48 protein-coding genes, 1 tRNA gene, 1 rRNA gene and 1 pseudogene (1 of these 51 cut by a window edge) are annotated in these 57,217 nt (G+C 65.1%); 35 read left to right on the top strand and 16 right to left on the bottom strand.

Annotation, left to right across the window (positions count from 1 at the left end; translation table 11 throughout):
* Positions 1–4 precede the first annotated feature (4 nt).
* Positions 5–118: ribosomal RNA gene (rrf, locus tag AB4Y42_RS08925) — 5S ribosomal RNA — on the top strand.
* A 126-nt stretch (positions 119–244) separates the two neighbouring features.
* On the opposite strand, the gene AB4Y42_RS08930 is transcribed toward rrf, so the two are convergent.
* The gene (locus AB4Y42_RS08930) at positions 245–1,438 is read right to left on the bottom strand and encodes a M20 aminoacylase family protein (RefSeq protein WP_368693998.1); all 1,194 of its coding nucleotides are present in this window, start codon (positions 1,436–1,438) and stop codon (positions 245–247) included.
* A 179-nt stretch (positions 1,439–1,617) separates the two neighbouring features.
* On the opposite strand from AB4Y42_RS08930, the gene AB4Y42_RS08935 reads away from it, so the two are divergent.
* Entirely contained in the window at positions 1,618–3,696 is a 2,079-nt protein-coding gene (locus AB4Y42_RS08935; protein ID WP_368693999.1) for a molybdopterin-dependent oxidoreductase, read from the top strand.
* 148 nt (positions 3,697–3,844) lie between these two features.
* Positions 3,845–5,518, top strand: a complete 1,674-nt coding sequence (locus tag AB4Y42_RS08940) for a long-chain fatty acid--CoA ligase (RefSeq protein ID WP_368694000.1) — start codon at positions 3,845–3,847, stop codon at positions 5,516–5,518.
* Positions 5,519–5,683: 165 nt separating this feature from the next.
* Here AB4Y42_RS08940 and AB4Y42_RS08945 read toward each other — a convergent pair whose 3' ends face one another.
* Positions 5,684–6,880 carry a porin gene (locus AB4Y42_RS08945; RefSeq protein WP_368687491.1) on the bottom strand — a complete coding sequence of 399 codons (1,197 nt, stop codon included), beginning with the start codon at positions 6,878–6,880 and terminating at the stop codon, positions 5,684–5,686.
* 308 nt (positions 6,881–7,188) lie between these two features.
* On the opposite strand from AB4Y42_RS08945, the gene coq7 reads away from it, so the two are divergent.
* From coq7 to lpxC, 18 genes are all read left to right on the top strand, one after another.
* Complete coding sequence (gene coq7, locus AB4Y42_RS08950) at positions 7,189–7,851, top strand: 2-polyprenyl-3-methyl-6-methoxy-1,4-benzoquinone monooxygenase (RefSeq protein WP_368694001.1); 663 nt, start codon at positions 7,189–7,191, stop codon at positions 7,849–7,851.
* Positions 7,852–8,249: 398 nt separating this feature from the next.
* Entirely contained in the window at positions 8,250–8,678 is a 429-nt protein-coding gene (mraZ, locus tag AB4Y42_RS08955) for a division/cell wall cluster transcriptional repressor MraZ (RefSeq protein WP_368694002.1), read from the top strand.
* A 17-nt stretch (positions 8,679–8,695) separates the two neighbouring features.
* Entirely contained in the window at positions 8,696–9,649 is a 954-nt protein-coding gene (gene rsmH / locus AB4Y42_RS08960) for a 16S rRNA (cytosine(1402)-N(4))-methyltransferase RsmH (RefSeq protein WP_069268481.1), read from the top strand.
* Positions 9,646–10,002, top strand: coding sequence for a cell division protein FtsL (ftsL, locus tag AB4Y42_RS08965; RefSeq protein ID WP_028207784.1), 357 nt, complete (start codon positions 9,646–9,648; stop codon positions 10,000–10,002). Before rsmH ends, ftsL begins: the two co-directional genes overlap by 4 nt.
* The gene (locus AB4Y42_RS08970) at positions 9,999–11,891 is read left to right on the top strand and encodes a peptidoglycan D,D-transpeptidase FtsI family protein (protein ID WP_368687494.1); all 1,893 of its coding nucleotides are present in this window, start codon (positions 9,999–10,001) and stop codon (positions 11,889–11,891) included. Before ftsL ends, AB4Y42_RS08970 begins: the two co-directional genes overlap by 4 nt.
* Positions 11,888–13,438, top strand: coding sequence for a UDP-N-acetylmuramoyl-L-alanyl-D-glutamate--2,6-diaminopimelate ligase (locus AB4Y42_RS08975; protein ID WP_368687495.1), 1,551 nt, complete (start codon positions 11,888–11,890; stop codon positions 13,436–13,438). The genes AB4Y42_RS08970 and AB4Y42_RS08975 overlap by 4 nt, the downstream gene beginning before the upstream one ends.
* Positions 13,435–14,859, top strand: a complete 1,425-nt coding sequence (murF, locus tag AB4Y42_RS08980) for a UDP-N-acetylmuramoyl-tripeptide--D-alanyl-D-alanine ligase (protein ID WP_368694003.1) — start codon at positions 13,435–13,437, stop codon at positions 14,857–14,859. The genes AB4Y42_RS08975 and murF overlap by 4 nt, the downstream gene beginning before the upstream one ends.
* A gap of 20 nt (positions 14,860–14,879) precedes the next feature.
* A complete protein-coding gene (gene mraY / locus AB4Y42_RS08985) occupies positions 14,880–16,049 on the top strand; it encodes a phospho-N-acetylmuramoyl-pentapeptide-transferase (RefSeq protein WP_028207787.1) in 1,170 nt (389 codons plus the stop codon).
* 28 nt (positions 16,050–16,077) lie between these two features.
* Positions 16,078–17,595, top strand: a complete 1,518-nt coding sequence (gene murD, locus AB4Y42_RS08990) for a UDP-N-acetylmuramoyl-L-alanine--D-glutamate ligase (RefSeq protein ID WP_368694004.1) — start codon at positions 16,078–16,080, stop codon at positions 17,593–17,595.
* Positions 17,592–18,857, top strand: coding sequence for a putative lipid II flippase FtsW (gene ftsW / locus AB4Y42_RS08995; protein WP_368687498.1), 1,266 nt, complete (start codon positions 17,592–17,594; stop codon positions 18,855–18,857). The genes murD and ftsW overlap by 4 nt, the downstream gene beginning before the upstream one ends.
* Positions 18,854–19,957, top strand: coding sequence for an undecaprenyldiphospho-muramoylpentapeptide beta-N-acetylglucosaminyltransferase (murG, locus tag AB4Y42_RS09000; protein WP_368687499.1), 1,104 nt, complete (start codon positions 18,854–18,856; stop codon positions 19,955–19,957). The genes ftsW and murG overlap by 4 nt, the downstream gene beginning before the upstream one ends.
* Positions 19,954–21,348 carry a UDP-N-acetylmuramate--L-alanine ligase gene (murC, locus tag AB4Y42_RS09005; protein WP_368687500.1) on the top strand — a complete coding sequence of 465 codons (1,395 nt, stop codon included), beginning with the start codon at positions 19,954–19,956 and terminating at the stop codon, positions 21,346–21,348. Before murG ends, murC begins: the two co-directional genes overlap by 4 nt.
* Positions 21,349–21,353: 5 nt before the next feature.
* Complete coding sequence (locus AB4Y42_RS09010; protein ID WP_368687501.1) at positions 21,354–22,295, top strand: D-alanine--D-alanine ligase; 942 nt, start codon at positions 21,354–21,356, stop codon at positions 22,293–22,295.
* 60 nt (positions 22,296–22,355) lie between these two features.
* Positions 22,356–23,111 (top strand): cell division protein FtsQ/DivIB, encoded by a 756-nt coding sequence (locus tag AB4Y42_RS09015; protein ID WP_322033927.1) that lies wholly within the window; start codon positions 22,356–22,358, stop codon positions 23,109–23,111.
* Positions 23,112–23,138: 27 nt separating this feature from the next.
* On the top strand, positions 23,139–24,371 hold the full coding sequence (ftsA, locus tag AB4Y42_RS09020) for a cell division protein FtsA (protein ID WP_042270315.1): 1,233 nt from the start codon (positions 23,139–23,141) through the stop codon (positions 24,369–24,371).
* A 141-nt stretch (positions 24,372–24,512) separates the two neighbouring features.
* Positions 24,513–25,715: a cell division protein FtsZ gene (gene ftsZ / locus AB4Y42_RS09025; protein WP_028207795.1), complete on the top strand. Its 1,203-nt coding sequence runs from the start codon at positions 24,513–24,515 to the stop codon at positions 25,713–25,715.
* A gap of 263 nt (positions 25,716–25,978) precedes the next feature.
* Positions 25,979–26,488 carry a peroxiredoxin gene (locus tag AB4Y42_RS09030; RefSeq protein ID WP_368687502.1) on the top strand — a complete coding sequence of 170 codons (510 nt, stop codon included), beginning with the start codon at positions 25,979–25,981 and terminating at the stop codon, positions 26,486–26,488.
* Between the two features lie 259 nt (positions 26,489–26,747).
* On the top strand, positions 26,748–27,665 hold the full coding sequence (lpxC, locus tag AB4Y42_RS09035; RefSeq protein WP_133183019.1) for a UDP-3-O-acyl-N-acetylglucosamine deacetylase: 918 nt from the start codon (positions 26,748–26,750) through the stop codon (positions 27,663–27,665).
* Between the two features lie 89 nt (positions 27,666–27,754).
* On the opposite strand, the gene AB4Y42_RS09040 is transcribed toward lpxC, so the two are convergent.
* Complete coding sequence (locus AB4Y42_RS09040; RefSeq protein ID WP_368687503.1) at positions 27,755–28,228, bottom strand: DciA family protein; 474 nt, start codon at positions 28,226–28,228, stop codon at positions 27,755–27,757.
* 342 nt (positions 28,229–28,570) lie between these two features.
* Here AB4Y42_RS09040 and secA point away from each other — a divergent pair, with 342 nt between their 5' ends.
* The 4 genes from secA to mutT all read left to right on the top strand — a co-directional run bounded on the left by secA (position 28,571) and on the right by mutT (position 34,057).
* The gene (gene secA, locus AB4Y42_RS09045) at positions 28,571–31,375 is read left to right on the top strand and encodes a preprotein translocase subunit SecA (protein ID WP_368687504.1); all 2,805 of its coding nucleotides are present in this window, start codon (positions 28,571–28,573) and stop codon (positions 31,373–31,375) included.
* A gap of 120 nt (positions 31,376–31,495) precedes the next feature.
* On the top strand, positions 31,496–32,737 hold the full coding sequence (argJ, locus tag AB4Y42_RS09050) for a bifunctional glutamate N-acetyltransferase/amino-acid acetyltransferase ArgJ (RefSeq protein WP_368687505.1): 1,242 nt from the start codon (positions 31,496–31,498) through the stop codon (positions 32,735–32,737).
* A gap of 19 nt (positions 32,738–32,756) precedes the next feature.
* Positions 32,757–33,629, top strand: coding sequence for an ATP-binding protein (locus AB4Y42_RS09055; RefSeq protein ID WP_368694005.1), 873 nt, complete (start codon positions 32,757–32,759; stop codon positions 33,627–33,629).
* Entirely contained in the window at positions 33,626–34,057 is a 432-nt protein-coding gene (gene mutT / locus AB4Y42_RS09060; RefSeq protein ID WP_368694006.1) for an 8-oxo-dGTP diphosphatase MutT, read from the top strand. The genes AB4Y42_RS09055 and mutT overlap by 4 nt, the downstream gene beginning before the upstream one ends.
* A gap of 90 nt (positions 34,058–34,147) precedes the next feature.
* Here mutT and AB4Y42_RS09065 read toward each other — a convergent pair whose 3' ends face one another.
* From AB4Y42_RS09065 to AB4Y42_RS09105, 9 genes are all read right to left on the bottom strand, one after another.
* Positions 34,148–34,342 carry a DNA gyrase inhibitor YacG gene (locus AB4Y42_RS09065; protein WP_028207803.1) on the bottom strand — a complete coding sequence of 65 codons (195 nt, stop codon included), beginning with the start codon at positions 34,340–34,342 and terminating at the stop codon, positions 34,148–34,150.
* 49 nt (positions 34,343–34,391) lie between these two features.
* Positions 34,392–35,147, bottom strand: coding sequence for a cell division protein ZapD (gene zapD / locus AB4Y42_RS09070; protein ID WP_254356868.1), 756 nt, complete (start codon positions 35,145–35,147; stop codon positions 34,392–34,394).
* Positions 35,148–35,275: 128 nt separating this feature from the next.
* Complete coding sequence (gene coaE / locus AB4Y42_RS09075; protein WP_368687508.1) at positions 35,276–35,896, bottom strand: dephospho-CoA kinase; 621 nt, start codon at positions 35,894–35,896, stop codon at positions 35,276–35,278.
* Between the two features lie 4 nt (positions 35,897–35,900).
* Positions 35,901–36,818 carry an A24 family peptidase gene (locus tag AB4Y42_RS09080; RefSeq protein ID WP_368694007.1) on the bottom strand — a complete coding sequence of 306 codons (918 nt, stop codon included), beginning with the start codon at positions 36,816–36,818 and terminating at the stop codon, positions 35,901–35,903.
* Positions 36,819–36,846: 28 nt separating this feature from the next.
* Positions 36,847–38,067 (bottom strand): type II secretion system F family protein, encoded by a 1,221-nt coding sequence (locus AB4Y42_RS09085; RefSeq protein ID WP_368687510.1) that lies wholly within the window; start codon positions 38,065–38,067, stop codon positions 36,847–36,849.
* Complete coding sequence (locus AB4Y42_RS09090; RefSeq protein ID WP_368694008.1) at positions 38,064–39,350, bottom strand: GspE/PulE family protein; 1,287 nt, start codon at positions 39,348–39,350, stop codon at positions 38,064–38,066. Before AB4Y42_RS09090 ends, AB4Y42_RS09085 begins: the two co-directional genes overlap by 4 nt.
* Positions 39,351–39,434: 84 nt before the next feature.
* Entirely contained in the window at positions 39,435–40,754 is a 1,320-nt protein-coding gene (locus AB4Y42_RS09095; RefSeq protein WP_083245610.1) for an HlyC/CorC family transporter, read from the bottom strand.
* Positions 40,755–40,942: 188 nt separating this feature from the next.
* A tRNA-Pro gene (locus AB4Y42_RS09100) sits at positions 40,943–41,019 on the bottom strand.
* A 37-nt stretch (positions 41,020–41,056) separates the two neighbouring features.
* Positions 41,057–42,049 carry a polyprenyl synthetase family protein gene (locus tag AB4Y42_RS09105; protein WP_368687512.1) on the bottom strand — a complete coding sequence of 331 codons (993 nt, stop codon included), beginning with the start codon at positions 42,047–42,049 and terminating at the stop codon, positions 41,057–41,059.
* Between the two features lie 293 nt (positions 42,050–42,342).
* Here AB4Y42_RS09105 and rplU point away from each other — a divergent pair, with 293 nt between their 5' ends.
* The 4 genes from rplU to proB all read left to right on the top strand — a co-directional run bounded on the left by rplU (position 42,343) and on the right by proB (position 45,435).
* On the top strand, positions 42,343–42,654 hold the full coding sequence (gene rplU, locus AB4Y42_RS09110; protein WP_007180329.1) for a 50S ribosomal protein L21: 312 nt from the start codon (positions 42,343–42,345) through the stop codon (positions 42,652–42,654).
* A 26-nt stretch (positions 42,655–42,680) separates the two neighbouring features.
* Complete coding sequence (rpmA, locus tag AB4Y42_RS09115; RefSeq protein ID WP_028207811.1) at positions 42,681–42,944, top strand: 50S ribosomal protein L27; 264 nt, start codon at positions 42,681–42,683, stop codon at positions 42,942–42,944.
* A gap of 183 nt (positions 42,945–43,127) precedes the next feature.
* Positions 43,128–44,231, top strand: coding sequence for an Obg family GTPase CgtA (gene cgtA / locus AB4Y42_RS09120; protein WP_368687513.1), 1,104 nt, complete (start codon positions 43,128–43,130; stop codon positions 44,229–44,231).
* Between the two features lie 85 nt (positions 44,232–44,316).
* Positions 44,317–45,435 carry a glutamate 5-kinase gene (proB, locus tag AB4Y42_RS09125; protein WP_368687514.1) on the top strand — a complete coding sequence of 373 codons (1,119 nt, stop codon included), beginning with the start codon at positions 44,317–44,319 and terminating at the stop codon, positions 45,433–45,435.
* Positions 45,436–45,531: 96 nt separating this feature from the next.
* On the opposite strand, the gene AB4Y42_RS09130 is transcribed toward proB, so the two are convergent.
* Together AB4Y42_RS09130 and AB4Y42_RS09135 are read right to left on the bottom strand one after the other, a co-directional pair.
* Entirely contained in the window at positions 45,532–46,101 is a 570-nt protein-coding gene (locus AB4Y42_RS09130) for a CNP1-like family protein (RefSeq protein WP_342924462.1), read from the bottom strand.
* A gap of 260 nt (positions 46,102–46,361) precedes the next feature.
* Positions 46,362–46,910, bottom strand: a pseudogene (locus tag AB4Y42_RS09135) (RNA pyrophosphohydrolase); the annotation flags it as partial.
* Positions 46,911–47,187: 277 nt separating this feature from the next.
* Here AB4Y42_RS09135 and AB4Y42_RS09140 point away from each other — a divergent pair.
* Together AB4Y42_RS09140 and AB4Y42_RS09145 are read left to right on the top strand one after the other, a co-directional pair.
* Positions 47,188–48,942 carry a proline--tRNA ligase gene (locus tag AB4Y42_RS09140; RefSeq protein WP_368694009.1) on the top strand — a complete coding sequence of 585 codons (1,755 nt, stop codon included), beginning with the start codon at positions 47,188–47,190 and terminating at the stop codon, positions 48,940–48,942.
* A 15-nt stretch (positions 48,943–48,957) separates the two neighbouring features.
* Positions 48,958–49,557 (top strand): MarC family protein, encoded by a 600-nt coding sequence (locus AB4Y42_RS09145; RefSeq protein ID WP_342924464.1) that lies wholly within the window; start codon positions 48,958–48,960, stop codon positions 49,555–49,557.
* An 86-nt stretch (positions 49,558–49,643) separates the two neighbouring features.
* Here AB4Y42_RS09145 and AB4Y42_RS09150 read toward each other — a convergent pair whose 3' ends face one another.
* Together AB4Y42_RS09150 and ffh are read right to left on the bottom strand one after the other, a co-directional pair.
* Positions 49,644–50,195 (bottom strand): hypoxanthine-guanine phosphoribosyltransferase, encoded by a 552-nt coding sequence (locus tag AB4Y42_RS09150; RefSeq protein WP_028207817.1) that lies wholly within the window; start codon positions 50,193–50,195, stop codon positions 49,644–49,646.
* Positions 50,196–50,342: 147 nt separating this feature from the next.
* Positions 50,343–51,710 carry a signal recognition particle protein gene (gene ffh, locus AB4Y42_RS09155; RefSeq protein ID WP_069268510.1) on the bottom strand — a complete coding sequence of 456 codons (1,368 nt, stop codon included), beginning with the start codon at positions 51,708–51,710 and terminating at the stop codon, positions 50,343–50,345.
* A gap of 116 nt (positions 51,711–51,826) precedes the next feature.
* On the opposite strand from ffh, the gene AB4Y42_RS09160 reads away from it, so the two are divergent.
* The 4 genes from AB4Y42_RS09160 to AB4Y42_RS09175 all read left to right on the top strand — a co-directional run.
* Complete coding sequence (locus AB4Y42_RS09160; RefSeq protein WP_368694010.1) at positions 51,827–52,756, top strand: inner membrane protein YpjD; 930 nt, start codon at positions 51,827–51,829, stop codon at positions 52,754–52,756.
* Positions 52,757–52,778: 22 nt separating this feature from the next.
* Complete coding sequence (locus AB4Y42_RS09165; RefSeq protein ID WP_368694011.1) at positions 52,779–53,105, top strand: PP0621 family protein; 327 nt, start codon at positions 52,779–52,781, stop codon at positions 53,103–53,105.
* The gene (ampD, locus tag AB4Y42_RS09170; RefSeq protein ID WP_368687518.1) at positions 53,102–53,731 is read left to right on the top strand and encodes a 1,6-anhydro-N-acetylmuramyl-L-alanine amidase AmpD; all 630 of its coding nucleotides are present in this window, start codon (positions 53,102–53,104) and stop codon (positions 53,729–53,731) included. The genes AB4Y42_RS09165 and ampD overlap by 4 nt, the downstream gene beginning before the upstream one ends.
* 559 nt (positions 53,732–54,290) lie before the next feature.
* Positions 54,291–57,217, top strand: partial view of a ribonucleoside-diphosphate reductase subunit alpha gene (locus AB4Y42_RS09175; protein ID WP_368694012.1) — the 5' portion only. The gene runs 64 nt beyond the window's last position; 2,927 of the gene's 2,991 nt are visible here — the first part of the coding sequence; its start codon is at positions 54,291–54,293; its stop codon lies off the right edge, out of view.

Raw genomic sequence — 57,217 nt, forward strand, 5'->3', positions numbered from 1 at the left:
CATGCCTGATGACCATAGCGAGCTGGTCCCACCCCTTCCCATCCCGAACAGGACCGTGAAACAGCTCCACGCCGATGATAGTGCGGATTGCCCGTGTGAAAGTAGGTAATCGTCAGGCTCCTTATGCTGTAACGTCCAGAACCCCGGTGGCTCCGAAAGAGCACCGGGGTTCTGGCGTTTACGCTTTAGAAGCAGCAAACAAAAAAGCCGTCCAGTGGGCGGCTTTTTGCATTGGTGCCCAGAATTACTGCTGCGCCAGAAATTTCGTCGCCAGATGCACCCAAAACGACGATCCGACTGGCAGCAGTTGATCGTTGAAGTCATAGCTCGCGTTGTGCAGCATGCAAGGACCCGCGCCGTGTCCTGCATCCCGGTGACCACCTTCGCCGTTGCCGAGAAACGCGTAGCAACCGGGTTTCTCCAGCAGCATGAACGAGAAGTCCTCGGCGCCCATGGTCGGCTCGACGTTCGCATCGACGTGATCGGCACCGACCACCTCACGCATGACCTCCGCGGCGAACTGCGCCTCCGCGCTGCTGTTCACCGTCGGCGGATAGTTGCGATGGAAGGTGATGTCGACCGAGCAGTCGTACGCTTGCGCCGTGCTCTCGGTGATCTTGCGCAGTCGCGATTCGATCAGATCCAGCGTTTCCGTCGTGAAGGTACGCACCGTTCCCGCGATCCAGGCCGTATTCGGCACCACGTTGACCGCATCGCCCGCATGAATCTGTGTGATCGAGAGCACCGCCGTATCGAGCGGCTTCTTGTTGCGCGTGATGATGCTCTGCAGCCCGTTCGCGATCTGCACTGCTGTGAAGACCGGATCGCGGCCATTGTGCGGCAACGCCGCGTGCGAACCTACGCCCTTGATTTCAATGCGGAATTCGTTGCTCGAGGCCATAATCGGCCCTTCGGTCACGCCGAAGTAGCCAGCCGGCATGCCCGGCCAGTTGTGAATGCCGAAAACGGCGTCCACCGGAAACTGTTTGAAGAGGCCATCTTCGATCATGGCTTTCGCGCCGGCGCCGCCTTCTTCGGCGGGCTGGAAAATGAAGACGATCGTGCCGTCGAACTGCCCGTGTCGCGCGAGATATTGCGCGGCGCCAAGCAGCATCGCCGTATGGCCGTCGTGGCCGCACGCGTGCATCTTGCCTTCGTTGCGCGAGCGATGGTCGAATGTGTTGAGTTCCTGGATCGGCAACGCATCCATATCGGCGCGCAATCCGACCATCCGTTTGCCGGTGCCGCGTTTGAGCACGCCGACGACGCCGGTCTGGCCCATGCCGCGATGCACTTCGATGCCCCATTCTGTGAGTTTTGCCGCGACAAGGTCGGAGGTCTGGGTTTCTTCGTAGCGCAGTTCGGGGTGCGCGTGGATCGTTCGTCGGAGGCCCTGAATTTCGCCTTGGGCGGCCTGGATTTCCGGAATCAGTTTCATGGCGGACGGTGCTCAAAAAGTGGGCGCCCGGCTTTCGTCTCCAAAATAAGCCGGGTCTAGACGGACCATTCTACGCCGAACCTTTTTTTTCGCGCCAACCCACAGGGTGCGTACAGGGCGCGCACCCCGAACATAATAAAATCGCTCTTACGACAAAACGCCTGACCCACGGATTTCCGATGAACGCCCCAGCCGAATTTGCCCGTGCAGTGTGCCCGCACGATTGTCCCGATACTTGCGCGATGCGCGTGACCGTCGAAAACGGCCGGGCAATCAAGGTGAGCGGCGATCCCGATCACCCGCCGACGCAAGGCGTGCTGTGCACGAAGGTGACCCGCTATGCCGAGCGTGTCCATCATCCGAAGCGTTTGACGCAGCCGATGAAGCGTGTGGGGCGCAAGGGCGAAGGGCGTTTCGAGCCGATCAGTTGGGACGAAGCCTGTCGCCTTGCCGCCGACCGCCTCGGCGAAATCGCGCAGCGCGCGCCCGAAGCGATCCTGCCGTACAGCTATGCCGGCACGATGGGACTCGTTCAGGGCGATAGCATCGCGCAGCGCTTCTTTCACAAGCTCGGCGCGTCGCGTCTCGATCGCGCAATCTGCGCGGCGGCGGGCGCCGCCGGCCTGCGTTATACGTTCGGCTCGAGCCTCGGCATGCTCACCGAGTATTTCGCGGAAAGCGAAGTGATCCTGATCTGGGGCGCCAACCCGATCGCGTCGAACCTGCACTTCTGGACCCGCGCGCAGGAAGCGAAACGCAACGGTGCGAAGCTGATCGCGATCGACCCCTATCGCTCGCTGACGGCCGAGAAGTGCCATCAGCACATTGCGCTCAAGCCCGGCACGGACGGCGCGCTCGCGCTCGGCATGATGCACGTGCTGATCACCGAGGACCGTCTCGATCACGATTACATTGCGGCCCATACGCACGGCTTCGACGAGCTGAAGGCGCGTGCGCTCACCTACACGCCCGCACGCGTCGCCGCGATCTGTGGCATCGAGGAACAGGTCGTCGTCGATCTCGCGCGCCTCTACGCCTCGACGCGCAAGGCGGCGATTCGCATGAACTATGGCCTGCAGCGCGTGCGCGGCGGCGGCAACGCCGTGCGCGCCATCGCCTGCCTGCCCGCGTTGACCGGTGCGTGGCGCGAGCGCGCGGGCGGCGTGCTGCTTTCGTCGTCGGGCTGGGCCCCTGTCGATGCGAACGCGCTCCAGCGTCCGGATCTGATCCCGGGCTGGCCGCAGCATCAGCCGCGTATCGTCAACATGAACCAGATTGGCGACGCGCTCACGCACGCAGGCGACGCCGCATTCGGCCCGAAAGTCGAAGCGATCGTCGTCTACAACTCGAATCCGGTCGCGGTTGCGCCCGAGTCGGCGAAGGTCGCGGCCGGCTTTGCGCGCGAAGACCTCTTTACGATCGTGCTTGAGCAGTTCCAGACCGACACCGCCGATTACGCCGACCTGCTGCTGCCGGCCACGACCCAGCTCGAGCATCTCGACGTCCACAAGTCCTACGGCCACACGCACGTCATGGCGAACTTGCCTGCCATCGCGCCCGTTGGCGAGGCGCGGCCGAATACCGAAATCTTCCGCTCCATCGCGCGCGCGATGGGCCTGACCGAGCCGGCGCTGTTCGAAAGCGACGAAGACGTGGCGGCCCACGCTTTCGACTGGACCGATCCCGCGCTGGGCGGCGCCGACTGGGCGGCGCTCAAGCGCGAAGGCTGGCTGAAGCTGAGCGTCGCCGAAGCACCGTTTGCGAACGGCGGTTTTCGCACGCCCACGGGCAAGTGCGAGTTCCATAGCGAGGCGCTTGCGAAGGCCGGGCTCGATCCGCTGCCCGACTATCTGCCGCCGCACGAATCGGCGGACGGTGCGCCCGAGCTCGCTGCGCGCTTTCCGCTCGCGATGATCTCGCCGCCCGCCCGCAACTTCCTGAACAGCACCTTCGTGAACGTCGAAAGCCTGCGCGCGACCGAGGGGCAGCCGCACGTGGACCTCCATCCGGCTGACGCCGCACGCCGCGAGATTGCCGATGGCGACGAGGTTCGCGTGTTCAACGACCGCGGCTCGATGCGCGCGCGGGCGCGCGTGACCGATCGGGCACGCAGCGGTCTCGTGGTGGGCCTGTCGATCTGGTGGAAGAAGCTTGCGCCGGATGGCCGCAACGCCAACGAGGTGACGAGCCAGGCGCTCACCGACCTTGGCGGCTCGGCGACGTTCTACGATTGCCTCGTCGAGGTCGAGCGGGCCTGAAAGTGCCTCACGCTACCGCTAGCGGCCCCGCGACGCGCGTTCGAGGGGCCTTTCTAACTCGCTGATTTGCTGACATAAAAGCTGGGTCGCCATGCTACGATCCAACTTTTTAGCACGACCATTCGAAAAATCAAGGAGGAGACGCTGCATGGAAAAAGTCTGGCTGAAATCGTACCCGCCCGGCGTTCCCGCTGAAATCGACGCAAGCCGTTACGCGTCCATCACTGCGCTGCTCGAGGAGAGCTTCAGCGAATTCCGTGCAAAGCCCGCTTTCGCCTGCATGGGCAAGACGATCACCTACGGCGAGCTGGACCAGCTCTCCCAGCGCCTGGCCGCGTGGTTCCAGTCGCGCGGCATCGCACGTGGCGCGCGCATCGCGCTCATGATGCCCAACGTGCTCCAGTATCCGGTCGCGCTCGCCGCGGTGCTGCGCGCGGGATACGTCGTCGTGAACGTGAACCCGCTCTACACGCCGCGCGAACTCGAACACCAGTTGAAGGACAGCGGCGCCGAGGCGATCGTCGTCCTCGAGAATTTCGCCGGGACCGTGAGCGCGGTCGTCGCCAATACGCGCGTGAAGCACGTGCTGGTCGCGGCGATGGGCGACCTGCTTGGCGCGAAGGGCTTCATCGTCAACTTCGTCGTGCGAAGCGTGAAGAAGATGGTGCCCGCCTGGAACCTGCCCGGCCACGTGCGCTTCAACGACGCGCTCGCCGAAGGGGCGCGCACAGGCTTCAAGCGCGTCGAGCAGACGCCCGAGGACGTCGCCTTCCTGCAGTACACGGGCGGCACGACCGGCGTGGCCAAGGGGGCGACGCTGCTGCATCGCAACCTGATCGCCAACGTGTTGCAGTCGGCGGCATGGACCGAGCCCGCGCTTGCGAAATTGCCTTCCGGTACGCAACCGGTGACGGTCGCGGCGCTGCCGCTGTACCACGTGTTCGCGTTGACCGTTTGCGGGCTGCTGACGCTGCGCACCGGCGGTCTCGCGATCCTGATTCCGAATCCGCGCGACATCGCCGGCATGATCAAGGAGCTGCGCGGGTACTCGATCACGTGTTTCCCCGCGGTGAATACGCTCTACAACGCGATGCTCAACCATTCGGAATTCGGCAATCTGGACTTTTCGCATCTGCTCGTTGCGAACGGCGGCGGCATGGCGGTGCAGGAAGCCGTGGCCAAGCGCTGGTACGAGCGGACGCATACGCCGATCGTCGAAGGCTATGGCCTCTCGGAAACCTCACCCAGCGTGACCTGCAATCCGGTTACGGCGACGGAATACACCGGCACGATCGGCTTGCCGCTGCCTTCCACTGAAATCTCGATTCGCGACGACGCCGGCAACGAACTGCCGATCGGCGAAGCGGGGGAGATCTGCATCCGCGGTCCGCAGGTGATGGCGGGCTACTGGCAGCGGCCGGAAGAAACGGCGAAGGTCATGACGCCGGACGGCTACTTCAAGTCGGGCGACATCGGTCTCATCAACGCGCGCGGCTACATCAAGCTCGTCGACCGCAAGAAGGACATGATTCTGGTCTCGGGTTTCAATGTGTATCCGAACGAAGTCGAGGACGTCGTGGCCAAGCTGCCGGGCGTGTTCGAAGTGGCGGCGGTGGGCGTGCCGGACCAGAATTCGGGCGAGGCGGTGAAGCTGTATATCGTCAAGAAGGACCCGGCGCTCACCGACAAGGACGTATTCGAGTACTGCAAGACGCAGCTCACCGGCTACAAGCGGCCGAAGATCATCGAGTTCCGCAACGATCTGCCCAAGAGCAACGTCGGCAAGATCCTGCGCCGCGAGCTGCGCGACGGTCGCGCCTGAAAACGCAAGAGCGAAGCGAAAGGCCCGCGAGTCAAAAGCGAAGAGCGGTCTGCCCATCGAGGGCAGGCCGCTTTTTTTCGTCGTGGGCCCTGTCGCGAAACGACAAAACGCACCAAAGAAAAAAGGCGCCCGGAGGCGCCTTCGAGATTACAGCGACTGTTCTTCTTAGAACTTGTGACGGATACCAACGCGAGCCGTGAACACGTTGTTCGTGCTCGACGGCGTCAGGCCGTTGATCGACGCAACAGCGGTGCCGCCCGTCGAGTCGGAGCCCGTAGCGTGCTGGTACACGCCGATCAGGTAGACGTCCGTGCGCTTCGACAGGAAGTAGTCCGTGCCCAGTGCGTACTGGAAGTACTTCGCGCCGCTTTCGCTCGTGCCGTTCGCACGCGTGACGCTGCTGCCGTCCGTGAAGTCGAACGCAAAGCCTGCCAGCAGGGCCGGCGTGAACTGGTACTTGATGTTCGCTTCGACGTTGTTGAAGTTGGCGTTCGTGCCGCGTTCGAACAGCGAGGTCGACGTCGAGCCGAGGTTGCGGAAGCTGACGTTCGAGTACGTCAGGCCGAGCGTTGCTGCGCCGAACGTATATGCGCCGCCTGCGCCGATGACCTGGTACGTGTTAGCCGATGCGAAGCCGCCGTACACCGGGTTGAACGAAGTGCCCGTAACGCCCTTTACGCCCGTCTGCGGCGATGCGGTGCCGCCGTTGTTGAACAGGCCGCCGGTCGCGTTCGGCGTACGTGCGTTCAGGTAACCCACGCCGAGGACGAGGGGACCGTTGTTATAGCCGGCGCCCAACGACCAGATCTGGTTCGCCGAGAAGTTGCCTGCCTGGCCACCGAAGCTGTACGTGCCGCCGAAGGTCAGGCCAGCGTAGTTGGCGCTGGTGAACTTGACCGTGTTGTTCGTACGGTAGGCGTTGTTGAAGTTGTCCAGATCCTGCGGGTGCGCTGCGATGTAGCCACCCCACTGGTCGCCTGCTTCGAGCGGGCCGACGTAGTCGACGACGGAGTCGTACTGGCGACCCAGCGTGACCGTGCCGAATTGCGAGCTCGAGAGACCAACGTAAGCCTGACGACCGAACATCAGGCCGCCCTGGCCGAGCTTGCCGTTATTCACGTCGAAGCCGTTTTCGAGCACGAAGACTGCCTTCAGGCCGCCGCCGAGGTCTTCAGCGCCGCGCAGGCCGAAACGGCTGCCTTGCATCACGCCGCTCGACAGGTTGTACAGGTGCTTGCCACCCGAATTCGTGTTGATGTTGAAACCTTCGTCGATGATGCCGTACAGCGTGACGCTGCTCTGAGCGTGAGCAACGCCCGCGAACGCGCCCAGCGCAGCCAGCGCGAGAAGCGACTTCTTCATTGAATGATCTCCAGTGTTTGCGAATCTTTTGCGTCTTTTAACGGGACCAGTTTTTTATCTTGCGTAGGGTCCTGTCCTTCTAACTTCGCGAGAAGTTGCACGTAATGTAACAAAAGGGTTAATAGTCACAAAGGAAAAGCCTGGGCCTCGCTAAGTACCTGTTTCGTTTACACAACATGGTCTAGAATATGCAGCTATCTATCGGCGCTGCCCCGGATTGACGGATGTCCGTGAGTTTGTGTAGTGGTGAAAGGGCAGTCCGGGCGAGCGACCAATCCGGCTCGCCAACGAAATGAAAGGGAGGCTGGATGACGCTAGATGACTTGATTACCGAATTCGACCGGGGCCTGCGCGCTCTCACCGGCGTGTCGCGCATGACGCGTCCGATGCCGCAGCCTTCCCCCGTTACCATCGAAGTGACGCCCGAGGGCGATGCCGTACCCGCCGGCAGCGAACTCACGCCTGCCGAGCGCACGCACGCCGCCGGGCTCATGCGCGTCAATCACGTCGGCGAAGTGTGCGCACAGGCGCTGTATCAGGCGCAGAAAATCTCGGCGCGCTCGCCCTCGCTCAGGGCGGCCTTCGAGCAGGCCGCGCGCGAAGAAGAGGATCACCTTGCGTGGACCTCGCGCCGGCTGCAGGCACTCGACTCGCGTCCGAGCCTGCTCAATCCGCTGTGGTACGCGGGCGCACTCGCGATCGGCTTCGCCGCCGGCCGCCTCGGCGACAAGGTGAGCCTCGGCTTCATGGCCGAAACCGAGCGTCAGGTCGAGCATCATCTCGACAGCCACCTCGACAGCCTGCCGCCCGCCGATCTCGAGTCGCGCGCGGTCGTCGAGCAAATGCGCGCCGACGAAATCTCGCACGCCAAATCGGCCACCGATCTGGGCGGCGTCGAATTGCCTTTGCCGGTGCGTTCGCTAATGCGTGTAGCATCGAAAGTCATGACGCGAACCGCCTACTACATCTGATTAATGGCATGGGCCGGCAATCGCTGTCGGCCCAAACCCGGATTAATCTTTCAGAGCTTTCAGCCCCCGGTTTTAATCCCCGCAAGCCCCCCGCTCGATCCCGCCGTAGGCCGTTTATCGCCGCGCTTTTCACGTATCACCTTCAGAACCTGCGTTAGCTCATTCATTCATAACGGTTTTTGGCTTTTGTCCCGACTTCAACAAGTGCCGCTAAGTCCTTGTTCTAGCGGATAAATTTCGTCAAAAAACGTCCGGTCTCCCTTGACCCTCGTTGGGCGTTCCTCTAAAGTGGGAGACAGTGTGAGAAAGTGTATTTTTGTGTGATTTCAGGCGCGTATTCAGGTAGATTTTCCGGGATTTAGGCGGGCGGCGAAAAGCGCCGCATTAGGGGGAGCAAATTGTTCCAGGGGGCGTCGGCGCTAACACTCGATGCGAAAGGACGGATGTCGATTCCGTCGCGCTATCGGGAAGCGCTGCAACAACAGGCAGAAGGACGGGTGACGATCACCAAGCACCCGGACGGCTGCCTGTTGCTATTTCCGCGCCCCGAATGGGAAGTGTTCCGCTCGAAGGTCGCCGCCTTGCCGATGGACGCGCACTGGTGGCGCCGTATTTTTCTGGGCAATGCGTCCGACGTCGATGTCGACAGTGCGGGCCGCGTGCTCGTCTCATCTGAATTGCGTCTGGCGGCAGGAATGGAAAAGGAAGTCATGCTGCTCGGCATGGGTAGTCATTTTGAGTTGTGGGATGCGCAGACCTACGCCGCCAAGGAACAGGCGGCGATGGCGCAGGGCATGCCCGACGCCTTGAAAAATTTCACGTTCTGATCGCGGTTCAAAAAGCTATGGCATCTGCGATGGGACAGGGACTGCAGCATCGCACGGTGCTGCTAGACGAAGCGGTGAACGCGCTGGTCACGCGCGCGGACGGCGTCTATGTGGACGGCACGTTCGGTCGCGGCGGGCACAGTCGCGCGATCCTCGGGCGTCTCGGCGAGGCCGGGCGCCTGATCGCGTTCGACAAGGACCCGCTCGCGATCGCGACGGCGCAAACCGTGAACGACGCGCGGTTTTCGATCGTGCATGAGAGTTTTGCTTCGCTGCGCGACGAGCTCGCGTCGCGCGGGGTGGGGCGTGTGTCGGGAATATTGCTGGACCTTGGCGTGTCGTCGCCGCAGTTCGACGATCCGCAGCGCGGTTTCAGTTTCCGCGCGGATGGTCCGCTCGACATGCGGATGGACCCGACGCGCGGCGAGTCCGCCGCTGACTGGCTCGCTCGGGCCACGTTGCAGGAACTGACGGAGGTAATTCGGGATTATGGGGAAGAACGGTTTGCTTTTCAGATTGCAAAGGCGCTTGTTGCTCGCCGGGCAGAGTCCGACCGTCTCGGGCCTCTCGACAGCACGGGCGAGCTTGCCCAAATCGTGGCTAACGTCGTCAAAACCCGTGAGAAGGGTAAGGACCCGGCAACCCGCACCTTTCAAGCTATACGGATTCACGTCAATCAAGAGCTTGCGGAGCTGCAGGTCGTTCTAGAAGCAGCACTGTCGTTGCTGGAACAGGGGGGGCGGCTGGTGGTCATCAGCTTTCATTCGCTCGAAGACCGGATCGTCAAGCGGTTCATGCAGGCGCACGCGAGCGCGCCGGCGGTGGACCGCCGCCTGCCGATCCGCGCCGTCGACCTGCCGAGCCCGCCGCTCAAGCTGCTCGGCCGCGTGTTCGCGAGCGACGAGGAAGTCGCCGCGAATCCGCGCGCCCGCTCGGCCGTGATGCGCACCGCGGAGCGCGTCACGCCATGAATCGTCTGAACATCTTCCTGCTGATCGTCGTCATGGGGTGCGCGCTTTCCGTCGTGAACGCCACCAATCAGCAGCGCCAGATCTTCATCCAGTTGCAACGCGCGCAGTCGCAGGAGCATCAGCTCCAGCAGGACTACGCACAGCTTCAATATCAGCAGAGCGCGCTGTCGAGAACGTCGCGCATCGAACAGATCGCCACCGACTCGCTCAAGATGCAGCCCGTCACGACCGGACGCACGCAATATCTGACGCTCGCGCCCGGCAGCGCCACCGCCGTCGACGCCCCCGTGCCGACCTCGGCGCCCCCGCAGGGCGCCGCGCCCACGCCTGCCCGCCGCGGAGGCACGCGATGAAAAAGGACAATCGCCGCAAGAGCGTCGCCTTCAGCGCCAACCCCATTCTCTCCGTGCGCCTGCCGATGTGGCGCTCGAAGCTCGTCGTGTTCCTGCTCTTCATGGCGTTCGTCGCGCTCGCCGCGCGCGCGTTCTGGATTCAGGGCCCGGGCAACGCGTTCTATCAGAAGCAGGGCGAAAGCCGCTACCAGCGCACGATCGAGCTGCCGGCCACGCGCGGCAAGATTCTCGACCGCAACGGCCTCGTGCTCGCCACGAGCCTGCCCGTGCGCGCGATCTGGGCGATTCCCGAAGCCGTCCCCGACGATCTCGGCGCCGACAAACTCAACCAGCTCGGCGCGCTGCTCGGCATGAACACGAAAGAGCTGCGCGCGAAGCTGTCTGAAGACAAGACCTTCGTCTACGTGAAGCGCCAGGTGCCGCTCGACGTCGCGCAGAAAGTGACGGCGCTCGACATTCCGGGCATTTACCAGCGCAACGAATACAAGCGCTTCTATCCGGAAGGCGACGTCACTGCGCACTTGATCGGCTTCACCAACGTCGAGGACGAGGGCCAGGAAGGCGTCGAGCTGTCGGACCAGAAAGTGCTCGCGGGCGTGCCGGGCATTCGCCACGTCATCAAGGACCGCATGGGCCACATCGTCGAGGACGTCGACGAAACGGTCGTGCCCCACGATGGCAAGGACGTCGAACTGTCGATCGACAGCAAGATTCAGTACATCGCCTATTCGAACCTGAAAGCCGCCGTCGAGAAGTTCAAGGCCAAGGCCGGCGCCGCGATGGTGGTGGACGTGCGCACCGGCGAGGTGCTCGCGCTCGTGAACTATCCGACCTACAACCCGAACGACCGCTCGCACCTCACGGGCGAGCAGCTGCGCAACCGCATTCTCACCGACGTGTTCGAGCCGGGCTCGATCATGAAGCCGTTTACGGTGTCGCTCGCGCTGGATCTGCACCGCGTCTCGCCGAGTACACTGGTGGATACGGGCGCGGGCCACTTCACCCTCGACGGCGCGACCATCACCGACGACGCCGGCTTTGGCGTGCTGACGGTGGGCGGCGTGATCCAGAAGTCGAGCAACATCGGTGCGACCAAGATCGCGATGACGCTGCGCCCCGAAGAAATGTGGGACATGTACACCAGCATCGGTCTCGGTCAGGCGCCGAAGGTCGGGTTCCCCGGCGCGGCGGCGGGCCGTTTGCGTCCGTGGAAAAGCTGGCGCCGCATCGAGCAGGCGACGATGTCCTACGGCTACGGCCTCTCCGTTTCGCTGTTCCAGCTCGCGCGCGCGTACACGGCGATCGCGCACGACGGCCAGATTCTGCCGGTCACGATCTTCCGCCACCCGGGCGACACGCAGCCGGTGCAGGGCACCCAGGTCTTCGCGCCGACCACGGCGCGTGAAGTGCGCACGATGCTGGAGAGCGTGGTGTCGAAGGACGGCACCTCGCCCGACGCCGCCGTGCCCGGCTACCGCGTGGGCGGCAAGTCCGGCACGGCGTACAAGCACGGCCCGCACGGCTACGATCATTCGAAATATCGCGCGTCGTTCGTCGGCATGGCGCCGATGCCGAATCCGCGCATCGTCGTGGCCGTCACGGTCGACGAACCGACGGCCGGCAGCCACTTCGGCGGCGCGGTGTCGGGTCCGGTGTTCTCGGGCATCGTCGGCGATACGCTGCGCTCGCTCAACGTGCCGCCGGACATGCCGGTGAAGCAGCTCGTCGTCGAGGACACCAGCGCCGCCGCCTCGGCCCCGGCCGTCGCGAACGCGCCCGCTACGCCGGTGAAGCGCGTGTCGAACACGACTACCGCGAAAAGCGCCGCCGCCGCGCGTCACATGACCATCGCGGACAACGCGAAAAATCGACCCGGAGTCGTCCGATGAGCGCCACGCGCAACCAGCATCCCGCGCACCGGCAGATCGCGGACGCGCTCGCATGGCTGCGAACGCACGTCGCGTCCGCAGCCGGCCTGCACGCCGACACGCGCTCGCTCCAGCCGGGCGACGTGTTTCTCGCCTACGCCGTAGAGGGCGCGGACAACCGCCCGCACATCGCCAATGCGATCGAGCGTGGCGCCGCAGCCGTGCTGTATCAGCCGGAAGGCTATGCGGGCGAACAGCCCGACGCGTCGATTGCGCTCGCAGTGCCGCAGCTCGACGTGCTCGCGGGCGAAATCGCCAGCGGCTGGTATGGCGACCCGAGCGATGCCATGCTCGTGGTCGGCGTGACGGGCACGAACGGCAAGACGTCGTGCAGCCAGTGGATCGCCTCGGCGTTCACGGCCATCGGCCAGAAGTGCGCGATCGTCGGCACGCTGGGCACGGGCTTTCCGGGCCAGCTCGTGCATACGGGCTTCACTACGCCCGACGCGCCGCAGCTGCAGCGCAGCCTAGCGCAATTGCGCGGTGCCGGCGCACAGGCGATTGCGATGGAAGTCTCTTCGCACGCGCTGCATCAGGGCCGCGTGAACGGGACCTCGTTCGACATCGGCGTCTTCACGAATCTCACGCAAGACCATCTCGACTATCACCACACTTTCGAGGCCTACGAGGCCGCGAAGGCGCGTCTGTTTGCATGGCCGGGCCTGCGCGCCGCGATCATCAACGCCGACGACGCAGCGGGGCGCCGCCTGATCGCCGCGACACGCGGCAAGGCTCGCACGATTGCGTATGGCGTGGCGACGCCCGCCGCCGACGCACCCGTTGCCGACGCGTGGCTGCGCGCGAACGACGTGCGCGCCACTGCCACCGGCACGGCATTCCATCTGGAAACGTCGGACTGGGGCGAGGCGCAAGTCGAGGCGCATGTGCTCGGCCTCTTCAACGTGAGCAATCTGCTCGGCGTGCTCGGCGCGCTGCTTGCGGCGAACGTGCCGCTCGTCGCGGCGCTCAACGAGATCTCCAAGCTGCAGCCGGTGAACGGGCGCATGGAGCGTCTCGGTGGCCGCGCCGATCACGACGAGCCGCTCGTCGTGATCGATTACGCGCATACGCCGGACGCGCTCGAAAAAACGCTCGAAGCGCTGCGCCCGATGGCAGCGGCACGCGGCGGCCAGCTCGTCTGCATGTTCGGCTGCGGCGGCGATCGCGACGCGACCAAGCGCCCGCTCATGGGCGCGATCGCGGAACGCCTCGCCGACCAGGTCGTCGTGACGAGCGACAACCCGCGCAGCGAGACGCCCGCGGCGATCATCGAGCAGATCGCACAAGGCATGCGCGACGCCGCGAAGGCGCGCCGCATCGAGGATCGCGCGAGCGCGATCCTGCAGGCGGTGCGCGGCGCGGCGCGCGAAGACGTCGTCGTGCTGGCCGGCAAGGGCCACGAGGCGACCCAGGAAATCATGGGCAAGAAGCGCGCGTTTTCCGATCAGGACCACGCGCGGCTTGCACTCGCCGCCCGTGCCACGCACGGGCGCGGAGGTGGTGAATGACGATGCTTTCCCTGCGCGAAGCCGCGGCGCTGATTCCCGGCGCGAGCGTACTCGGCGACGAGAACGCCACGTTCGAGCGCATTTCGACCGACAGCCGCACCACGGGCCCCGGCGATCTCTTCGTCGCGCTCAAGGGCGACCGCTTCGACGCGCACGACTTTCTCGGCGAGGTCGCGAACCGTCACGTGAGCGCGGCGCTCGTTTCGCGCAGCCCCGGCGACTGGCGCATTCCCGCGCTACGCGTGGACGACACGCGCAAGGCGCTCGGCGCGCTCGCGCTCGGCTGGCGCCGCCGCTTCTCGATGCCGCTCGTCGCCGTGACGGGCAGCAACGGCAAAACGACGGTCAAGGAAATGATCGCGTCGATCTTCGCGGCGGCCGTGGGAGAAAATTTGCGTCTCGCGACCACCGGAAACCTCAATAACGACATCGGCGTGCCGTTAACGTTGCTGCGTTTGAGCGGCGCTCATCAGCTGGCGGTGGTCGAACTCGGCATGAATCACCCGGACGAGACCGAGTTGCTGGCGAAATTCGCCGAGCCGACGGTCGCGGTGGTGAACAACGCGCAGCGCGAGCATCAGGAATTCATGGCGACGGTGGAAGCCGTCGCGCTCGAGCATGCGAGCGTGATTCACGCGCTCAAGCCCACGGGCGTCGCGGTGTTTCCGGCCGACGATGCCTACGCGAGCATCTGGCGCGTGGCGGCGACGGGTTCGCGCATTCTCGACTTCGCGCTGCATACGGAGACGCGTGCGGTGGAAGCGGCAGTCACCGGCAAGCTCGTCGACAAGCTGGCGGGCAACCGGCTCGCGATCGCGACGCCGGAAGGCCATCTCGAAGTGGAGTTGAAGGTGCTGGGCGCCCACAACGCGCACAACGCGCTCGCGGCCACGGCGGCGGCGATTGCGTCGGGCGTCTCGCTCGAGGCGATCGGCCGCGGGCTCGAGGCGTTCGAGCCGGTCAAGGGCCGCTTGCAGGTGAAGCGCGCGGCGCTCGGCGAGCTGACGGGCGCGACGGTGATCGACGACACCTACAACGCGAATCCCGATTCGGTGCGCGCAGCGATCGATGTGCTGGCTTCGCGCACGTCGCCGCGCGTGCTGGTGCTCGGAGACATGGGCGAAGTCGGCGACGACGGTCCCGCATTTCACCGCGAGGTGGGCGCCTACGCGAAGGAACGCGGCATCGACGCGCTCTACACGCTCGGCGACGCAGCGCGTGACAGCGCGGCGGCGTTCGGCGCGCAGGCGCTGCATGCCGCCGACGTGGGCGAGCTCGTGCGCGCGCTGGCTGGTGCCGGTTACGGCGCCGGCGCAACGATTCTCGTGAAAGGCTCGCGCTTCATGCAGATGGAGCGCGTAGTAGCGGCACTCACGAATCCGCAAAACCCTGCGCCGGACGCGAAGTCCGGTGCGCACTGAAATTCGAAGGAATACAAGGCATGCTACTGGCGCTGGCGCAATGGCTGCAGAATGACGCAAGCTTCTTGCGCGTGTTCAGTTATCTGACGTTCCGTGCGGTGATGGCCACCATCACCGCGATGGCGATCGGGCTTTTTCTCGGCCCGTGGGTGATCCGCAAGCTCACCGCAATGAAGGTCGGCCAGGCCGTGCGTACGGACGGCCCGCAGACTCACCTCGTGAAGTCCGGCACGCCCACCATGGGCGGCGTGCTCATTCTGCTGGGCATCGCGGTTTCCACCTTGCTGTGGGGCGACCTCACGAACCGCTTCATCTGGATCGTGATGCTCGTCACGTTCGGCTTCGGCGCGATCGGCTGGGTCGACGACTATCGCAAGGTCGTCTACAAGGACCCGCGCGGCATGTCTTCGCGCGAGAAGTACTTCTGGCAGTCGGTGATCGGTCTGTTCGCGGCGGTGTATCTCGCGTTCAGCGTCTCCGAGGCGAGCAACGTACGCGTGTTCGATCTCTTCATGGCGTGGGTGCGTAGCGGCCTGTCGATGGGCCTGCCCGCGCGCGCCGACTTGCTGCTGCCGTTCCTCAAGTCGATCAGCTATCCGCTCGGCGTGTGGGGCTTCATCGCGCTCACGTACTTCGTGATCGTCGGCGCGAGCAACGCCGTGAATCTCACCGATGGCCTCGACGGCCTCGTGATCATGCCGGTCGTGCTCGTTGGCGCATCGCTCGGCGTGTTCGCCTATGTGATGGGCAGCTCGGTCTACTCGAAGTATCTGCTTTTTCCGCATATTGCCGGAGCGGGCGAACTGCTCATCTTCTGTTCGGCGATGGGCGGGGCAGGGCTCGCGTTCCTCTGGTTCAACACGTATCCGGCCCAGGTCTTCATGGGCGACGTGGGCGCGCTCGCGCTCGGCGGCGCGCTGGGAACCATCGCGGTGATCGTGCGTCAGGAAATCGTGCTCTTCATCATGGGCGGCATCTTCGTGGCGGAGACGCTCTCCGTGATGCTGCAGGTCACCTGGTTCAAGTACACGAAAAAGCGTTACGGCGAAGGGCGCCGCATCTTCAAGATGGCGCCGCTGCATCACCATTTCGAACTGTCCGGCTGGAAGGAAACGCAGGTTGTCGTGCGTTTCTGGGTTATCACGCTGATGCTGTGTCTGATTGGTCTATCCACGCTCAAGCTGCGTTGAGCCTTTAAGTAAGCAAGGGAAGCAAGCGATGTTCGGCGAGAAGTTTCGGGATCGGCAAAAGCCGATGGTGCTCGTGCTGGGACTCGGGGAATCGGGTCTCGCGATGGCGCGCTGGTGCGCGCGGCATGGTTGCCGCCTGCGCATTGCCGACACGCGCGAAGTGCCGCCCAATCTTCCCGAACTCGCCGCGCGCGGCATCGACGCCGATTTCGTCGGCGGTCCGTTCACGACGGCGCTGCTCGACGGCGTGGAACTCGTCGCGATTAGCCCGGGCCTCTCGCCGCTCGCCGAAGATCTCGTGCCGCTGATCGCGGCGGCGCGCGAGCGCGGCATCGAAGTGTGGGGCGAGCTCGAACTCTTCGCGCAGGCGCTGCGCCATCTCGGCGAGAGCGGCTACGCGCCGAAGGTGCTCGCCATCACCGGCACGAACGGCAAAACCACCACGACGAGCTTGACCGGCATGCTCTGCGAGCGCGCGGGCAAGCGCGTGGCGGTGGCGGGCAATATCAGCCCGGCCATGCTCGACAAGCTTGCCGAAGCCATCGACAACACCGCGCTGCCCGACGTCTGGGTGCTCGAACTGTCGAGCTTCCAGCTCGAGACGGCGCACACGTTCGAGCCGGACGCCGCGGCGGTCCTCAACATCACGCAGGACCATCTCGACTGGCACGGCGGCCTCGACGCTTACGCGGCCGCGAAGGGCCGTATCTTCGGGCCGCGCACGACGCGCGTGCTCAACCGCGACGACGCGCGCGTCATGTCGCTCGCGAGCGCGAAGGCGAGCGGCGACGCGAAGATCGTGACCTTCGGCCTGAACGAGCCCGAGAACGACGGCGACCTGGGTCTGTTGCGCGAGAACGGCATGCAGTGGCTCGTGCAGGCCCACGACCTCGACGCGGCCGACGTGCCTGTCTCCCCGCGTCGCCGCAAGCAGCAGGAAGCGGCGCCCGTGAACCTCGGCATGAAGCGCCTCATGCCCGCCGACGCCCTGCGCATTCGCGGCCTGCACAATGCGGCCAACGCGCTCGCGGCGTTTGCGCTCACGCGCGCGATCGATCTCGCGCCCGCGCCGCTTCTGCACGGCCTGCGCGAGTATCGCGGCGAGCCGCATCGCGTGGAGCTGATCGCCTCGATCGACGGCATCGACTACGTGGACGACAGCAAGGGCACGAACGTCGGCGCGACAGTGGCGGCGCTCGACGGCCTCGCGCAGCGCACGGTGCTGATCGCCGGCGGCGACGGCAAGGGCCAGGACTTCGATCCGCTCGCCGCGCCGGTTGCGCGCTGGTGCCGCGCCGTGATGCTGATCGGCCGCGATGCGTCGAAGATCCGCGCGGCGCTCGAAGAAACCGGCATCGCGATGAGCGACCACGCGACGCTCGAAGAAGCCACGCGCGCGGCGACGGCGCTCGCGCAACCCGGCGACGTCGTGCTGCTTTCGCCCGCTTGCGCGAGCCTCGACATGTTCCGCAACTACGCCCATCGCGCGGCCGTGTTCCACGACACCGTAGAAGAAATCGCCGCAGAACGGGGGACGATGATATGAGCTGGTCCGAGCGATTCGGTGCGCGCCTCTCGCGCGAAAACGGCCAGGCCGGCGGCTCGTCGAGCGGCGGCGCGCGCTCGGGCGGTCTCGCGAGCGTCGTCAACGGCGTGCGTCCCGGACGCTCGCGCATGCTCGACTACGACCACTCGCTGCTGTGGGCCGTGATCGCGCTGCTCGGGCTTGGCGTGGTGATGGTCTACTCGGCCTCGATCGCCATGCCCGATTCGCCCAAGTACGCCTCGTACCGCGACTGGGCGTTTCTCGTGCGCCACCTCGTTTCGCTCGCGATCGCCACGGTCGCGGCGCTCGTCGCGTTCCGTATTCCCGTTTCGACGTGGGAGCGTTACGCGCCCAAGCTCTTTCTCATCTCGCTCGCCATGCTGGTGGTCGTGCTGATTCCGCACATCGGCAAGGGCGTGAACGGCGCGCGCCGCTGGATTCCGCTCGGCGTGACGAACATGCAGCCGTCGGAAATCATGAAGCTCGCCGTGACGATCTACGCTGCGAACTACACGGTGCGCAAGCAGGAATACATGCATAGCTTCGCGAAAGGCTTCCTGCCGATGGCATTCGCCGTGGGCGTGGTCGGCGCGCTGCTGCTGCTCGAGCCTGACATGGGCGCATTCATGGTGATCGCCGCGATCGCCATGGGCGTGCTGTTCCTCGGCGGCGTGAACGGCAAGCTGTTCGGCGGCCTCGTGGCCACGGCAGTTGGCACCTTCACGCTGCTCGTGTGGGCGTCGCCGTGGCGCCGCGAGCGGATCTTCGCGTACCTCGATCCGTGGGACGACCGCTACGCACAGGGCAAGGCGTACCAGCTCACGCACTCGCTCATCGCGTTCGGTCGCGGCGAATGGTTCGGCGTGGGTCTTGGCGGCAGCGTCGAGAAGCTCAACTATCTGCCGGAAGCGCATACCGACTTCATTCTCGCCGTGATCGGCGAGGAACTCGGTTTCGTCGGCGTCCTCGTCGTGATCCTGCTGTTCTACTGGATCGTGCGCCGCTCGTTCGAGATCGGCCGTCAGGCGCTCGCGCTCGACCGCACGTTCGCGGGCCTCGTCGCCAAGGGTCTTGGCGTGTGGTTCGGCGCGCAGGCCTTCATCAACATGGGCGTGAACCTGGGTCTCTTGCCGACCAAGGGTCTCACGCTGCCGCTCGTGAGCTATGGCGGCTCGGGCATCCTGCTCAATTGCGTCGCCGTGGCGTTGCTGCTGCGCGTGGATTACGAAAACCGGGTCCTGATGCGCGGAGGCAAGGTATGACCGCAGCGACGCGCACGCTCATGGTGATGGCCGGCGGCACCGGGGGACACGTGTTCCCGGGGCTCGCCGTCGCGCATCGCATGGAACAGTGGGGCTGGCGCGTGGTGTGGCTCGGCAATCCCGCAGGCATGGAAGCGACGCTCGTGCCCAAGCACGGCATCACGATGGAATACGTGCGCTTTGGCGGCGTGCGCGGCAAGGGCATCAAGACCAAGCTGATGCTGCCGCTGAACCTGCTGCGCGCCTGCACGCAGAGCCTCGCGGCGCTGCGCCGCGTGAAGCCCGACGTCGTGCTCGGCATGGGCGGCTACATCACGTTCCCGGCGGGCGTGATGAGCGCGCTGTCGGGCCGTCCGCTCGTGCTGCATGAACAGAATTCGATCGCCGGCCTCGCGAACAAGGTGCTCGCGAAGCTGGCCAGGCGCGTGCTCGTGGCGTTTCCGGGCGCCTTGCCGAACGCCGAGTGGACCGGCAACCCGATCCGCGAGGCGCTCGAACACGTCGACGCACCGGCGGCGCGCTACGCCGCGCGCAGCGGTCCGCTGCGCGTGCTCGTGGTGGGCGGCAGCCTCGGCGCCACGGCGCTCAACGAAGTGGTGCCGCGCGCGCTGTCGCTGCTTGCACCAGAAGAGCGTCCGCACATCGTGCATCAGGCGGGCGCGAAGCACATCGACGCCTTGCGTCAAAACTATCTCGACGCCGGACTCGAACTGAACGACACGGTGCAGCTCGTGCCGTTCATCGACGACATGGCGAGCGCCTATCGGAACGCGGATCTCGTGGTCTGCCGTTCGGGCGCAATGACGGTGGCCGAGATCGCGGCCGTGGGCGTGGCGGCATGCTTCGTGCCGTTCCCCTACGCCGTGGACGACCACCAGACCACCAACGCCGCGTTCCTTGCCGACAAGGACGCAGCGCTCGTGGTGCAGCAACGCGACCTGACGGCGGAGGGACTCGCCGACTGGTTGCGGCATCAGACCAGAACATCGCTGGCGGAAATGGCCGGGCGCGCTCGCGCGCTCGCGAAACCCGACGCCGCCGATCAGGTCGCGCGCATCTGCGCGGCCGTGGCGGGCGTAGTAGCGGGAGGAAAGCAATGAAACACATCGTCAAACATATCCATTTCGTCGGCATCGGCGGCGCGGGCATGAGCGGCATCGCCGAAGTGCTCGTCAATCTCGGCTATCAGGTAAGCGGCTCGGACCTCGCGAAGAACGGGGTCACCGATCGACTCGCCGCGCTCGGCGCGCGCATCGCGATCGGCCATGCCGAAGAGAACATCGAAGGCGCGAATGCCGTGGTCGTTTCGACCGCGGTGCGCAGCGACAACCCCGAAGTGCTCGCGGCACGCCATCGCCGCATTCCCATCGTGCCGCGCGCCGTGATGCTCGCGGAACTGATGCGTCTGAAGCAGGGCATCGCGATCGCAGGCACGCACGGCAAGACCACCACGACCTCGCTCGTGGCGAGCGTGCTGGCCGCGGGCGGGCTCGATCCGACCTTCGTGATCGGCGGGCGTCTGATCAGTGCGGGTGCGAACGCGCGCCTCGGCACGGGCGACTTCATCGTGGCGGAAGCCGACGAATCCGACGCATCGTTCCTGAACCTGTTCCCGGTGATCGAAGTCATTACGAACATCGACGCCGATCACATGGACACCTACGGGCACGACTTCGCGCGCCTGAAGCAGGCGTTCATCGAGTTCACGCATCGCCTGCCGTTCTATGGCATCGCGGTGCTGTGCGTGGACGACCCGAACGTGAAGGAGATTCTGCCGTTCGTCTCGAAGCCGATCATCCGTTATGGCTTCGCGTCCGACGCGCAGGTGCGCGCGGTCAACGTGGTCGCGCGCGAAGGCAAGATGTACTTCACGGTGATGCGCGAAGACGCGCCGTCGCTCGACATCGTGCTGAATCTGCCGGGCACGCACAACGTGCAGAACGCGCTCGCTGCGATTGCGATCGCGACCGAACTCGAAGTCAAGGACGCCGATATTCAGCGCGCGCTCGCGGAATTCAACGGCGTGGGCCGTCGTTTTCAGCGCTATGGCGAAATTCCCGTCAACGGCGGCGGCGCCTGGACGTTGATCGACGACTATGGCCATCACCCGGTGGAAATGGCCGCGACGATCGCAGCGGCGCGCGGCGCGTTTCCCGAGCGCCGTCTCGTGCTGGCGTTCCAGCCGCACCGCTACACGCGGACGCGCGACTGTTTCGAAGACTTCGTGCGCGTGCTGTCGACCGTCGATGCGCTCGTGCTGACCGATGTCTATGCGGCCGGCGAAGCGCCGATCGTCGCAGCGGACGGCCGTGCGCTCGCACGCGCGATTCGCGTCGCGGGCAAGGTCGAGCCCGTGTTCGTCGAGACCGTGGATGAAGTGCCGGAGGCGCTAGCTGCTGTCGTGCGCGACGGCGATGTGGTGATTACGATGGGTGCGGGTTCGATCGGCGGTGTGCCGGGTCGAATCGCCCAACAGGAACAGAAGGCGTGAGTGACATGAGCAGTATCGATCCGAAACAATTTGGCAAGGTCGCGGTGCTGTACGGCGGCGTGTCGGCCGAGCGCGAAGTGTCGCTCAAGTCGGGCACGCTGGTGCTGCAGGCGTTGCAGAGCGCCGGCATCGACGCGCATCCGTTCGACCCGTCCGAGCGGCCGCTTTCGGCGCTCAAGGACGAAGGTTTCGTGCGCGCGTTCAACGCGCTGCATGGCGGCTATGGCGAAAACGGCCAGATCCAGGGCGCGCTCGACTTCTACGGCATTCGCTATACGGGCACGGGCGTGCTCGGCTCCGCGCTCGGGCTCGACAAGTTCCGCAGCAAGCTCGTGTGGCAGCAGCTCGGCATTCCCACGCCGCCGTTCGAGGCGGTGCTGCGCGGCGACGACTACGCGGCGCGCGCGCCGCAGATCGTCGCGAAGCTCGGCCTGCCGCTCTTCGTGAAGCCCGCGAGCGAAGGCTCGAGCGTGGCCGTGATCAAGGTGAAGGCGGAAAGCGAACTCGTGCCGGCGCTCGAAGAAGCCGCAAAGTTCGACAAGATCGTGCTGGTGGAAAAGAGCATCGAAGGCGGCGGCGAGTACACCGCGTGCATCGCGGGCGACCTCGATCTGCCGATCATCAAGATCGTGCCGGCGGGTGAGTTTTACGACTACGACGCGAAGTACATCCTCGACACGACGCAGTATCTGATTCCGTGCGGCGTCGCGCCGGAGAAAGAAGCGGAACTGAAGAAGCTCGCGCGCCGCGCGTTCGACGTGCTCGGCTGCACCGATTGGGGCCGCGCCGATTTCATGATGGACGGCGCAGGCAACGCGTACTTCCTCGAAGTGAACACGGCGCCGGGCATGACCGATCACTCGCTGCCGCCGAAGGCCGCGCGCTCGGTAGGCATCGAGTATCGCGATCTGGTGGTGCGCGTGCTGGCACAAACGCTAAAAGATTGAACCCCTGATTAATCTCTGACCGACGAATTGCCGAACCAGTAGTGAACCGACAATCTCGAAATGTGGAATAACGTACGCCAGCTCAACCTTGCCGCCAACGCGTTGCACGCGCTGCTCGCGCTCGCGCTGCTGGCGGCCGGCTGCTACTGGCTCGTGCAGCGTCCGAACTTCGCGCTGCGAGAGATCCGCATCGAGGGCGACACCGAGCACATCAACTCGCCCACCGTGCGTGCGAGCGTGGTCGGCCGGCTGAAGGGCAACTTCTTCACGGTCGATCTCGATACGGCGCGCGCCGCGTTCGAGCAGATGCCGTGGGTGCGTCACGCGAGCGTGCGCCGCGTGTGGCCCAACGCACTGGCTGTCACGCTCGAAGAGTACAAACCGCTGGGCACGTGGGGCAGCGATCAGCTCGTGAGCACGGATGGCGAGCTGTTCACGGCGAACCAGGGCGAACTCGACGAAGAGTTGCCCGCGTTCGACGGCCCCGACGGCACGGCGCCCGAGGTGGTTGCGCGCTACCGCGACCTGGAGAAGTGGTTCGCGCCGCTCGGGCTCACGCCCGACGAAGTGACGCTCTCGCCGCGTTACGCATGGACGGTGAAGCTCTCGAACGGCATGCAGGTGGAGCTGGGCCGCGAGCGCAACGCCGACACACTGAGCGAGCGTTCTCACCGCCTCATCGCGGCATGGTCGGCGGTAACGCAACGTTGGGGCAAAGAGATCGAATACGCGGACTTGCGTTATCCAAACGGGTTTGCGATAAGGGCGGCCGGCATGCGCTTCATCAGTGACACGCCCGCTCCGGGCAAGAAGTAACAGGACATCACACGCAACGAGCACGATATGAGTAAAGACTATAAGGATCTGCTGGTCAGCCTCGACATCGGGACGTCGAAGGTGGTGGCCGTCGTCGCCGAATTGAAGGGCGAAGGCCACTACGAAGTGATCGGTCTCGGCCAGAGCGAATCGAAAGGTCTCAAGAAAGGCGTGGTGGTGAACATCGAGGCCACAGTGCAGTCTATCCAGAGAGCGCTCGAAGAAGCGGAACTCATGGCCGACTGCAAGATCACTAACGTATTCACCGGCATTGCGGGTAGCCATATTCGCAGCTTCAACTCGAGCGGCATGGTCGCCATCAAGGAGAAGGAAGTCACGCAGGCAGACGTCGCGCGCGTGATCGAAACGGCGAAGGCGATCAACATCCCGACCGACCAGCAGGTGCTGCATATCCTCACGCAGGAATTCATCATCGACGGCCAGGAAGATGTGCGCGAGCCGATCGGCATGAGCGGCATCCGCCTGGAAGTGAAGGTGCATATCGTGACGGGCGCGGTGAGCGCGGCGCAGAACATCGTAAAGTGCGTGCGCCGTTGCGGCCTCGAAGTGAACGACCTCATCCTGCAGCCGCTCGCTTCGTCGCTGGCGGTGCTGACCGAGGACGAGAAGGAACTGGGTGTGGTGCTCGTCGACGTCGGCGGCGGCACGACCGACATCGCGATCTTCAGCGAAGGCGCGATTCGCCATACCGCGGTGATTCCGATCGCGGGCGACCAGGTGACGAGCGACATCGCCATGGCGCTGCGCACGCCCACGCCCGACGCGGAAGACATCAAGGTGAGCTACGGCATCGCGAAGCAGGCGCTCGCCGATCCGGACGAGATGATCGAAGTGCCGGGGCTGGGCGAGCGCGGTCCGCGCACGCTGTCGCGCCAGGCGCTCGCCGCCGTGATCGAGCCGCGCGTGGAAGAGCTTTTCTCGCTCGTGCAGCAGGTGGTGCGCGAGTCGGGCTACGAAGAACTGCTGAGCTCGGGTGTCGTGCTCACGGGCGGCGCCGCGATGATGCCGGGCATGGTGGAGCTGGGCGAGGACATTTTCCTGAAGCCGGTGCGCATCGGCGTGCCGGAATACGCGGGCGGTCTGGCCGACGTGGTGCGCAATCCGCGCTACTCGACGGCGATGGGCCTGCTCGTCGAAGGCCGCTCGCAGCGCATGCGCGGGCGCAAGGTTGCAGTGCAGTCGGGGTCGATGGGCCAGGTCTTTTCACGCATGAAGGACTGGTTCCTCGGCAACTTCTAACCACAGAAGTCGCAGGACAGAAGGCGAAGTACAAGCTTCGAAAATCGCGCTGGTGACGGCGGCTAGCGCGCAGTGGAAGGTTGCCCGATCTTCCACTGGATAACGGCCGAGGAGCGGAATCTTTTTCTTGACGGAGGCAACATGGAATTCCAGATGCTGGAAACCGAAACCAACGGCACCATCATCAAGGTGGTAGGCGTTGGTGGTGCGGGCGGCAATGCCGTGCAGCACATGATCAACCGCGGCGTGCAAGGCGTCGACTTCATCGTGATGAACACGGACGCACAGGCGCTCTCGCGCTCGCGTGCATCGGCCGTGATTCAGCTCGGCAACACGGGCCTTGGCGCCGGTGCGAAGCCGGAGATGGGCCGCGCGGCAGCAGAAGAAGCCCGTGAGCGCATCGCCGACGCACTGCGCGGCGCACACATGGTGTTCATCACCGCCGGCATGGGCGGCGGCACCGGCACGGGCGCAGCCCCGGTCGTCGCGCAGATCGCCAAGGAGATGGGCATTCTCACAGTTGGCGTGGTGAGCAAGCCGTTCGAGTTCGAAGGCGGCAAGCGTATGCGCGTGGCGGAAGCCGGCTCGCAGCAACTGGAGGATCACGTCGACTCGCTGATCGTCGTCCTGAACGACAAGCTGTTCGACGTGATGGGCGATGACGCCGAGATGGACAAGTGCTTCCAGTGCGCGGACGACGTTCTGAACAACGCAGTTGCCGGCATCGCCGAAATCATCAACGTCGACGGCCTCGTGAACGTCGACTTCGAAGACGTGAAGACGGTGATGGGCGAGCAGGGCAAGGCGATGATGGGCACGGCGACGGTTGCCGGTGTCGATCGCGCACGCCTCGCGGCGGAACAGGCCGTGGCGAGCCCGCTGCTCGAAGGCGTCGATCTGTCGGGTGCGCGCGGCGTGCTGGTCAACATCACGTCGAGCCGTTCGCTGCGTCTGTCGGAAACGCGCGAAGTGATGAACACCATCAAGAGCTATGCCGCAGAAGACGCGACGGTGATCTTCGGTGCGGTGTACGACGACGCGATGGGCGACGCGCTGCGCGTGACGGTGGTGGCAACGGGCCTCGGCCGCGCTGCGAAGAAGCAGCAAGCCGCGCCGATGCAACTGCTGCGCACGGGCACGGACAACCAGCCGATCCCGGCTCCGGCGGGTTCGTACGCACCGCAGCACAGCGGCCACGGCAACACGGCCGACTACGGCGCGCTCGACACGCCGGCAGTGTGGCGCACGTCGCGCGACACCGCGGCTTCGCACGTGCAGGCGCTGCAGGAAAAGGGCGTCGACACGTACGATATCCCGGCGTTCCTGCGCAAGCAGGCGGACTGACACGCGAGCCGATCTGACTGCGGCAGGGCACGCGTTGCCCTCGCCCGCAGACAGACAGCGCGCTGCGTAGCAATGAAGGCGAGCAAGGCCAGCAAGGCCGCATCCGCGAGGATGCGCGGCAGGGACGGTTGCCCGCCACGCGTTGAGCGTGGGGGACAGGCGCGGTGTCGCCAGGCGTTCCTGTGTAACCTTGGAGTACATCGTTGCCCAACATTGCACGACGCCAGCGCGACACGCTTGCGCATCGTTGCGAAGGACGAGTCATGATCAAACAGGGTGAAACGCTGCCCGAAGCGACCCTCTTCGAGTTCGTCGAAGACGCGCGCGAGGGTTGCACGCTGGGGCCGAACAGCTTCGACGTGCAAAAGGAAGCGGCGGGCAAGCGCGTGGTGATCTTCGGATTGCCGGGCGCGTTCACGCCCACGTGCTCCGCGAAGCACGTGCCGGGTTACGTCGAGCACTATGACGCGCTGCGCGCGGCCGGTGTCGACGAGGTCTGGTGCGTGTCCGTCAACGACGCGTTCGTCATGGGCGCGTGGGGACGCGATCAGCGTACCTCGGGCAAGGTACGCATGATGGCCGACGGCAGCGCAGCGTTGACTCGTGCACTCGGACTGGAGCAGGATTTGTCGGCGCGTGGCATGGGAATCCGCTCCCAGCGCTATGCGATGGTGGTCGACGACGGCGTGGTCAAGACGCTGCACGTCGAAGCACCCGGCAAGTTCGAAGTGAGCGATGCTGCGAGCATACTTGCCACGTTGACCCGCGCATGAGCGCGTTCGCGGGCGCGGCGTTGCCCTGAAGCAACGTGTACCTGCGGCGCAAATGTGACAGGCGATTACGTGAGCCCAGCGGGCCGATTACCCCGGGAACGCCTCCGTTCCGGGCGTCGGCCCGCGCTCCATCCCCATTGGGTAACACGGGGAAACAGTTTGTCACGCCGGTGAAAACGACGGACTCGGCGCAACTGGAGTATAATTCGTGCTATGAATTAAAAAGTCCCGATTGGGATTTTCAATGAGCAAGAAGACCATGTTGAAGCAGCGAACCATCAAATCAATCGTGAAGACAGTCGGCATCGGCCTGCATTCGGGGCGCAAGGTCGACCTGACGCTCCGTCCGGCGGCGCCGAACACGGGCATCGTGTTTTCGCGCGTGGATTTGCCGACGCCGGTGGACATCCCCGCATCGGCGATGGCGATTGGCGATACCCGCCTCGCTTCGGTGCTGCAGAAAGACGGCGCACGTGTCTCGACGATCGAGCACCTCATGTCCGCCTGCGCAGGCCTTGGCATCGACAACCTCTACGTGGATGTGACCGCCGAGGAAATTCCGATCATGGACGGCAGCGCGGCTTCGTTCGTGTTCCTGATCCAGTCGGCGGGTATCGAGGAGCAGAACGCTCCGAAGAAGTTCATCAAGGTCAAGAAGCCCGTGGAGATCCGCGACGGCGACAAGTTCGCACGCCTCGACCCTTACTTCGGCTTCAAGCTCAAGTTCACGATCGACTTCCGCCACCCGGCCGTCGACAAGACGGGTCAGGCGCTCGAAGTGGACTTCGCGAATACCTCGTACGTGCGCGAAATCGCGCGCGCCCGCACGTTCGGCTTCGCGCACGAAGTCGAGATGATGCGCGAGCTGGGCCTCGCGCGCGGCGGCAGCATGGACAACGCCATCGTGCTGGACGAGTACCGCATTCTGAACAACGACGGCCTGCGCTACGACGACGAGTTCGTGAAGCACAAGATGCTCGACGCGATCGGCGACCTGTACGTGGTCGGCCATCCGCTGCTGGCGGCGTACGACGCGTACAAGTCGGGCCACGGCCTGAACAACGCGCTGCTGCGCGAGCTGCTCGCGAATGAGGACGCCTACGAGATCGTTACGTTCGACGATCCGCAGAAGGCGCCGCGCGGCTTCGGCTACGAGGCACAGACCGCATTCGCCTGAGTTTCGGGTGCGATCTGGCAGTAAAAAGGGCAGCTATATGCTGCCCTTTTTCTTTTTTGCGCGGCTTCGAGAAATTTCGGCGCCGCAGATCAGCGCTTTTTGGTGTGGCGCGCCGCCATCTTCGCGAGGGCGGCCTGCAGCGGCGAGGCCTCGAGCGTCTCGCTCAGCGCCTGGAGCGCTGCCGCGCCGGCCGGCGTCATGCGCGCCTGCTTGGGCGGCGTGGGATCTTTCACGGCTTGCGGACGCACGCGGATGCGCACACTGTTCAACGCCCAGCCGCGCGCCTGCAGGTCGGCCACGAGCCGGGGCTCCAGATGCCGCAACCGCGCGGCTAGCGCATTGTGCGCGGTGAAAAGGGCCAGCGTGCCGTCCTTGATGAAGCCGGGCTCGACGCTCGCCGCGAGATAGTCGGGCAGCAGCGCGTTCAGGTCGCGCTGGATCGCCGCGATCTGCTCGACGCCGGCGCGCAGCGGCGCGAACGCGTCCGTGCGGCTCAGCACTTCAGCGAGCGGCTGGGGGGCGCGTGGTCCCCTGGACCTTGAAAACGGCGAGAAACGGCTCATGTGGCGTAAGGAGGGGCGAGCGCGCGGACGGGACTCTGATGCCGTCATTGTAGCCTGCGCACCGCTCATCCAAGCGCCTTCAGGCCATTCGGCCAGGGCCGCATCGCGGCCCTTCGCCGCACGGCGGGAAGGCCGTCCGTGCGGGCACCGCGCGCCAGAGCCGTCTTCGCGCTGACACAGGCGGGTGAGAGGGCGCGTGCTAAAATGCCCGATTCGAATCCACCATTTTTGGGCTAAAGCCGCCGAGGTCCCTCCGGTCCGGATGCGTAGTGCACACATGCACAACCCGCTGAACCCGCCCTCAGGAATCACGGCCGAAGCCGCGACGCAGACACCGATCCGATGACCACCGGTTTCTTACAGAAAATCTTTGGCAGCCGCAATCAGCGCCTGATCAAGCAATATCAGAAGACGGTCGCGGCGATCAACGCGCTCGAACCGAAGATCGAGCAGTACACCGACGAGCAACTGCGCGCGAAGACGGTCGAGTTCCGCGAGCGCGTGGCCAATGGCACCTCGCTCGACGAACTGCTGCCCGAGGCGTTCGCCGTTTGCCGCGAGGCGAGCAAGCGCGTGCTGAAAATGCGCCACTTCGACGTGCAGCTGATCGGCGGCATGGTGCTGCATTACGGCAAGATCGCTGAAATGCGCACCGGCGAAGGCAAGACGCTCGTCGCCACGCTGCCCGTCTACCTGAATGCGCTGTCGGGCCGCGGTGTCCACGTCGTGACGGTGAACGACTACCTCGCGCAGCGCGACGCCGAATGGATGGCGCGCCTCTACAACTTCCTCGGTCTGTCCGTCGGCATCAACCTGTCGCAGATGGACCACGCGACGAAGCAGGAAGCGTACGCCGCGGACATCACCTACGGCACGAACAACGAGTTCGGCTTCGACTACCTGCGCGACAACATGGTCTACGAGACCGAGGCGCGCGTGCAGCGTGCGCTGAACTTCGCCGTGGTCGACGAGGTGGACTCGATCCTGATCGACGAAGCGCGTACGCCGCTCATCATCTCGGGCCAGGCCGAAGACCACACCGAACTCTACGTGCGCATGAACGCGCTGCCGCCGCTGCTCGAGCAGCAGATCGGCGAAGAGAAGGCCGACGGCACGGGCGTGGAAAAGCCGGGCGACTACACGCTCGACGAAAAGGCGCGCCAGGTGTTCCTCACCGAGTCGGGCCACGAGAAGGCCGAGCGCATGCTCTCCGAGTGGGGCCTGATCGGCCAGGGCGAAAGCCTCTACGCGCCGCAGAACATCACGCTGATGCACCACGTGTACGCCGCGCTGCGCGCCCACACGCTGTTTCACAAGGACCAGCACTACGTGGTGCAGAACGGCGAAGTCATCATCGTCGACGAATTCACCGGCCGTCTGATGGCCGGCCGCCGCTGGTCGGACGGCCTGCACCAGGCCGTGGAAGCGAAGGAACACGTGAAGATCCAGAGCGAGAACCAGACGCTCGCTTCGATCACGTTCCAGAACTACTTCCGCATGTACGCGAAGCTCTCGGGCATGACGGGTACGGCCGACACCGAAGCGTACGAATTCAACGAGATCTACGGCCTCGAAACGGTGGTGGTCCCGACGAACCGCACACCCAAGCGGATCGACAAGCAGGATCAGATCTACAAGACGGCGAACGAACGCTACGACGCCGTGATCCGCGATATCCGCGAATGCTACGAGCGTGGTCAGCCGGTGCTGGTCGGCACGACGTCGATCGAAAACTCGGAGCTGCTTTCGAACCTGCTCACGAAGGCCGGTCTGCCGCACGAAGTGCTCAACGCGAAGCAGCACGCGCGTGAAGCCGCGATCGTCGCTGAAGCGGGCCGTCCGCAGCGCGTCACCATCGCCACCAACATGGCGGGCCGCGGTACCGACATCGTGCTGGGCGGCAATGCGGAGAAGCAGGCAGCGTTTATCGAAGCCGACGAAGCGATTCCCGCCGACGAAAAGGCGCGCCGCATCCAGCAACTGCACGACGAGTGGCAAACGCTGCACGATCAGGTGAAGGCCGCGGGCGGTCTGCACATCATCGGCACCGAGCGTCACGAGTCGCGCCGGATCGACAACCAGCTGCGCGGCCGTGCGGGCCGTCAGGGCGACCCGGGTTCGTCGCGTTTCTATCTCTCGCTCGAAGACCCGCTGCTGCGCATTTTCGCGGGCGACCGCGTGCGCGCGATCATGGACCGCCTGAAGATGCCGGAAGGCGAGGCGATCGAGGCGGGCATCGTCACGCGTTCGATCGAATCGGCGCAGCGCAAGGTCGAAGCGCGCAACTTCGACATCCGCAAGCAGCTGCTCGAATACGACGACGTCTCGAACGATCAGCGCAAGGTGATCTACCAGCAGCGCAACGAACTGCTCGAAGCGCATGACATCACCGAAACGATCGGCGCGATGCGTCATGGCGTGATCACCGACATCGTGCGCCAGTTCGTGCCGCACGGCAGCATCGAAGAGCAGTGGGACGTGCCCGAGCTCGAAGAAGTGCTGCGCAACGAATGGCAGCTCGACCTCGCGATCCAGGAGATGATCAACGAGTCGTCGTCGATCGACGCCGATGAAATTCTCGAAGCCGTACTGGCCGCCGGCGACGAAGCGTACGAGCAGAAGGTCGCGCTCGTGGGCCGCGAATCGTTCAGCGCGTTCGAGCGCTCGGTCATGCTGCAAACGCTCGACCGCAGCTGGCGCGAACACCTCGCGGCGCTCGACCACCTGCGCCAGGGCATCCATCTGCGCGGCTATGCGCAGAAGAACCCGAAGCAGGAGTACAAGCGCGAGGCGTTCGAACTGTTCGCCGCGATGCTCGAAGCCGTCAAGCTCGAAGTCACGCGCATCGTGATGAACGTGCAGATCCAGTCGCCGGAGCAGCTCGAACAGGCGGCCGAGCAGATCGAAGAGCAGGGCCATCATGTCGAGAACGTCGAGTTCCGCCATGCCGAATTCGCCGAAGCCGACACGGCGCCGGCTCCCGCGGCTGCCGCACCGGTGGCTGCCGACGCCGCCGCCGCGATGGTGGGCGCGGCCATGAGCCATACGCCGCCGGTGGGCAGCGAGATGCCGAAGGTGGGCCGCAACGATCCGTGCCCGTGCGGCAGCGGCAAGAAGTACAAGCAGTGTCACGGCAAGATCGCGTGACGCAGGCTTGAACGTAGATTCCGGTGGCCCGCTTTCCCTGGCGGGCCTTGCGTTTTGAATCCCGATGCCGGCCAGGCTCCAGCGCCCTGGCCGGCATTGCCATTTCGACAGGTCGCCACCATGGCTGTCAATTTTCCCTCGATTGATCCCGCACAACTTCATCCGGTCGCCGGCGTGACGCTCGGCTGGGCGGAAGCCAACATCCGCAAGCCCAATCGCAAGGACGTCCTGGTGATTTCCGTCGACGAAGGCGCGAGCGTTGCCGGCGTGTTCACGCTGAACCGTTTCTGTGCCGCGCCGGTGACGGTGTGCCGCGAACATCTCGCGAAGGTGCGCGCCGGCGGCAAGGGCATTCGCGCGCTGGTGGTGAACACCGGCAATGCGAACGCGGGCACCGGCGAGCCGGGCATGAAGCACGCCCGCGAGACCTGCGATGAACTCGCGCGCCTGGCCGGCCTCGAATCCTCGCAGGTGCTGCCGTTCTCGACCGGCGTGATCCTCGAGCCGCTGCCCATCGACCGCCTGAAGGCGGGCCTGCCTGCCGCGCTGGCGAACCGCAAGGCCGCGAACTGGTACGACGCCGCGCAGGCCATCATGACGACCGACACGCTGCCGAAGGCCGTGTCGCGCCAGGTGACGGTCGACGGCCACACCGTCACGTTCACGGGCATCAGCAAGGGCGCGGGCATGATCAAGCCGAACATGGCGACCATGCTCGGCTTCCTCGCTTTCGATGCGAACGTCGCGCAGCCCGTGCTCGACGAACTCGTGAAGTACGTGGCGGACCGCTCGTTCAACTGCGTCACGATCGACGGCGATACCTCGACCAATGACTCGTTCATCATGATCGCCTCGGGCAAGTCGAGCCTGCCCGCGATCACCTCGACGGACACGCCCGCCTACGCCGCGCTGCGCGACGCCGTGACGGCCGTCGCCCAGGAACTCTCGCAGCTGATCGTGCGCGACGGCGAAGGCGCGACCAAGTTCATGACCGTGCAGGTGGAAGGCGGCAAGGACGTGGCCGAGTGCCGCCAGATCGCCTATGCGATCGGCCATTCGCCGCTCGTGAAGACGGCGTTCTACGCATCGGACCCCAACCTCGGCCGTATCCTCGCGGCGATCGGCTATGCCGGCGTGACGGACCTCGACGTCGACAAGATCGACCTGTATCTCGACGACGTGCTCGTGGCGAAAGCGGGCGGTCGCAACCCGGCCTACCGCGAAGAAGACGGTCAGCGCGTCATGAAGAAGAGCGAGATCCTGATTCGCGTGCTGCTCGGCCGCGGCGACGCGCAGGCCACGATCTGGACCTGTGACCTCTCGCACGACTACGTGAGCATCAACGCGGATTACCGCTCCTGATTTCAAGCGCCTTCACCACATGGACAAGCTCGAACAGTTTCTGACCCGCGCCGAAGCGCTGCTCGGCCGCCTCGAGGCCGTGCTGCCGCCGTCGGCACCCGATGTCGACTGGAACGCGGCCGTCGCGTTTCGCTGGCGCAAGCGCCAGGGGCACGGCTTCCTGCAGCCGGTGCCCGCGATCTCGCTGATCTCGCTCGACGACCTGCAGAACATCGACCGGCAGAAAGATCTCATCGACCGCAACACGCGCCAGTTCGTGCAGAAGAAGCCCGCGAACAACGTGCTGCTCACCGGCGCACGCGGCACCGGCAAGTCATCGCTGATCAAGGCCTGCCTGAACGCGTACGCGCAACAGGGCCTGCGCCTGATCGAAGTCGACAAGGACGATCTGCATGACCTCGGCGATATCGTCGATCTCATCTCGACGCGCCCCGAGCGCTTCATCGTGTTCTGCGACGACCTCTCGTTCGAGGAAGGCGAATCGGGCTACAAGGCGCTGAAGGTGGCGCTGGATGGCTCGGTGGCTGCGCAGTCGGACAACGTGCTGATCTACGCGACCTCGAACCGGCGCCATCTGCTGCCCGAGTACATGAGCGACAACGAGACGTACAAGCACATGCCCGACGGCGAGATTCATCCGGGCGAAGTGGTGGAAGAGAAGATCTCGCTGTCCGAGCGTTTCGGCCTTTGGGTGAGCTTCTATCCGTTCAAGCAGGACGACTATCTGACGATCGTCGGCCACTGGCTGCGCCATTTCGGTTGCGACGACGCCGAAGTCGAATCGGCGCGCGGCGACGCACTCGTCTGGGCGCTGGAGCGCGGCTCGCGTTCGGGCCGCGTGGCGTGGCAATTCGCACGCGACTGGTCGGGCAAGAAGGCGCAAGAGGCATGAGCGCCGAGGCCAACACCGCAAACGATGCTTCCGGAAAGACACGCCCCGTGACGGAAGTCGCGGTGGGCGTGCTGGTGCAGCCCGATGGCCGCTACCTGCTCGCGCAGCGCCCCGCAGGCAAGCCGTATGCAGGCTACTGGGAGTTTCCGGGCGGCAAGCTGGAACCGGGCGAAACGGTCGAAGCGGCGCTCGCGCGCGAGCTGCACGAGGAGCTGGGCATCGACGTGATGGCGTGCCACCTGTGGCACACGCTCGAACACGATTACCCGCACGCCTACGTACGGCTCTACTTCTGCAAGGTGACCGAGTGGACCGGCGAGCCGCATGGCCGCGAAGGTCAGGCGTTCGTCTGGCAGTCGCTGCCGGCGAGCGTCGAGCCGCTCTTGCCCGCGACGATTCCTGTGCTGGAGTGGCTCGCCGCGGAGTAACACCCAGCGGGCCACGACGATGCAAAAGGCCGCTGTGTGTGATGCACAGCGGCCTTTTTTCGTCCGGCGCAAGCGCGTCGCGGCGCTCGCTTACTGGCGCGTATCGGTGGGCGGCGCGTCTTCAGGCGGCGTTTCGTCGTCGGCGCCGCCAATGCGGTATTTTTCGGCCGCCCATGCGCCGAGGTCCATCTGCTTGCAGCGCTCGGAGCAGAACGGTCGGAAGCGGTTTTCCGGCACCCAGCGGACTTCCTTGCCGCAGGTCGGACATTTGACGACAGTGGTCATGCGATAGAACTTTGGTTGCGTTGAGTCTGGCGTGGCGGCGCGTCCGGTTTTACAGGCTGCACAGCGTGAGCTGGAACGGCACGTCCTGATCGACGGCCCGCGGACGCAGATCGCCATCCTGCACGGTGAAGCGCACCCACAGCATGTACTTGTTGGCGCTCGCCTCGGGAATCATGCGCAATTCCGGTGCCACGCGGACCTGCATGAGCTGATACGCACGGCCCGACAGCATCTGCTGATAGCTGCCCTGCATCGCCATCACCTTCGACGCCTGGCCCGACTCGCGCGCGAGGCGTAGCACGATGGCGGCGGCGTCGCGCAGCGGCAGCAGCGGCGTGACCCATTTCGCGATGTCCTGGCGGCGCTGATCGGCGTGCAGTTGCTGCCACGCGTAATACGACGGCAGATCGAACTTGCAGGTGCCGCCGGGAATGATCGCGCGGCTGCGGATGCTCGTGAGCCACTCGTTGTCCATCAGGTGCTGGCCCGTCTTGCCTTGCATCTGCGTGAGGCCGGCGAGCGTCTGCTCGATTTCGCCCAGCACGGTTTCGAGCGCATTCTGCTCGATGCCGGGATTGCCGCGGAACGGCGCGAGCGTTTGGCGCTGCCGCTCGAGTTCCTTCATGAGATCCGACTTCAGGTCGGCGCGGCCTGCGACTTCGGCGATTTCGAAGAGCGTCGTAAGCGCGACGTGATGTTCCCTCGGATCCTCCTGGGTCAGGAAAAACGTGAAGCGCTCGAACAGGTCTTCGAGGCGCAGCAGCGTCCGGATTCGCTCGTTGAAGGGATACTCGTAAAGAATCAAGCGCGCTCGCCTCGGGCGTGGTAGGTGACGGATTGCAGGACATTCTAATGCCGTGGGACTACGGTCGCAATCGCGCCGGGCCGGCGCTATGCCGATGTGACCCGCTAATCGCGCGCGGATGGCGCCTTTTACGCTTTACTGGCCTTTTCGGCAGCGAGCCTGAGATACGTCTGGTGCAATGCGTCGACGTCCTGATCGAGCGTTTCGAGCGTCGCACCGTTGTCGTTCACCACCACGTTGTCGGCGGCCGCGAGGCGTGCTTCGCGCGTGGCCTGCCGCGCGATGATGGCGAGCACTTGCTCACGTGTGAAGCCATTGCGGCGCATGACACGCGCGATCTGCGTTTCCACGCTGCAATCGACGGTGAGCACGCGATCGACACGCGTTTTCCAGGTGCCCGACTCTACGAGCAAGGGCACGACCACGATCACGTACGGCCCGCTGGCCTCTCGCGTTTCGCGTTCGGTCTCGGAGCGGATCAACGGGTGCGTGATGGCCTCGAGCCGCTTGCGCGCGGACTCGTCGCCGAACACGAGCGTGCGCATGCGCGCGCGGTCCATCGAACCGTCCGGCGCGACGAATTCAGGGCCGAATTCCGCGGCGATCTGCGCCATCGCGACGCCGTGCGGTGCGGTAATGCGATGCGCGATGAGATCGGTGTCGACGATCGTCACGCCGCGCGCGGCAAAGCCATCCGCGACCGTGGACTTGCCGCTGCCGATGCCGCCCGTCAATCCGACCGCGAACATTTGATCAGTTCCCCCACGCAAATACGCCATACAGCGGTGTGCCCGCAAACAATGTGACGAGTGCGCCAGCGGCCAGATACGGGCCGAACGGCAGCGGCTCTTCGAAACGCATGCGTCCCGTCAACGTAGCGATGATGCCGACGAGCGCGCCGGCCACTGCGGCGATCACGACGATCTGCGGCAGCGCGCTCCAACCGAGCCATGCGCCGAGCGCGGCGAGCAGCTTGAAGTCGCCGTGGCCCATGCCTTCTACGCCACGCAACAGCTTGAAGATCCAGTAGACGCACCAGAGCGCCAGATAGCCCGCGACCGCACCGATCACCGCTTCGCGCAGCGTGACGAAGGTGCCGGCAAAATTGACCAGAAACCCGACCCACAGCAGCGGCTGCGTGATCTCGTCGTGCAGCATCTGGTGTTCGAGGTCGATGGCGCTTGCAGCGATGAGCGTGGCGCACAACACGAAGGCGGCGAGCGCCTTGCCGGTGGGTCCGAAGGCGAGCAATGCGCCGGCCGCGCAGGCCGCGCCCGCGATCTCGATGAGCGGGTAGCGCACGCTCACGCGCGCATGACAGTGCGAGCAGCGCCCGCGCAGCGCGACCCAACTGAGCACCGGGATGTTTTCCCGCGCGCGCAGGACGTGGCCGCAGTGCGGGCACGCGCTGCGTGGGAGCCAGAGGTTGTAGCGCGCAGGCAGCCCGTCTTCTTCGAAGAGCGGACCGGGCGTGCCCGTCGCTTCGGCCACATCGGCGCGCCACGCGCGCTCCAGCATGATCGGCAGCCGGTGCACGACGACGTTGAGGAAGCTGCCGATGACGAGCCCGAACGCAATGGCGAAGACCATGAGCACGCCGAACGGCAGAGCGGCGAGAGCGGCTGCGAGCGGCGTTGCGGTATCGGGCGTGGACAGGAGTTGGACGGGCATGAGAGGGAACCGGAATCTGGCTGCGATGCTACACCACGTTGCCCAGTTGAATGATGGGAAGATACATCGCCATGACGAGGCCGCCGACCAGCGCACCGAGCACGACGATCACGAGCGGCTCGCACAGGCTCGACACGAGCGCGATCTTTTCGTCGACCTGACGGTCGGCGAGCGAGGCCACATCGAGCAACATCGCATCGAGCGCGCCCGATTCTTCCGCGACCGCAACGGGCTGAACCACATCGGCCGGAAAGCATCCCGCCGCACGCATGGCTGCGGCGAGCCGCTCGCCGTGCCGCAGGCGCTCGCTGATACCTGCGCTCGCGCGATCGAAGAAGGCGTTGCCGCTTGCGTGCGCGAGCGAATCGAAGGCGTCGGCGAGCGGCGTGCCGGCGGCGAGCAGCGTACCGAGCGCTCGGCTCCAGCGGGCGGCACACAGTGTGGTGAGCAGCGCACCGCAAAGCGGGAGCCTCAGCAGCGTGCATCCGAACGCGATGCGCGTGGCTTCCGAGCGGCGCAAGCCCGCTCGCAGGGCGAGCGTGCCGGTGGCTGCGGCTACGGCAGCCGGCACGCTCCAGCGCGCGGCGCCCGCCGAGAGCGTCAGCACGAACCGCGTGGGCGCGGGCAGGGCAGCGCCGAAGCCGTCGAAGATCTGCTTGAACGTGGGCACGACCCAGACCAGCAACGCCGCCGTAATGACAAACGCGAGCAGCAGCACTGCGACGGGGTAGGTGAGCGCGGCGCGCACTTTGGCGCGCTGCGCGGCGGCACGCTCGCGGTCGTCGGCGAGGCGCGCGAGTACGGCGGCGAGCGCACCCGAGGCTTCGCCAACGGCGACGAGCTGGCAATACAGCGCGTTGAAACGCGCCGGATGTTGCGCGAGCGAGTCGGCGAAGCGCAGGCCGCCGGCGATGTCGCGCGCGAGCGCGGCGGCAATGCGCGGCATGCCGTTCGGTCCCGGCGAGAGCGCGAGCAGTTCAAGCGCGTTCGCAAGCGGCAGGCCGGCGCGCAGGAGGCTCGCGAGCTGGCGCGTAAAGCGTGTGACGTCCGCGTGACGTGCCTTGGGCGCGCCTGCGCTCGACCTGCGCTCGATGGCGAGCACGGTGATGCGCTCGCGCTTGAGCGCGGCGCGCACAGCCGCGGCGTCGAGCGCGATCAGCGTGCCACGCCTGGTCGTGCCCGATGCGTCGAGACCGCGCCACACGAAGCGCCACTCGGATGGGCCGCGATGGGCGCGCGCGGCGCTCATGGCGCTTCCGTTGCGGCAAGCGCTTCGGCGAGGCTCGTGGTGCCGTCGCGCACGCGTGCGAGCGCCGCGTCGCGCAGGGTTGCCACACCGCTTCTGCGTGCTGCGCGAGCGATTTCGTGCGCGCCGCTCCCAGTGACGATCAGGTCGCGGATGGTCTCCGAGATCGGCAAGACCTCGTGAATTCCCACGCGGCCGCGATAGCCGATGCCGTGGCAAGCCTCGCAGCCGCGCGCAATATAAGGCTGCGTCATGTCACCGTCGTAGGTGTTGAGTCCCGCCGCGACGAGTGCCGCCGGCGAAGCTTCGCCGCGCACGCGGCATTGCGGGCATAGCCGCCGCACGAGACGTTGCGCCGTGACGAGCCGCAGCGAGGCCGCCAGGTTGTACGGTTCGACGCCGATGTCGACGAGCCGTGCGCAGGCCGCGCTGGCGTCGTTCGTGTGCACGGTCGAGAGGACGAGATGGCCGGTCTGCGCGGCCTTGACGGCCACGCTGGCGGTTTCTTCGTCGCGGATTTCGCCGATCATGATGACGTCCGGGTCCTGGCGCAGCAGCGCACGCAGTGCTACCGCAAAGGTGAGCCCGGCCTTCTCGCGCACGTTGACCTGATTGATGCCTGCGAGCTGGATTTCGGCGGGATCTTCCACCGAGCAGAGATTGCGCGTCGTGCCATTGAGCCTTTGCAGGAAGCAGTAGAGCGAGAGCGTCTTGCCGCTGCCGGTGGGGCCCGTGACGAGGACGAGACCATGCGGCGCGCCGATCGCTTCGGCTACGGTGCGCTGTTGCGCTTCGTCGAGCCCGAGTTCGGCAAGCGACAGATCGGCGGGGAGCGCTTCGAGCCTGCGCAATACGAGCTTTTCGCCGTGCAGCGTGGGCAGCGAATTCACGCGATAGTCCTCGGCGGCTTGCGACGCCCCCGAGAGTGCGAGCCGCAGCCTGCCGTCCTGCGGAATGCGCCGTTCGGCGATGTCCATGCGGGCGAGCACCTTGATGCGCGTGACGAACGCATCGCGCAGATGCGCGGGCGGCCGCACCATTTCGTGCAGTACGCCGTCGATGCGCAGGCGCACGCGCCAGCCGTGTTCCATCGGCTCGATGTGCAGATCGGAGGCGCTGCGCCGCGCGGCTTCGCGCAGCGTTTCGGAGAGCAGGCGAACGGCGGGTGCGTCGTCTAGCTGCGGTACAGAGACAGGCGCAGATGTGCGCGCCGTCGAGCCACCACCCGTACCGCCTTCGGCAGCCGCGGCGGCAAAAGGGCGCGCACGATAAGGAGTAGAAAGCATCGGCATGCCGGCGCGAAGCCGCCTCGAACAGATGACGCCTTCATCATGGCGCGAGGCGCACTGCGCCGCCACCCGGCCGAACGGCTAACGTCCCGGCAGCAGCTTCTTCGCCTTTTGCAGCGTGCCCTGGCGCGGCTTGGCGCCGGGTTTGAAGAGCTTGACCGTGCGTACGGCCTGGTCGTCGCTGCGTAGCACTTCGAGCTTCACGTCGCCGATCTGCAGGCACACGTCGCCTTCGGGAATCTCTTCGAGCACTTCGAGGATCAGGCCGTTGAGCGTCTTGGGCCCATCCGTGGGCAGCTTGATATGCAGCCAGCGATTGAGTTCGCGCAAAGGCATGCTGCCCGGCACGATACATTCGCCTTCGTCGTTCCAGCCGCCGCGTCCGGTGCCGCTGCGCGGCATCGAGGTGGTGAATTCGCCGATCAGCTCCTCGATGATGTCTTCGGGTGTCACGAGTCCTTCCATCTCACCGTACTCGTTCACGACGAGCGCGATGCGATGGCGGCTTTCCTGGAAGTACTGAAGTTGCTGGAATCCAGGCGTGCCCGTGGGCACGAAGTACGGCTCGGCAAGCAGTTCGCGCAGCGTCTCGCGCTCGAATTCCTGGTTATGCAGCGCGGCCAACGTCTTGCGCACATGCAGCACGCCGAGCACCCGGTCGATGTCGCCTTGATAGACGATCAGCTTGTTGTGATAGCAGGTCTCGAGCTGATGCAGGATGTCTTCGAGCGGGGCGTCGTAGTCGAGCGCCTCGATGCGCCGGCGCGGAATCATCACGTCGTCGACGGTGATGTTCTCCAGGTCGAACAGGTTGAGCAGGATGCTGCGGTGCTTGGTCGGCATGAAGCTGCCCGACTCGAGCACGATGGTGCGCAACTCCTCGGTGGAGAGCCGCTGGTCATGCGCCTTGTGCGTATTGATGTGCAGGATGCGCAGGATGGTGTTCGCAAACATGTTGACGAACCAGATGAGTGGCTTCGTCACACGCATGAGCGGCGCGATCAGCAGGCTCGCGGGCAGCGCGATTTTTTCCGGAAACGTTGCGCCCACAATCTTCGGCGTGATTTCCGCGAACACGATGATGAGGAACGCGACGATGCCCGTCGCGATCGAGAGCACGAGGTTATTGCGGCCGAACGTATGGAGCGCGATCGAGGTCGTGAGGACCGGGATGATGGTGTTGAAGAGATTGTTGCCGATCAAGATCACCGAAAGCAGCAGGTCGGTGCGCGCGAGCAGCTTCTGGGTGGTCTTCGCGCCGAGCGTGCCGTGATTGGCGAGGTATTTGAGCCGATGGCGATTGAGCGCCATCATCGCCGTTTCGGAGATGGAGAAGAAGCTGGAGCAGATGAGCAGGACGAAGACGGCGCAAATCTGCGCCCATAAGGGAAGGTGGTCCACGCGTCGAGACAATGAGGGGGGGCGGATGGGGAAACTATAACAGAGGGGTACCGCAGTTCCAGGGCCACTGGCCGAACGGACAAGGCGGTTGCCGGTTACGCGCCGCGAGTTGCCGGACAGGGATGGAAGTGCAGGAGATACAGACGAAAAAAAACCGCGCAATGCATGCGCGGTTTTTTCTCGAATTCTGGTCGGGGTGAGAGGATTCGAACCTCCGGCCTCTACGTCCCGAACGTAGCGCTCTACCAGGCTAAGCTACACCCCGAATTGACTGCTGGACTCCACAACTTGCTTCGTCTGTTTCAAGACTGGCGCGTCGTCGAGTAAGAACATAATTCTAGCAGGCTATCTTTGTAAATGGAAGGGGGGAACGCTGAAATCGCATCGGCGGCGGCCCGGGCCTCGGTGCGCGCGCATTGCAGCGTGTGCTCGAGCGCGCCCGAGCGCGTGATCGCCGCGAAGATTTCATCGAAACGCGTCGTGCCGCCTTGCTCGATCGCTTCGCGCGCAAGCGCGGCTTCCGCCGCCGTGCCGTGCTCGATCAGCCAGATGAGCGGCAGCGTGGGCTTGCCTTCGCGCAGGTCGTCGCCCGCGTTCTTGCCCATCGATTCAGGCGTGCCCGTGTAGTCGAGCCAGTCGTCCATGATCTGGAATGCCGTGCCGATGCGCCGCCCGTACTCGGCTGCGGCTTCCTCGGTGCGCGCATCCGCCCCCGAAAGCACCGCGCCGAGCTGCGCCGCGGCTTCGAAAAGCTTGGCGGTCTTGTAGCGGATCACCTGCATGTAGCGGTCGGTGTCCACGTCGGCGTCGTGCATGTTCAGCAGCTGCAGGACTTCACCCTCGGAGATGATCGTCGTGGCGGCGGACAGGATTTCCATCACGCGCATCTTGCCGACGCCCACCATCATCTCGAACGAGCGTGAGTACAGGTAATCGCCCACCAGCACGCTGGCGGCGTTGCCGAACAGCGCGTTGGCCGTCTGGCGGCCGCGCCGCAGGTCCGATTCGTCGACGACGTCGTCGTGCAGGAGCGTGGCCGTGTGAATGAACTCGACGACCGCTGCAAGCACATGGCGCTCGGTGCCGTGGTCGCCGAGCGCGCCGGCCACCATCAGCAGGAGCGCCGGACGCAGCCGCTTGCCGCCCGCGCCGATGATGTACTCGGAGATCTGGTTGATCAGCATCACCTCGGACGCCAGGCTCTGCCGGATGACACGATTCACCTGCTCCATGTCACTGGCGATGGGGGCAAGCAGGGTGGCTGCGCTGGGGGATGGGGTGGCGGTGGACGACATGATGGCAAATAGGGATAGTGCCGCGGATTATAAGGCGAATCGACAGCATGCCGGACGCTCCGCTACCGTCCTGCCGATGGCTCCCTCTATTTTCTCGCGGCCCGGACGGCCGCATGGATGCTGGCGCTATGCTGTGCGGATAGCCCTGGAGGCCGTCTGACGGGCCCAGGATCCCTCGCGCGCACTCGCGCAACGGACTTGCACAGCTTTTGACCGCGAAGCTAACTCTATGTATAATCTAAGGTTTCGGGCGCGCAGTGTGCCTGAAAAGATTACTCAGAGTGAGGTTCTCAATGTACGCGGTCATAAAAACCGGCGGCAAGCAGTACAAGGTTGCCGTTGGCGAAAAACTTAAAGTAGAACAGATACCGGCTGACATTGACGCAGAAATCACGCTCGACCAGGTTCTCGCAGTGGGCGAAGGCGAATCGATTAAGTTCGGTACGCCGCTGGTCAGTGGGGCTTCCGTCAAGGCCACCGTTGTGTCGCAAGGCCGACACGCCAAAGTGACCATCTTCAAGATGCGTCGCCGGAAGCACTACCAGAAGCATGGCGGCCACCGCCAGAACTACACCGAACTGCGCATCGACGCGATCAACGCGTAAGCGCACGCAGGTAAAGGAGCAAACAAATGGCACACAAAAAGGCAGGCGGGTCGTCACGTAACGGCCGCGACTCAGAGTCGAAACGACTTGGCGTGAAGGTGTACGGCGGCCAGGCGATCCTCGCAGGCGGCATCATCGTTCGCCAGCGCGGCACGCGCATGCACCCGGGCCTGAACGTCGGCATCGGCAAGGACCACACGCTCTACGCGCTGGTCGACGGCCACGTCGCGTTCACGATCAAGGGCGCAGCCAACAAGCAACTGGTCAACGTCGTCCCGGCAGCGGCCTAAGCTTTAGACCGCTCGCGAGCGGGCTGCACGCGACGCAAGGAAGGCCCCGCGAAGTTTGCGGGGCCTTTTTATTTATCCGCAGTCTTTCGGGGTCGTAACGGGCTTCCGTTGACTTGCGGTGCGTTGTTGGCCAGTTTCGGCCATGGCGGGCAAAATATCGATATCCACGGGACGGAGTAACTCATGAAGTTCATTGACGAAGCGAAGATCGAAGTCATCGCCGGCGATGGGGGCGATGGCAGCGCGTCGATGCGACGCGAGAAGTTCGTCCCGTTCGGCGGGCCGGACGGCGGTGACGGCGGGCGCGGCGGCAGCGTCTACGCCGTCGGCGACCGCAACATCAACACCCTCATCGACTACCGCTACACGAAGAAGCACCAGGCGCGCAACGGCGAGAACGGCCGCGGCTCCGACTGCTACGGCAAGGGCGGCGACGACATCACGCTGCGTATGCCGGTGGGCACGGTCATCACCGACCAGGACACGGGCGAACTGATCGCCGACCTGACCGAGCACGAACAGCAGGTGATGGTCGCGAAAGGCGGCGCGGGTGGCCTCGGCAACCTGCATTTCAAGTCGTCCACGAACCGCGCGCCGCGTCAGAAGACCGACGGCAAGCCCGGCGAGCGCCGCATGCTCAAGCTGGAACTGAAGGTGCTGGCCGACGTCGGCCTGCTCGGCATGCCGAACGCGGGCAAGTCCACGTTCATCGCCTCGGTGTCGAACGCGAAGCCCAAGATCGCCGACTACCCGTTCACGACGCTCGCGCCGAATCTGGGCGTGGTGCGCGTGGGGCCGAGCAAGAGCTTCGTGATCGCCGATATTCCGGGCCTGATCGAAGGCGCCGCCGAAGGCGCGGGCCTCGGTCACCAGTTCCTGCGCCATCTGCAGCGCACGAACCTGCTGCTGCATCTGGTCGATCTCGCGCCGTTCGACGAAAGCGTCGATCCGGTTGTCGAGGCGAAGGCGATCGTCGGCGAGCTGCGCAAGTACGACGAGACGCTCTATGACAAGCCGCGCTGGCTCGTGCTGAACAAGCTCGACATGGTGCCGGACGATGAGCGCGCCGCGCGCATTGCGGACTTCGTGAAGCGCTTCGAGTGGGACGGTCCCGTGTTCGAGATTTCCGCGCTCACGGGGCAGGGCTGCGAAAACCTGTGTTACGCGGTGTACGACTACGTCTCCGCGCACTCGGACGCGCGCCGTGCTGCCGAAGCCGAAGACCTCGCCTCGGACGTGCGCTTCCGCGAGGGCAAAGGTGGGAACGCGGAGCAGCCGCAGGAGTAATTCGCTGCACCGGCCGGCGCGCGAGCCGCGCACGCCGCGCCGGGGAAACTTCACGCGTCATCAGTCATTTGGGAGACCGCGCAGCATGCGTTCCGTCATCGCCGATTCGCGGCGTCTGGTAGTGAAAGTCGGTTCGAGCCTCGTCACCAACGACGGCCGCGGGCTCGATCATGCGGCAATCGGCCGCTGGGCCGCGCAGATTGCGGCGCTGCGTGCGCAAGGCAAGGAAGTCGTGCTCGTGAGTTCGGGCGCGATCGCCGAAGGCATGCAACGGCTCGGCTGGACGAAGCGGCCGCGCGAGATCGACGAGCTTCAGGCTGCCGCCGCAGTCGGGCAGATGGGGCTTGCGCAGGTCTATGAGAGCCGCTTTGCCGAGCACGACATCCGCACTGCGCAGATCCTGCTCACGCATGCCGACCTGGCTGACCGCGAACGCTATCTCAATGCGCGCTCCACCTTGCTCACGCTGCTGCGCCTCGGCGTCGTGCCGATCATCAACGAGAACGACACCGTGGTCACCGACGAAATCAAGTTCGGCGACAACGACACGCTCGGCGCGCTCGTTGCGAACCTGATCGAAGGCGATGCGCTCATCATCCTCACCGACCAGAGCGGGCTTTATACGGCCGATCCGCGCAAGGATCCGGGCGCGACGCTCGTGCAGGAAGCCGACGCAGGCAAGCCGGAACTTGAGGCGATGGCGGGCGGCGCGGGCTCGAGCATCGGCCGCGGCGGCATGCTCACCAAGATCCTCGCGGCCAAGCGCGCCGCGCATAGCGGCGCGAACACGGTGATCGCGAGCGGGCGCGAAGCGCAGGTGCTCGTGCGTCTGGCCGCGGGCGAGGCGATCGGCACGCAGCTCATCGCACGCACGGCGCGCATGGCGGCGCGCAAGCAGTGGATGGCCGATCACCTGCAGGTGCGCGGCCACGTCGTGATCGACGACGGCGCGGTGCAGAAGCTCACGGCAGACGGCAAGAGCCTGCTGCCCATCGGCGTGACCGGTGTGCAGGGTGCGTTCGCGCGCGGCGAGGTGATCGCTTGCCTGAACGGCCTGGGCGTGGAAGTGGCGCGCGGGCTCACCAACTACAGCAGCGCGGAAACGAAGCTGATCCAGCGTCATCCGAGCGGCGAGATCGAGGGCATCCTCGGCTATATGCTCGAGCCGGAGCTGATTCACCGCGACAATCTCGTGCTGGTTTGACGGCCGTTCCTGGCCAGCCTCGCATCGCCTCACCAGAAGTTAAAAAGCCGCTGTGGCCAAAGGCCGCAGCGGCTTTTTTATGCCCATCAAAGGCAGTTAACGCACCAGCGTCGACTGTGTGCGGCCGTAGCGCAGGTTTTCGATCAGGGTCGACGCCTTCGCGATCGGCATCTTGTTGGCGCAGAAGTAGTCCTGATAGAGCCTCGACTGGTACGCGTTGAGCGTGCCGTTCTCGATGCGCGACCAGTTGTTCGCGACGGTCTGGTCCCAGCCGTTGTGATCGGCGTCGAGGCTCGCGTAGAGGCGCCACTCGTAGGTGTCGCAGCGAATCCCTTCGTAGTTCACGTTACGCGCGCCGCTCGGGCTCGTGATGACGATCGTGTAGCGCACGACGCCATCCGTGCCGACCGTGAGCGATGCGGGGTCGATGGCGAACTTGAGCGGCGAGTTGTTCGAGACGTCGAACGGCAGCAGCGTCGCGCCGGCCTGCGGCAGCGGCGGCAGGCCTTCGAGCTTGTTTTCCTGCCATTCGCCCTTGCGGTCCAGAAGGTAGACGAACGCGCTGTCGTCCTTGTTCGTGGGACCGGAACTGGAGCACGCGGCCAGTCCTGACACAAGCAGCACACCGCCTGCGGCGCATGCCGCAGCAAGAGCAAATCGTTTCAAATTGGTTTTCCTCGAAGCACGGGCGCGCGTTACGAACGAACGGCGCCGCGAATGCGAACCGGCGGGACCCGGCGCGTGATGCGCCGGGCCCCGCCGGTTCGGGCGTTCTTTGCGTTGGCTCAAGCCCCTTGATCCTGCTCGTCCTGCGCAGGCTCGATGATACTCTGCGCCGACGCGCAATCGCTTTCGATCGGCGTACGCGGCGTACGTTCGGCTACGCCTTCCGGTGCAACCTCATACGGCTCGGCGTGCACCGCGTCTGCGTGCGCCGACGTCACGATGCGCGGGTAGCGCACCTCGTGAGCCTGCACGCCCAGACGCTCCTGACGCGGCGCGGGCCGGCGCAGGAAGCGCGAAAGTTCGGTCAGCGCGAGCTGATAGACGTCGCGCTTGAACTCGATGACCGCTTCGAGCGGCACCCAGTATTCATTCCAGCGCCACGCATCGAACTCGGGATGCTCCGTTGCCCGCAGGCAGATATCGCAGTCGCGCCCGACCATACGCAGCAGAAACCAGATCTGTTTCTGGCCGCGATAATGGCCGCGCACTTCGCGCTTGATGAACTTGTCCGGCACCTCATAACGCAACCAGTCGCGTGTGCGACCGACGATCTTGACGTGCTCCGGATGCAAACCGGTTTCTTCGTGCAACTCCCGAAACATTGCCTGCATGGGGGTTTCACCATACTTGATGCCCCCTTGCGGAAACTGCCAGGAATGTTCGCGAACCCGCTTGCCCCAAAACACCTCGTTTCGCGCGTTCAAGAGGATGATGCCGACGTTCGGGCGAAACCCCTCACGATCCAGCATACAACCACCTTCGAATCCTTTAAAATTGCTTTGATTATAAACAGATAACGGCCCTCACGCACCCGCCGTCCGTGACCCGCCGTCCGGAAAGTCGAGCGAATGGCCGAGACTGCGCAAAACGGTCTCGGGGCGCGATCGGCTTCGAGTTTGGCCGCGCCCGTCGCTGGCGTCATCAGCACGGCGCCCGGCACGTTGTCATAATGGCGGGTTCGTGAACTCCTCCGCTGGTCACTTCTTCGGGCGGTCCGCACCGGGCCGCCGCTTTTGGATAATTTGAATGAAAGCCTCCCGTTTCTTTATCGGCACCCTGAAGGAAGCGCCCGCTGACGCGGAAATCGTCAGCCACAAGCTGATGGTTCGCGCGGGCATGATCCGTCGCATCGCTGGCGGCATTTACAACTATCTGCCGATCGGTCTGCGTTCGATCCGCAAGGTCGAGCAGATCGTGCGCGAGGAAATGAACCGCGCCGGCGCCATCGAGCTGCTCATGCCGGCCGTGCAGCCGGCCGAGTTGTGGCAGGAATCGGGTCGCTGGGAACAATACGGGCCGGAACTGCTGCGCTTCAAGGATCGCAAGCAGAGCGACTTCGTGATGGGCCCGACGCACGAAGAGGTCGTCACCGACATCGCGCGCGGCCAGATCAAGAGCTATCGCCAGCTGCCGGTGAACTTCTATCAGGTGCAGACGAAGTTCCGCGACGAAATCCGTCCCCGTTTCGGCGTGATGCGCGGGCGCGAATTCATCATGAAGGACGCGTACTCGTTCGATAAGGACGTCGAAGGTCTCAAGCTGTCGTACCAGAAGATGTACGACGCTTACGTGCGCATCTTCACGCGACTGGGCCTGCAGTTCCGCGCAGTCGCGGCCGACAACGGCTCGATCGGCGGCAGCGGCTCGCACGAATTCCACGTGATCGCGGAAACGGGCGAGGACGACATCGCCTACTGCCCGAGCTCGGACTTCGCGGCCAACGTCGAAGCCGCCGAAGCGCTGCCGCTCATCGCGCAGCGCGGCGCGCCCACGCAGGCGCTGACGAAAACGCCCACGCCGGGCGCGGCCAAGTGCGAAGCCGTCGCCGAGCTGCTCGGCATCCCGCTCGAAAGCACCATCAAGTCGATCATCCTCGCGACGGACAACGAAGGCGCCGAGCCCACGATCTGGCTGCTGATGCTGCGCGGCGACCACGACCTGAACGAGATCAAGGTCGGCAAGCTCGAAGGCCTGAGCGGCTTCCGCTTCGCGACCGAAGCGGAAATCGTCGAGTGGTTCGGCACGCCGCCGGGCTACCTCGGTCCGCTTAACACGAAGAAGCCGGTCAAGGTGATCGCCGATCGTACGGTCGCGAACATGAGCGATTTCGTGGTCGGCACGAACGAAGTCGACTTCCACACCACGGGCGTGAACTGGGGCCGCGACCTGCCGGAGCCGGTCGTCGCCGACATCCGCAACGTGAAGAAGGGCGATCCCTCGCCGGACGGCAAGGGTGTGATCGACATCTGCCGCGGCATCGAAGTGGGCCACGTGTTCCAGCTCGGCACGAAGTACTCGGAAGCGATGAACGCCACGTTCCTCGCCGAGAACGGCAAGCCGGCGCCGATGCAGATGGGCTGCTACGGCATTGGCGTGACGCGTATCCTCGGTGCAGCCATCGAGCAGAACTTCGACGAGAAGGGCATCATCTGGCCTGAGTCGATCGCGCCGTTCCAGGTCGTCGTGTGCCCGATGGGCATGGACCGCAGCGAGCTCGTGCGCGAGCACGCCGAGCGCGTCTACAACGAACTGCTCGAAGCGGGCGTGGACGTGATTCTCGACGACCGCGGCGAGCGTCCGGGCGTGATGTTCGCCGACTGGGAGCTGATCGGCGTGCCGCATCGTCTCGTGATCGGCGAGCGCGGCCTGAAGGACGGCAAGATCGAGTACCAGGGCCGCCGCGATACCGAAGCGACGCTGCTGGCGGCCGATGAGGCCGCGCAGACGGTGGCGCAGAAGATCCGCGGCACTCGCGGTTTAACGACGGTCCATCCCGGTTAAAGGAGCGCTGCGAGCGTGGAGTACAGTTTTCTGTCCGCTACGGTCCTGCTGCTCCTCATCACCGACCCGCTCGGGAATATTCCGCTCTTCATCAGCTGCCTGCGCGGCGTTGCCAAGCAGCGCCGCGCGGTCGTGATCCTGCGCGAGGTCGCGATCGCGTTCGTGATCCTGCTGATCTTCATGGTCGCCGGCAACAGCTTCCTGCGCATGATGGGGCTCACCGATACCTCGCTGCGCATCGGCGGCGGCATCGTGCTGTTCCTGATCGCGCTGCGCATGATCTTTCCGCATCCGGGCGGCCCGTTCGGCAGTGGCGACAAGGGCGGCGAGCCGCTCATCGTGCCGCTCGCCATTCCCGCGCTGGCGGGGCCTTCGGCGCTCGCCACGGTCATGCTGCTCACCTCGCAGGCGCCCGGCAAACTCTATGAATGGGTGGCCGCGCTCGTCGTGACGATGGTGATCTGCGCGGTCGTGCTGGTGATGGCGGAGCGCATCCAGCAGTGGCTCGGCGAGCGCGTGGTGACGGCCTTCGAGCGGCTGATGGGCCTCGTGCTCGTGGCGATATCGGTGGAGATGATCCTCGCGGGGATCGCCACCTTCGTGCATCACCTCTGACGCCGCGTGCAGCGCGCGCCGCAGGCAATAAAAAAGCAGCCCGCGGGCTGCTTTTTTCATGACGCTCCGATTAACTCAGAAGCGCTTCAGGCTCCTTCGGTCAGCGCACGGATGGTCGGCAGATTGCGCCAGTAACCCTTGGCGTCCATGCCGCAGCCGAACACGTAGCGGTCCGGCACCGAAAAGCCGCAGTAGTCGGGATGCAGCGGCTTGGCCTTCGTGAGCGTCTTCTCGCACAGCACGGCCGAGAGGAAACGCTTCGCGCCCATGTCCATGATGCGGTCGCGAATCGCGGCCATGGTCTCGCCTTCGTCGAGGATGTCGTCGAGCACGAGCACCACACGGTCCTTCACCGACTCGCGCGGCGCCACGCGCCACTGCATCTCGGCGCTGCCCTTGATCGCGTTGCGGTAGCGCGTGAGGTGGATGTAGTCGAACTCGAGCGGGAAGTCGAGGTGCGGCAGCAGCATGCCGGTGAACACGGCGGCGCCGCCCATCACCGACAGCACGAGCGGGAAGTCCTCGCTGATCTCGGCGCGGATGGCTTCGGCCATCCGGCCGATCGACGCATTGACGTCGCCCTCCGAAACGATCTCTTCGGAGTGGCGGAAAATGTGCAGGGCTTCTTCGCGATTCATGACTCTGGCGGGAAGGTAGCTGTAGCTACTGAAGTGTGGAAAATAACGGCGGCGCGCGCTACAGCATAAACCCGCGCATTTGGTCCGTCGCGCGCCGCGTCGAGTCGGGCCGCCGTGCGCGCGATATGCGCCGTGCGGCCCGCGGGATCAGCGCATGCCGGGCATCATGCCCTTCATGCCGCGCATCATCTTCTGCAGATTGCCGCCCTTGAGCTTCTTCATCATGGTGCGCATCTGCTCGTACTGGTTGAGCATGCGGTTGACTTCCTGTACCTGCACGCCCGCGCCCGCCGCGATGCGGCGCTTGCGCGTGGCCTTGATGAGCTCGGGCTTGGCGCGCTCGGCGGGCGTCATCGAGTTGATGATGCCTTCCATGCGGCGCATCTGCTTCTCGGCCTGGCCCATGTTGGCGCCCGAGGCGGCCTGCTGGAACTGCGCGGGCAGCTTGTCCATGAGCGACGACAGGCCACCCATGCTCTTCATCTGCGAAAGTTGCGCGCGGAAGTCATTGAGGTCGAAGTCGCCGCCTTTCTTGACCTTGTCGGCGAGCTTTTGCGCGGCCTGGACGTCCACGCCGCGCTGCGCTTCCTCGACGAGCGCGAGAATGTCGCCCATGCCGAGAATACGGTTCGCCATGCGGTCCGGGTGGAACACCTCGAGGCCGTCGAGCTTTTCCGCGACGCCGACGAACTTGATCGGCTTGCCCGTGATGTGGCGCACGGAGAGCGCCGCGCCGCCGCGCGAATCGCCGTCGAGCTTGGTGAGCACGACGCCGGTGAGCGGCAGGGCGTCGTTGAACGCCTTCGCGGTGTTGACCGCGTCCTGGCCGAGCATGGCGTCGACCACGAACAGCGTTTCAGCGGGCTTGAGCGAGGCGTGCAGCGCGGTGATCTCGTTCATCATCGCCTCGTCGATACCGAGGCGGCCGGCCGTGTCGACGAGCAGCACGTCGTGGTAGTGGCGTTTGGCCCAGTCGACCGCCGCGGCGGCGATCTCGACGGGCTTCTGGTCCGGCTGCGAGGGGAAGAAGTCGGCGCCGACCTGTTCCGTCACCGTCTTCAACTGCGCGATGGCGGCCGGGCGGTAGACGTCGCACGAAACGGTGAGGACCTTCTTCTTGTACTTCTCGCGCAGGAGCTTGGCGAGCTTGCCGGTGGTGGTGGTTTTACCGGCGCCCTGCAGGCCCGCCATGAGGATGACGGCAGGCGGCGTGACGGCGAGGTCGAGTTCGGCAGCACGGCCTTCGTAGTCGCCGCCGATCACGGCGGTCAGCTCGCGCTGCACCACGCCGACGAGCGCCTGGCCCGGCGAGAGGCTGGAGATCACTTCCTCGCCGAGCGCCTTCTCCTTCACCTTGGCGATGAATTCGCGCACGACGGGCAGCGCCACGTCCGCTTCGAGCAGGGCGAGACGCACCTCGCGCAGCATTTCCTGCGTATTGGCTTCGGTCAGCCGGGCTTCGCCGCGCAGCGTCTTGACGACGCGCGCCATCCGTTGAGTGAGATTGTCGAGCATGGGGAGGCGGTGAGCAGTGCGGCCCGGCCCGCGCGCGCAAAACGGGAATGCGCCGCGTTTCGTCGCCGATTCGTTAGGTAAGCGCGCGGCCAGGGGGCCTATAGTAAACTTCGAACATGGATATTGTACTGTATGCCCTCACCGTGCTCCTGTACGGCGGATTGTGCGCCGCCGACTGGCGTGCGCTGCGCCGCGCGGGTACCGCGCCGCTGCTCGGCAGCGTGCCGCCCGTTCCGGTGACGTTCGGCGCGGGCGGCGACGCCCTGCGCGCGCGGACTTTCGGCCCGCTTTCGCGTGCGCTGCTCTTCGTCGCGCTCGCCGCGCACGGCGTGCTCCTGCACATGACGATCTTCCCCGCCAACGAAATGGTGTTCGGCTTCGCCTTCGCGTTGTCGGCCATGTTCTGGCTCGGCGCCGGCATCTACTGGATCGAGAGCTTTTTCTTTGCACTCGACGGCCTGCGCCTCCTGCTGCTGCCGTTGGCGGCCGTCGCGTCGATCCTGCCGTTCGTGTTCGGCGGCGTGCGCGTGCTGCCCTATGCGGCCGCGCCGATGTTCAAGCTGCACTTCGTCATCGCGAACATTGCCTACGGGCTCTTTGCGATCGCCGCGTTGCATGCGGTGCTGATGCTCGCCGTCGAGCGCCGGCTGCATGCGCTCAAGGGCGCGGGCTTCCAGCGCAACGCGAGCAATCGCGGCGGCGGCTGGCTCTCGAACTGGATCGAGACGCTGCCGCCGCTCCTCACCATGGAAAAGCTGCTGTTCCGCCTCATCGGCGCGGGCTTCGTGCTGCTCACGGCCACGCTCGTCTCGGGCATCGTGTTCAGCGAGCAGTTGATCGACCGGCCGCTTTCGCTCGATCACAAGACCGTCTTCGCGATTCTTTCGTGGCTGATGTTCGGCGCGCTGCTCACCGCGCGCAAGATTTCCGGCTGGCGCGGCCGCGCTGCGCTGCGCTGGGTGATCGCATCGTTCATCGCCTTGCTGCTCGCCTATGTGGGCAGCCGTTTCGTCTTCGAGGTGCTGCTGCACCGCCCCGTGGTTTGAGTCGTGTGAGTCGCGTGTTCCGATGAGACAGATTCTTCTCCTCGTCCTGCTGTTCGTGGTCGGACAGTGGTTCGTCAAGGCGCTGCGCCGTGCGCAGACGCAAACGCGTGCCGGTGCCCAACCGGGGCAGGGCGCGCAGCCGGGGCAGGGCGCTGCGCGCAGCGCCAATGGCGGCGCGAGCGCGAGCGGCAAACCCGCGCTGCCCGAGCCGATGGTGCGCTGCGCCGAGTGCGGTGTGCATGCGCCGCGCAGCGAATCGGTGAATGTCGGCACGCGCTCGTTCTGCAGTTCCGAGCACGCGCGCGCGTACGACGCGCGCGCCACGGCCCAGGATCGCCCCGCACGATGAGCGCTGCTGCATCGCCAGGATCGCGCGCGTACGAAGTCGATGCGCAGGGCTGGGTGTCCGGCGCGCGCCGCCTGCCTTCACCCAACTTCGAGGCCCGCCCGCAAGGCGCCGTGCCGACGCTCATCGTCGTCCACAACATCAGCCTGCCGCCCAACGTCTTCGGCGGCCCCGAGATCGCCGATCTCTTTCTCAACCGCCTCGACTGCGACGCGCATCCGTACTTCGATGCCAACCTGCGCGGCGTGCGCGTCTCGGCGCACTTCGTCATTCATCGCGATGGCGCGCTCGAGCAGTTCGTCTCGTGCGACGAGCGCGCGTGGCACGCGGGCGCGTCGAGCTTCTTCGGGCGCGAGCGCTGCAACGATTTCGCCATCGGCATCGAGCTGGAAGGCAGCGACTCGACGGCCTTCGAGGCGCCGCAATACGCCACGCTCGCCGCGCTCGTGAAGGCGCTCGTCGCGCACTATCCGATCGAGGCGCTGGCGGGCCATTCGGACATCGCGCCTGGGCGCAAGACCGACCCCGGCCCGCACTTCGACTGGGCGCGCCTCAAACACGATACGCAGCTCGCCGATGCCAGCTTCCCCTATATCCAGGGGCACGGCGCGCAGAACGCGGCGTCGTGACACGTTCGATCGCCTGCTGAACCCTCTCAAACTGCACAAGAAATAAGCACCTTTTGCGCGCAAACGCAGGGTCTTCGCGCGCGCCTCGCAGACCACTCGCAGGGGCATTCGCCGCCAGGCCCCGCGCCGCTTGGCTTGTGGTCTTGTCAAGATAGGACCAGCAAAAAAAGCCATTTGATCGTACTGTTTCTTCCACTATACTTGGTACCCGAAACAAGGCTTCACACCATATGTTGTGTTGTACCGCGGCGCCCCGCTTTACTCGCAAGGCGCCGCGCGCGTTACCAGCATAGAAAAAACAGAAACTTTGTACGGTGCCGTCGGCCGAGAGAACCGGCGCACCGGCTGTAATCGAGAGAGAAGGTACAGCCAATGATCGCGACATCCACGATGAAGACCGAAGCAGTCCGTGATTCATCTGCCTTGTCGCATCCGGCAGCCTCGCCAGGCTGGACTTTTTTCTCTGCCCGATCGAGCGTGCACACGGGGGCACGACGTCGGCGTCCGTCTTAATCCGCGAACTCTCTTCGCACCTTTCCAGGACCCAGGAGCTTTGCACATGCAAACGACCGATAACGTCTCGACCCGGTATGAAGGCGCGCCCGCCGCGCACACGCTGGGTGGCCAACCGCAAGACGGCCAGACGAGCGCGCAGCAGTTCGCCGACCACAAGGTGATTCGCCGCAACGGTAGCGTGGTGTCGTTCGAACCTTCGAAAGTCGCGATCGCGATGACGAAGGCCTTCCTCGCCGTGAACGGCGGCCAGGGCGCGGCTTCGGCGCGCGTTCGCGAGCTCGTCGAGCAGCTCACGCAGAACGTCGTGCGCGCACTCGTGCGCAGCCGTCCGAACGGCGGCACGTTCCATATCGAAGACATCCAGGATCAGGTCGAACTCGCGCTGATGCGCGGCGGCGAGCACAACGTCGCGCGCGCCTACGTGCTGTATCGCGAGAAGCGCAACCAGGAGCGCGCCAACGCGCCGGAAACGGCCGCGAGCGCAGCGCCCGGCATCAACGTCACGGACAACGGCGTGACGCGCCCGCTCGACATGCAGGCGCTGCGCGCGCTGATCGACTCGTCGTGCGACGGTCTCGGCGACGCGGTCAACGCCGACCCGATCGTCGCGGAAACGGTGAAGAATCTGTACGACGGCGTGCCGATGAGCCAGGTCTACGACTCGGCCATCCTCGCTGCGCGCACGATGATCGAAAAGGACCCGGCGTATAGCCAGGTGACCTCGCGCATCCTGCTGCACACGATCCGTCGCGAAATTCTCGAAGAGGAAGTGACGCAAGCCGAAATGGCCGTGCGCTACGCCGAGTACTTCCCGCAGTTCATCAAGCGCGGCGTGGAAGCGGGCCTGCTCGACGACAAGCTGCAGCAGTTCGACCTCAAGCGTCTGGGCAACGCGCTCGACGCGGGCCGCGATCTGCAGTTCGGCTACCTCGGCCTGCAGACGCTCTATGACCGCTACTTCCTGCACGTCGGCGGCACGCGCATCGAAATGCCCCAGGCATTCTTCATGCGCGTCGCGATGGGCCTCTCGCTCAACGAGATCGACCGCGAAGCGCGCGCGATCGAGTTCTACAACGTGCTCTCGTCGTTCGACTTCATGTCGTCCACGCCCACGCTGTTCAACTCGGGCACGCACCGCTCGCAGCTCTCGTCGTGCTACCTCACGACGGTGGCCGACGACCTCGACGGCATCTACGAGGCGCTCAAGGACAACGCGCTGCTCTCGAAGTTCGCCGGCGGTCTGGGCAACGACTGGACGCGCGTGCGCGCGCTCGGCTCGCACATCAAGGGCACCAACGGCAAGTCGCAAGGCGTCGTGCCGTTCCTGAAGGTCGTGAACGACACGGCGGTCGCCGTGAACCAGGGCGGCAAGCGCAAGGGCGCGGTGTGCGCCTACCTGGAATCGTGGCACCTCGACATCGAAGAATTCCTCGAGCTGCGCAAGAACACGGGCGACGACCGCCGCCGCACCCACGACATGAACACGGCGAACTGGATTCCCGACCTGTTCATGAAGCGCGTGATGGAAGGCGGCGACTGGACGCTCTTCTCGCCCTCGACCTGCCCGGATCTGCACGACAAGTTCGGCGCCGAATTCGAACAGGCTTACACGGCTTACGAAGAGAAGGTCGCGCGCGGCGAGATCAAGCTGTTCAAGAAGCTGCCGGCCGCGCAGCTGTGGCGCAAGATGCTCGGCATGCTGTTCGAAACGGGTCACCCGTGGATCACGTTCAAGGATCCGTGCAACATCCGTTCGCCGCAGCAGCACGTGGGCGTCGTCCACTCGTCGAACCTGTGCACGGAAATCACGCTGAACACCAGCGACAGCGAAATCGCCGTGTGTAACCTGGGCTCGGTGAACCTGGTCGCGCACATGGTGGAGCAGGCCGACGGCACGTACGCGCTCGACCACGACAAGCTCAAGCGCACCATCAGCGTGGCGATGCGCATGCTCGACAACGTCATCGACATCAACTACTACGCGGTGTCGAAGGCGCGCAACTCGAACCTGAAGCACCGTCCGGTGGGCATGGGCATCATGGGCTTCCAGGACTGCCTGCACGTTCTGCGCACGCCGTTTGCTTCGCAGGAAGCCGTGGAGTTCGCCGACCGCTCGATGGAAGCCGTCTGCTACTACGCGTACTGGGCGTCGACGGAGCTGGCAGCCGAGCGCGGCCGCTACTCGACCTACCGCGGCTCGCTGTGGGATCGCGGCATCCTCCCGCAGGACACGCTCAAACTGCTCGCCGAAGCACGTGGCGGCTACGTCGAAGTCGACTCGAGCGAATCGATGGACTGGACGTCGCTGCGCGAGCGCATCGCGACGCACGGCATGCGCAATTCGAACTGCATCGCGATCGCGCCGACCGCGACCATCTCGAACATCATCGGCGTGTCGCCTTGCATCGAGCCGACGTTCCAGAACCTCTACGTGAAGTCGAACCTCTCGGGCGAATTCACGGTGGTGAACGACTACCTGGTGCGCGACCTGAAGGCGCGCGGCCTGTGGGACGAAGTCATGGTCGCCGACCTGAAGTACTTCGACGGCATGCTCTCGCGCATCGACCGCGTGCCGGCCGATCTACGCGCTGTGTATGCAACGGCGTTCGAAGTCGACCCGACGTGGCTCGTCGAAGCCGCATCGCGTCGTCAGAAGTGGATCGACCAGGCGCAGTCGCTGAACATCTTCATGGCCGGCGCATCGGGCAAGAAGCTCGACGAGATCTACAAGCTCGCATGGGTGCGCGGTCTGAAGACCACGTACTACCTGCGCACGATGGGGGCGACGCACGTCGAGAAGTCGACGGTTGCGCACGGCGCGCTCAACGCCGTGCCGACGGGCGGCGAAGGCGGCGGCAATGCAGGCGGCGCGTTCGGCGGTGCAACGGGCGGCGCATTCGGCGGTGCAGCAGGCTCGACCACGATGCAGGCCGCACCGGAAGCCGCGGTTGAAGCGGCGCCGGAAGCAGA

Source organism: Paraburkholderia sp. EG286B (assembly GCF_040965655.1).
Classification (GTDB): Bacteria; Pseudomonadota; Gammaproteobacteria; order Burkholderiales; family Burkholderiaceae; genus Paraburkholderia.

What these genes read in the sequence shown, in the direction of transcription:
- AB4Y42_RS08930 (WP_368693998.1), bottom strand. Translation starts at nt 1,438, where the DNA reads ATGAAACTGATTCCGGAAATCCAGGCCGCCCAAGGCGAAATTCAGGGC.
- AB4Y42_RS08935 (WP_368693999.1), top strand. Translation starts at nt 1,618, where the DNA reads ATGAACGCCCCAGCCGAATTTGCCCGTGCAGTGTGCCCGCACGATTGT.
- AB4Y42_RS08940 (WP_368694000.1), top strand. Translation starts at nt 3,845, where the DNA reads ATGGAAAAAGTCTGGCTGAAATCGTACCCGCCCGGCGTTCCCGCTGAA.
- AB4Y42_RS08945 (WP_368687491.1), bottom strand. Translation starts at nt 6,880, where the DNA reads ATGAAGAAGTCGCTTCTCGCGCTGGCTGCGCTGGGCGCGTTCGCGGGC.
- coq7 (WP_368694001.1), top strand. Translation starts at nt 7,189, where the DNA reads ATGACGCTAGATGACTTGATTACCGAATTCGACCGGGGCCTGCGCGCT.
- rsmH (WP_069268481.1), top strand. Translation starts at nt 8,696, where the DNA reads ATGGCATCTGCGATGGGACAGGGACTGCAGCATCGCACGGTGCTGCTA.
- ftsL (WP_028207784.1), top strand. Translation starts at nt 9,646, where the DNA reads ATGAATCGTCTGAACATCTTCCTGCTGATCGTCGTCATGGGGTGCGCG.
- AB4Y42_RS08970 (WP_368687494.1), top strand. Translation starts at nt 9,999, where the DNA reads ATGAAAAAGGACAATCGCCGCAAGAGCGTCGCCTTCAGCGCCAACCCC.
- AB4Y42_RS08975 (WP_368687495.1), top strand. Translation starts at nt 11,888, where the DNA reads ATGAGCGCCACGCGCAACCAGCATCCCGCGCACCGGCAGATCGCGGAC.
- murF (WP_368694003.1), top strand. Translation starts at nt 13,435, where the DNA reads ATGACGATGCTTTCCCTGCGCGAAGCCGCGGCGCTGATTCCCGGCGCG.
- mraY (WP_028207787.1), top strand. Translation starts at nt 14,880, where the DNA reads ATGCTACTGGCGCTGGCGCAATGGCTGCAGAATGACGCAAGCTTCTTG.
- murD (WP_368694004.1), top strand. Translation starts at nt 16,078, where the DNA reads ATGTTCGGCGAGAAGTTTCGGGATCGGCAAAAGCCGATGGTGCTCGTG.
- ftsW (WP_368687498.1), top strand. Translation starts at nt 17,592, where the DNA reads ATGAGCTGGTCCGAGCGATTCGGTGCGCGCCTCTCGCGCGAAAACGGC.
- murG (WP_368687499.1), top strand. Translation starts at nt 18,854, where the DNA reads ATGACCGCAGCGACGCGCACGCTCATGGTGATGGCCGGCGGCACCGGG.
- murC (WP_368687500.1), top strand. Translation starts at nt 19,954, where the DNA reads ATGAAACACATCGTCAAACATATCCATTTCGTCGGCATCGGCGGCGCG.
- AB4Y42_RS09010 (WP_368687501.1), top strand. Translation starts at nt 21,354, where the DNA reads ATGAGCAGTATCGATCCGAAACAATTTGGCAAGGTCGCGGTGCTGTAC.
- AB4Y42_RS09015 (WP_322033927.1), top strand. Translation starts at nt 22,356, where the DNA reads ATGTGGAATAACGTACGCCAGCTCAACCTTGCCGCCAACGCGTTGCAC.
- ftsA (WP_042270315.1), top strand. Translation starts at nt 23,139, where the DNA reads ATGAGTAAAGACTATAAGGATCTGCTGGTCAGCCTCGACATCGGGACG.
- ftsZ (WP_028207795.1), top strand. Translation starts at nt 24,513, where the DNA reads ATGGAATTCCAGATGCTGGAAACCGAAACCAACGGCACCATCATCAAG.
- AB4Y42_RS09030 (WP_368687502.1), top strand. Translation starts at nt 25,979, where the DNA reads ATGATCAAACAGGGTGAAACGCTGCCCGAAGCGACCCTCTTCGAGTTC.
- lpxC (WP_133183019.1), top strand. Translation starts at nt 26,748, where the DNA reads ATGTTGAAGCAGCGAACCATCAAATCAATCGTGAAGACAGTCGGCATC.
- AB4Y42_RS09040 (WP_368687503.1), bottom strand. Translation starts at nt 28,228, where the DNA reads ATGAGCCGTTTCTCGCCGTTTTCAAGGTCCAGGGGACCACGCGCCCCC.
- secA (WP_368687504.1), top strand. Translation starts at nt 28,571, where the DNA reads ATGACCACCGGTTTCTTACAGAAAATCTTTGGCAGCCGCAATCAGCGC.
- argJ (WP_368687505.1), top strand. Translation starts at nt 31,496, where the DNA reads ATGGCTGTCAATTTTCCCTCGATTGATCCCGCACAACTTCATCCGGTC.
- AB4Y42_RS09055 (WP_368694005.1), top strand. Translation starts at nt 32,757, where the DNA reads ATGGACAAGCTCGAACAGTTTCTGACCCGCGCCGAAGCGCTGCTCGGC.
- mutT (WP_368694006.1), top strand. Translation starts at nt 33,626, where the DNA reads ATGAGCGCCGAGGCCAACACCGCAAACGATGCTTCCGGAAAGACACGC.
- AB4Y42_RS09065 (WP_028207803.1), bottom strand. Translation starts at nt 34,342, where the DNA reads ATGACCACTGTCGTCAAATGTCCGACCTGCGGCAAGGAAGTCCGCTGG.
- coaE (WP_368687508.1), bottom strand. Translation starts at nt 35,896, where the DNA reads ATGTTCGCGGTCGGATTGACGGGCGGCATCGGCAGCGGCAAGTCCACG.
- AB4Y42_RS09080 (WP_368694007.1), bottom strand. Translation starts at nt 36,818, where the DNA reads ATGCCCGTCCAACTCCTGTCCACGCCCGATACCGCAACGCCGCTCGCA.
- AB4Y42_RS09085 (WP_368687510.1), bottom strand. Translation starts at nt 38,067, where the DNA reads ATGAGCGCCGCGCGCGCCCATCGCGGCCCATCCGAGTGGCGCTTCGTG.
- AB4Y42_RS09090 (WP_368694008.1), bottom strand. Translation starts at nt 39,350, where the DNA reads ATGCTTTCTACTCCTTATCGTGCGCGCCCTTTTGCCGCCGCGGCTGCC.
- AB4Y42_RS09105 (WP_368687512.1), bottom strand. Translation starts at nt 42,049, where the DNA reads ATGTCGTCCACCGCCACCCCATCCCCCAGCGCAGCCACCCTGCTTGCC.
- rplU (WP_007180329.1), top strand. Translation starts at nt 42,343, where the DNA reads ATGTACGCGGTCATAAAAACCGGCGGCAAGCAGTACAAGGTTGCCGTT.
- rpmA (WP_028207811.1), top strand. Translation starts at nt 42,681, where the DNA reads ATGGCACACAAAAAGGCAGGCGGGTCGTCACGTAACGGCCGCGACTCA.
- cgtA (WP_368687513.1), top strand. Translation starts at nt 43,128, where the DNA reads ATGAAGTTCATTGACGAAGCGAAGATCGAAGTCATCGCCGGCGATGGG.
- proB (WP_368687514.1), top strand. Translation starts at nt 44,317, where the DNA reads ATGCGTTCCGTCATCGCCGATTCGCGGCGTCTGGTAGTGAAAGTCGGT.
- AB4Y42_RS09140 (WP_368694009.1), top strand. Translation starts at nt 47,188, where the DNA reads ATGAAAGCCTCCCGTTTCTTTATCGGCACCCTGAAGGAAGCGCCCGCT.
- AB4Y42_RS09150 (WP_028207817.1), bottom strand. Translation starts at nt 50,195, where the DNA reads ATGAATCGCGAAGAAGCCCTGCACATTTTCCGCCACTCCGAAGAGATC.
- ffh (WP_069268510.1), bottom strand. Translation starts at nt 51,710, where the DNA reads ATGCTCGACAATCTCACTCAACGGATGGCGCGCGTCGTCAAGACGCTG.
- AB4Y42_RS09160 (WP_368694010.1), top strand. Translation starts at nt 51,827, where the DNA reads ATGGATATTGTACTGTATGCCCTCACCGTGCTCCTGTACGGCGGATTG.
- AB4Y42_RS09165 (WP_368694011.1), top strand. Translation starts at nt 52,779, where the DNA reads ATGAGACAGATTCTTCTCCTCGTCCTGCTGTTCGTGGTCGGACAGTGG.
- ampD (WP_368687518.1), top strand. Translation starts at nt 53,102, where the DNA reads ATGAGCGCTGCTGCATCGCCAGGATCGCGCGCGTACGAAGTCGATGCG.